The organism is Nonomuraea bangladeshensis, from assembly GCF_039529455.1.
Taxonomy (GTDB): domain Bacteria; phylum Actinomycetota; class Actinomycetes; order Streptosporangiales; family Streptosporangiaceae; genus Nonomuraea; species Nonomuraea bangladeshensis.
The window spans coordinates 112,374-167,514 of record NZ_BAAAMV010000003.1; the positions used below are offsets into that span (position 1 = coordinate 112,374).

Consider the following 55,141-nt stretch of genomic DNA (forward strand, 5'->3'; position numbering starts at 1 on the left):
CGTGGGCGGCGGCGGCGCCGAGGCCCGGGTCGGGGGCGGTGGCGTAGGGGGCGTCGGAGCCGTTGACGACGACGTCGACGCCGAGCTCCCTGACGATCGCGTCGATCGCGCGGGGGCCGTAGGAGGAGGTCTCGACGAAGGCGCCGGGGTCGACCAGGCCCCGGCCGGTCCCGCCCCTGGCCAGCAGCCGCTCCGAGTGCAGCGGCGCGAGGCCGGCGAGCAGCGCGAAGCACACGCGCAGCCTCGGGTGCCGGGGCCGGACGACGGCCTGGAAGTGGTGCCACGCCTGGTGCATCTGCTGCACGTACGGCACCACCGCCGGCCACCACGGCGGCGCTCCCTCGGGGACGCGCGCCGGGCCGGGATGCACGAACAGCGGCAGGTCGCGGTCGGTCAGCACCTCCAGCAGCCGGTCGTCGGGCACGGCCGTCGCCGGGATCTGCAGTCCGGCGCAGCCGCGGTCGAGGTCGGCCGCCAGCCGGTCGGGATCGGGCTCGCTGTGGCAGGTGGCCGCCCAGACCCCGAACGGCGCCCCGAGCGCGAGCGCCCCCTCGTGGTGGGCGTCGAGCAGCGGCCAGCTCTCCTCCGGCGGCAGGAACTCGATGCCGAGCGGGCTCGACAGCGACACGAGCGCCAGGTCCAGGCCGGTGGTGTCGCGGTGCTCGTGGTCGGCCGGGTTCACCTCGTAAGGCGGCTCGCCGTCGAGGATCAGCGTCCAGCCGTCGAGCCGGGGCGGGGCCGTGCGCGCCCGCAACGCCGCCACGAACGCACCCGTCCACAGATGCTGATGGACGTCGATCCCACCGCTCACGATCACCCCTCCCCTCATTTCCTACTGATATTACATACAAACCTGCTGTCCAGGGACACCGGGAGAGTGAAGCGATTCAGTGATACGGTTCAGTGAAACGCTTCACCTGATCGCTGTCAACGGCCGGCCCGTCGCGCTCACTCCCGGGGAAACCCGATTCTGTCGGTGGCAGGCCATAGGCTGGTCCAATGCCTCGCAAGAGAGCGACGATCCGTGAGGTGGCCCAGGCCACCGGCCTGTCGCCGGCGGCCGTCTCCTACGCGCTGCGCGGCCTTCAGGTCTCGGAGGAGACCATGGAGCGCGTGCGCGCCGCGGCGGCCGAGCTGGGCTACGAGGCCGACCCCATCGCCAGGGCCCTGGCCAGCGGGCGCAGCGGGATGATCGGGCTGCTCTGCGGATCGCTCGAAGACCTCTGGCAGCAGTCGCTGGCGGTCGGCATCAGCAGAGGGCTGCGGGAGAAGGACCGCTACGCCCTGATCCTCGACGCCGTCGGCGACCCCGCCCGTGAGCGCGTCCTCGCGCAGCAGCTCCGCGACCAGCGCGTCGACGGCCTGATCGTGCAGCCGCTCGACCCGTCGGCCGGGTTCTGGAGCGAGCTGTGCGAGTCGCTGCCCGTGATCGCGATCGGCGACTCGCTGCCCGGCACCGCCGGCGAGGTCGTCTTCGACAACCGGCGCGGCGTCACCCTCGCCCTTGAGCACCTGCGCGACCTCGGCCACCGGCGCATCTCCGTCCTCACCCCCACCCGGCCCAGCACCCCTGACCGGCCCGCCGACGTCCACGTCACCGCCGAGGCCGAGCGCCTGGGGCTCGACATCGCGGTCACCACCGCGCCCCACGGCATGACCGCCGCCACCGCGGCCGCCCGCGACATCCTGCTCGACCGCAAGCCGAGCGCCGTCTTCTGCTTCGCCGACTCGATCGCCTACGGTGTCTACGCGGCGGCGCAGGAGCTCGGGCTGTCGATCCCCGGCGACGTGTCCGTCATGGGCTACGACGACCATCCGATGTCGGGGCTGCTGACGCCGGGGCTGACGACGGTCGACTGGGACATCGACGGGATCGTCCGCGCCGCCGTCCGCCTCACGGCCGCCGCCGCCGACGGGGCGACCCGCCGCCGCCGCGTCGTCCAGGCCCCGACCCTGCGCCCGCGCGCCTCCACCGCCCCTCGCCCCTGAGCTGCCTGGTCACCAGGCGGTGAGGGCCTGGCGGGAGGCGGTGAGGTCGGCGGTCAGGGTGCGGTCGGGCGGCGGTGGATGGAGGGCGCGGGTGGCCGCGGTGCGCTCGCAGGCCAAGACGATCTCCAGGGGTTCGAGGCAGCGCAGCGCGTGCCGGGCCGCCTGGGTGGCGAAACTGGCGTGGTCCTCGACGCCGAGCGAGATGACCGCGGTGCCGGTCGTGACCGGGGCGGCGAGGTGGCGGAGCTCGGCGAGGGCGTCCTGGGCGACGTACTCCAGGATCAGGACGCCGGAGGCGCCCGGCCGGTCGGCGAGGAAGCGGTGGCGGCCCGTGTAGTCCGGGTCCATGAGGGTGGCCAGGCGGGCGGTGCTGAGCTGCGCGGTCTGGGCGACCGCGGCGCGCAGGCCGTCCAGGGCGAGGGCGATCGGGGCCGCGTGGAAGTTGCCGTTGTGCCAGGCGAGGGAGCCCGCGATGAGCGGGTTCTCGGCGGCGGCGTTCAGGTCGGTCTCGACGGCCTCGCGGGCGCGGCCGAGCGCGTCCAGCGCGGCGCCGTGGACCTGGGCGAAGGCGCGGAAGCCGTACGGGTCCTGGATGCGGGCGGCCTGCTCGCGGGCGAGGAGGCCGCGCAGGCGGGCGGCGACCGCGGCCTGCCCGGGATGCGGGCGGGCCTCCTGTACGACGGCGGCCAGCGGCTCGGCCGAGGCCCCGATGGCGGTGTAGGACAGGGCGGCCACGTCCACGGCGCCGTCGAGGAGGACGCGGAGCCGGTGGCAGGCGAGGGCGGCGTCGGCCAGGGTGGCGGCGCCCGAGCTGATGAACGGCAGCGCGTCCTCGGAGGCGAGCGCGAACCGCGGCTCGGCAGGCGCGGGGGCTGGGGTGGCCGGGGAGTGGAGCCAGGGGAGTTCGCCGAGCAGGCACAGGGCCGTCGTGGCGAGGGCGGTGAGGTCGCCGGTGCCGATGGCCCCGTACGTGCTGACCGGCGGGACGAAGCCGTCGTTGACCGCCGCCGCCAGCACGGGAAGGACGGCCGGGTCGAGCCCCGAGCCGCCCGCGAGCAGTTGGTTGAGCCGGACCGTGAGCATCGCCCGCGCACGGGCCGGCTCGATCGGGGGACCGGCGCCGATGGCGTGGCTGCGCAGCAGGCCGAGGCCGGGCTCCCGGACCGGGACGTCCTTGTTGGCGCCCGCCCCGGTGCTGCGCCCGTACACCGGGCCGGTCAGCTCCTGGGCGGTCACCCACGCGGCCCGCGCCCGGTCCAGGGAGCCGAGCTCGACGCGGGCGTCGCCGTGGGCGACGTCGTGGACCTGCGCGCACGTGAGCCCGGAGCCGTCGAGCAGGACCGCCGTCGCCATCGGAGGGTCAGTCGCCGTCGGGGAGGATCAGCCCGAGCAGCCAGCTCACGAGGCTGACGATGATCGCGCCCCAGAACGCCGACGGGTAGAAGTCCTCCACATGGAAGGGGATGCCGAGCTGGCCGGAGATCCAGCTCGTCAGCAGCAGCATGGCCGCGTTGATCACGAGCAGGAACAGCCCGAGGGTGAGGGCGATGATCGCGCAGCCGAGCGCCTTCACGATCGGCTTGACGATGGCGTTGACGACGCCGAAGATCAGCGCCACGAGCAGCAGGACGCCCCAGTACTGTGCCGAGTTGGCGGGGGTGTTGACGTCGATGCCGGGGATGAACTGGACGGCCACCCAGAGGGCCACCGCCGCCGCGAGGGTTCGGATGATGAACTTCACGCTGGTTGATACTCCCACTTTGCGCTCGGCGCCGCGATAGGGGCTGCCGGTGACTACGTGCCCGGCTTGATGGTCGCTGATCGGTTATCGCCGCCCCCGCGAGGGGAAGGGGCGGGCGGGGGAAGGAGCGAGATGAACGCGAACGGGCTCGAATCTCTGCCGGCACACGAGTTGCACGAGCGCGCGGTGCGCTACGCCGTGCGTCATGGCGATCTGGGGTTCCTGTGGGAACTGCTGAAGGTGATCCCGGCGGCGGAGGCCGCCTCCGGTCACGAGACGGACGCCGATCTGACCAAGGTGTCGGCGCTGCTGGCGGACGCCATCGCGGCCGGGGAAGGCGAGCTGGGCGAGGCGCTGCGCCCGGTGTACCTGAGCTATCTGCGCGAACACCCCGACGCCTAGCGTCCTTCACGGGAGAACGGTCACCTCGCCTCCTCGTCCATCGGGAGCGGCGGCAGCTCGGCGCCGAGTGCGGGCCGCGCCTTCAGCCGCGAGGTGAACCGGATCTGTGACCGGGGCACGGCCAGGCGGGACAGCGCGCCCCCGACATAGCGCTGGAACGGCCGGGGACCGGCCACCACGACGTCCCGCTCGGCGAGGTCGGGGATCTCGCGGGCCAGCCCCGAGGCGCTGATCCGCTCCTTGGCGCGCGGGTCGTGCTCGGCGCCCTCGACGAGCACGAGCCGGTGCCGGGCCGCGAGATCGCGCAGCTCGTCGGTGACCCGGTCGGTACGGTAGATCGCGATCGTGTCGGCGTCACCGGCGCCGTCGCCGCCGGAGCCGCCGTCGAGCCGGGCCCGCAGCGCGCCGGCGTCGAGGCCGGTGGCGATCAGCAGGGTGCCCTTGGCGGTGGCGCGGGAGGGCGCGTGGCCGTGGAGCGCCGCCACCGCGGCCACGACGTACAGCAGGAGCGAGCCGGCCTGGACGGGGCCGGCCGTCCCGGTGAACGCGCCGGCCTGCTGGGCGACCAGCAGCGCGCCGGAGAGATAGCCGGCGAGCAGCAGCCGCTGCCTGGCCCGCGGGCTGCTGAGCCGATCCGCGGCCTCGGCGGTGAGGAAGCCGATCGCGACGAGCAGCGCGGCGGCCACGTACGCCGTGGGCCGCCAGAGGAGACCGGGGCCCGGCTGGATCGCGCCGAGCTCGGCGACCGCGACACCGCACCAGAACAGGACGGGACCGTGATGATGAGCGTGCGCCTGGCTTGCCATGTCTCCACGGTGCTGAACGAACATGAAAGCTTTCTGAGTAGTGTCTGAAACATGGCTAACGTGTGGGTCGAACGGACCGAGGACGGCGGATTCCGGGCCACCAACGCCCGTGGGGCAGAGGTGCGGATCGGCGGCGGCGACGACGAAGGGGCGTTCACGCCCGTGGAGCTGCTGCTGGCGGCGGTGGGCGGCTGCAACATCGTCACCGTCGAGCCGCTCACCGCTCAGCGCGGGCACCGGCTGGTGCGGCTGGCGATGACGGTGGAGGCGCAGAAGGTGGAGTCCAACAGGCTGGGCCCGGTGACGGTGACCTACGACGTGGAGCTGCCGTCGGAGGCGGCCGGCGAGGTGTTCCGCGCGGTGGCCGGGCGGGTGCACGAGAAGTACTGCACGGTGAGCACGTCGCTCCAGGACGGCACGGAGGTTCGGCTGGAGCTGCCCTAGTCGGGAGCTTCCTGAGTCGGATTAAACAGATATTCGACCCCGTTATGACGCGACCGTTGCATTCGTCTCGGTAGCGTTATAGCAGGTCAGGAGCACAGCACTGGGTTTCTGGCCGACCGACCTTCACCGAAGCGGACGCGGAGGGGGACCGCGAGCCGCAAGTGCGGGACCGCCGGTGTTTTTGGGGGAAGACACCGGCCTGGACCGCCACCGATCGGGCCGGGCAGATTTGGGGGAACTGCCCGGCCCGATCCATGCCCGCACCCGGGCGCCGAGCGCGCCCGGGTGCGTATCCTCCCGTTACGTGAAGAAAGTTCTGATCGACTGCGACCCCGGCATCGACGACGCACTCGCCCTCGCCCTCATCGCCGGCTCCCGCGACGCCCTCGACCTGGTGGGCGTCACGACGGTGGGCGGCAACGTGGACCTCTCCCTGACCACGGCGAACGCGCTGGCGCTTCGGGAGTTCCTGGACCTCGGGGACGTGCCGGTGACGCCGGGCAGCGCCGGCGCGCTGCTGCGGCACACCGTACGGGCCACCGTCCACGGGACCAGCGGGCTCGGGACCGTGGTGCTGCCCGCACCGCTGCGCGGCCCGTCGCCCGGTCACGCGGTCGACTTCATCGTGGACGCGCTGCGCGCCGCCCCCGGCGAGATCACGCTGGTGGGCGTGGGCCCGCTGACGAACCTCGCCCTCGCCGTACGCAAGGAGCCCCGCGTCGTCGAGTGGGCCCGCGACATCGTCATCATGGGCGGCTCCTACACGCGCGGCAACCACACCCCGGCCGCCGAGTTCAACATGCTCGCCGACCCGGAGGCGGCCGCGATCGTGTTCGAGGCCGGGTGGACCGTCACGATGCTGGGCCTCGACGTGACCCTGTCGGCCGTGGTCGACACCGCCGTGCTCGACCGGATGCGCCCGCTCGGGCGGCTGGCGGAGCTGCTGGTGCCAGGGGCGCAGTCGTACAAGGAGGTCACGGACGACGACGGGCCGGCCATCCACGACGCGTGCGCGGTCGCGTACGTGCTGGACCCGTCGCTGTTCACCTGCGTCCCCGCCGTCGTGAACGTCGAGACGGCCGGCATCCACACCCGCGGCATGACCGTGACGGACTTCGCCGTGACGGGCCGCCAGGCGAACGCCCTGGTGGCGACCGCGCTGGACGTGCCGCGCTTCTGGGACTTGATGATCGCCGCGTACGGGAGGCTGGCCGCCCGCCTCGGTTGATGTGCGGGCACCGCTCGGCGGCTGATACAGTTACTCGTGTTGCGCCGCTAGCTCAGTTGGTCAGAGCAGCTGACTCTTAATCAGCGGGTCCGGGGTTCGAGTCCCTGGCGGCGCACTCATCGTTCGAAGGCGTTCTCCCTCCGGGGAGGGCGCCTTCGCTCGTTTCGGCGGCAACCGGATCGTCCGCTGCTCGTAACCGGCTCAACCCCGAAAGAGCGACGTACGTCACCCTTGATGTCATAGCCTTCCGCAATGCTCGATCAACTCTCCGACGAACTTCACCGCGCCGCGGCCGACCGGAACCCTCTTCGTCTCCTCGACACCCTGCCCAGGCTGTACGCCGCCGCCCGATCCGCCGACGAGCCGGCGTTGTCGGCCGTCCTCGCGCGGCTCGGGGACCTCTTCGAGCGGGTCCCCGTACGCATCGGCGCCCGCCTGGGCGTGCTCTGCGGCGCGCTGGCCGAGCTGGGCGGCGATCCCGAGCCGGTGGCCGCGCCGCTGGTCGCCGAGCTGGCCGACTGCCTGGAGCTGGCCGGCACGTTCGCGGCCCACTGGCGTACGGCGACCGGCGAGGCGCCGCCCGAGCCGGTGGCCGACGACCACGACTGGACCGAGGCCGCGGCCGACCGGCTGGCCGCCGCGCCGCTCACCCGCGAGGCCGCGGTGGAGCTGGCCGACGCCTGGTCGATGGCGCACCTGCGGAGCCTGCCCGTGCTGTCGATCCTGCAGCTCTCGCCCCGGCTGCGGCACGCGCTGCCGGGCCGCGAGCGGCTGATCGCCGCCCTCGGGACGGTGCTGGACGAGCGCCCCGACCTGGAGTTCCTGGCCGGGCTGCTACGCGTGCTCGACGACGAGCGGCTGATCGTGCTGCACCGGCCCACCGGGCGCGGCTACGAGGTCGTGATCGGCGGGATCGGCGACAACGCCCAGCTCCACACGCTGCTCGCCGACGTGCTGAGCGGGCCGGAGGCCGAGGGCCTGCTGGAGGGGGTGCGGCCGGACCCGGCGTGGGTGCGGGCCTCGACCGACGGGCCGGCGGACCCGGCCGCGCCCACGGTGCGGGGCTCGTTCGCGCTGCTGGACGGCCGTGGCGGGCGGATCTGGGACGAGGGCCGCCCGGCCGACATCCCCCGCGTGGCCGGGGTGCGGGTGCTCGTCCTGGACCGGCCCGCGTACGAGCGGTCGTGGCGCGCCGGCCGGATCTACCCGCTGATGCGGCCGGACGTGCGCCTGCGCCGGATCCTGCCCGCGGGCGAGGCCGCCGGCTGGCTGGCCAGGGTCGCCAGGGAGACGCGCGTGCCGGCGTGAGCGGTCGGGAGGCGCGTAGCGGCGTGAGCGGCCGGGAGGCGCGTGCCGGCGTGAGCGGCCGGGAGGCGCGTGCCGGCGTGAGCGACCGGTAGGTGCGTGCCGGCGTGGGCGGCCGGGAGGCGCGTAGCGGCGTGAGCGGCTGGGCTGGTCGGCGCTCCTGGAGTGGCCGCTTTTGTCGTGATCGTCGCCTTGGGCGTTGACCTAGGCTGTGGACATGGCCGAGATCGCGATCCCCGACGGGTCATGGACGTTCGACGGTGACCTCCTGCGCGTGGTGCCCGGCAGCGGCAAGGAGGTGCACGAGCTCCGTCGCACGCTGGGCGCGGTCACCGTGCCGCGCGAGGCGATCGCGGGGGTGACGTTCGAGCCCGCCCGTAAGGGCGGTCACCTGCGGCTGCGGCTGCGCAAGGGGGCCGATCCGCTCTCCGACGCGGTGGCGGGCACGCTCGGGCCGCCCGCGGACCCCTACCGGCTCGCGGTTCCGAAGGCCCGCGCCGGCGCGGCCGAATACTTCGCCGACGAGGTGCGCGACACGCTGGAGATCTACCAGCAGCCCGCCGGCCCCTGCGAGGAATACCTGCTGCCCGGCCCCGACGTCCCCATCTCGGCCACCGCGGGCGACGGCACGGTGATCTTCGACGGCGAGCGGGTGCGGCTGGAGTGGACCGGCTTCGCCGCGTCGGAGAAGGAGAAGGCGGGGCCGCAGGAATACCCGCTGTCGGCGGTGACCGGCGTGGAGTGGAAGCCGCAGTCCGGCATGGGCTACGGCACGCTGCGCTTCCGCATCAAGGGTGAGGGCCCGGCGCAGCCGCCGCAGAAGGACCTGCGCTGCGTGTCGTGGGGCATCCAGCGCTTCGGCGGGGCGACCGCCCTGGTGGCCGCGGCGGTGCTGGCCCGCCTGCCCCGCGAGCTGCCGAAGGAGCCGCCCGAGCTGCCGCCCGCCCCGCCGCCCGGTGGTGACGCGCACGACGCCGTTCTGCGCCGCCTCGCCGAGCTCGGCGAGCTGCACCGCGCGGGCGTGCTGACGGACGAGGAATTCGCCTCCGCCAAACAGGTCGTGATCCGCCGCCTGCACGAAATCTGACCTACCTGGCTGACCACGGAACGGCCTTTCTGTAAAGGGCGACGTTCCGTCAATCACGGCGGGGAAATTGAGCACTTTCTGCTTCTGCGTTACCCGGTTTTCCCCTTCATCGTAAGGACGTCACGCGAATCTGATCGAGTCCTCACGTTTCCCGGCAGGAGAAGCAGATTCCCATGGTCCGACGTTGCCTCGCCACGCTCTTTTTCGCCGCGATCTCCCTGACCACCGTGTACGGGCTGCCCGCCCACGCGGTGACGCTGGAGCAGAAGCTCGCCGCGCTCTCCGGGTTCAGCCAGCCCACGACGCCGAGCGCCGTCGCGTGGCGCTCCGCCTGGGAGAACCAGGCGGCCTGGGCCGACTACGCCTTCGACTGGTCCACCGACCTGTGCTCGAGCAGCCCCGACCAGCCGCTCGGCTTCGACTTCCGCATGCCCTGCCGCCGGCACGACTTCGGCTACCGCAACTACAAGTCCGTGAGCCAGTTCCCGGCGAACAAGTCGCGGATCGACGACGCCTTCTACTACGACCTGCGGCAGGTGTGCGCCGGGTATTCCGGGGTCTCCAAGACGACCTGCGACGGGCTCGCCTGGACGTACTACCAGGCGGTCAAGCAGTTCGGCAGCCTCGTCGTCACCGACGAGCAGATCGCCGAGGTGGAGCGGACGGCCGAGCTCTCGGCCGCCTCCGACGCCTGATCAGCCCATGGAGGAGGCGTTGAAGAAGGCCACCTCGTGCTCGTCGCCGGGCGCGAGGAAGGCCAGCAGCGCCAGCGCCTCCTTCTCGACCTCGTCCCGCTCCTTGATCGGCTGCCAGGCGTGCACGTTGAGCGTCGCGACGCCCTGGGCGCGGCGGTACGTCCAGTCGCCGACGGTGAAGCCGTCGACCAGGATCATCCGGGGCTGGACGTTCGTCCCCGAGAAGCGGGTCAGCACGGCCCCGCCGAGGTCGCTGATGACCCGCGAGCGGTCGGCGTACGACAGGAACAGGTTGTCGAAGTCGTACATCAGCCGCACCGGCGCGGGGACGTCCTCCGGCGGGCGGGGGGCGTCCGGCAGGTCGTACAGGACGCGGCCGGACCCGTCGCCGAAGCGCCTGAGGTCGAGCGTCTCCACGACCTCCGACAGCCGGGTCAGCCCCGACCAGGTCTGCATGTCCATGACCGAGGCCGGCCCGAACGCCGCCAGGTAGCGCTCGACCAGCTCGCCCGCCGTCATCGGCGTGGTGCGGAAGCGGAGCCACGACTCGGCGTCGGCGTGGGCGACCGGCCCGCTGCGGCCCCACACGCCGCGGGGCGGCACCTGCACCAGCGGCACCAGCGAGCGCACCCCCTGGCCGAGCGCGTGCGGATCGGCCTCCGGCCAGCGCGCGGCGAGCTCACGTCCCAGCTCGGCGAAGGTCATCGGCCGCGACGCGAGCAGCTCGCGCCCGGCCTCGGCCAGCTTGTCCAGATCGACCCCTGACAGCCGCTTGCCGAACACGCTGCGCGTCATGCGCGTCGTGACCGGCTGCAGCAGCGGCCGCATCGCCAGGCAGTCGCGGGCGCTGACCAGGTGGATGGTGGACCGTTGCAACGCGATGCGGACCAGCTCGCGCTTGAGCAGCAGGTCCCCGGCCGCCACCGGGTCGAAGCCGGCGATCCTGTTCCACAGGCCGGTGTACCAGGTGTGCGGGGTCTGCGCCTGCAGCCCGGCGAGGTGCTCGACCACGTCGACCACGCCGCGGTCGGTGCGGCTCAGCAGGAGCTGGCGGTCCAGCGTGGCCCGGTTGAGCGCCCGGCGGCTGATGAGGGGATCCATGAGCACAAAGGTAGGGGCAATCGGCGTCGATCACAGGCCGCAATGACTCCTTTCCTCTAAGTGAATTCTCCCCGCGTCCGGCGATGCGGACGCGGGGCCCGGACGACGGAGGCGTGATGACGGGAGGAGCGTGGCGGCCCTACGCTGCTCCTCATGCAGAATCGGGTGATCGACGGCCGTTTCGAGCTGCTGGAGCGGCTCGGCGGCGGGGGCATGGGCCTGGTGTGGCGGGCCCGCGACGTGGCCCTGCACCGGGAGGTCGCGCTCAAGGAGGTCCGCCCGCCCGACCCCGCATACGACGACGCGCGCGACCCCGCGGCGGCGGCCGAGCTGCGCGCCCGCGTCCTGCGCGAGGCCCGCGCGCTGGCCCGGCTCAACCACCCGCACGTGGTCACCATCCACCACATCGTCGATCCCGGCGAGCACGCCTATCCGTGGCTGGTGATGGAGCTGGTCACCGGCGGCTCCCTGCAGGACCGCCTCCAGCGCGGCCCCATGACGCCCGCCGAGGCGGCGAGGCTCGGGCGGGAGGTGCTGTCCGCGCTGCGGGCCGCGCACGCCGTCGGCATCCAGCACCGCGACGTCAAGCCCGCCAACGTGCTGCTGCGCGAGGACGGCGGGTCGGTGCTCACCGACTTCGGCATCGCGGCCGTCCGCGAGTCCACGAGCCTGACGGCGACCGGGTCGTTCATCGGCTCGCCCGAGTACATGGCGCCCGAGCGCATCAACGGCCACGAAGGGGATCCGGCCTCCGACCTGTGGTCGCTCGGCATGCTCCTGTACGTCGCCGTCGAGGGGCGGCACCCGATGCGCCGGGCCACGCCGCTGGCGACGCTGGCCGCCGTGCTCAACCAGCCGGTGCCGCCGGCGGAGCGGGCCGGGGCGCTGACCCCGGTGCTCCAGGCCCTGCTCCAGAGCGACCCGCGCGCCCGCCCGCACCCGGACGTGCTGGACCGCATGCTGGCCACGGCCGCCGGCGCGCCCGGTCCTGCCGTTCCTCCCCAGCCGGGGCCGGTGGGGCCGCCCCAGGTCGCCACCGGTCCCGGGCAGGGCGGCTTACCGTACGGCTACGCCGCCACGCCGCCGCCGTACGGCGCGAGGCCCGTGTCGGAGAAGGACACCGTGCGCTCCCGGCGTTCCGGCCGCGGCGTCCGCAACGCGATCGGCGCGGCCACGATGGCGGCCGTGGTGGTGACGGGCGTCCTGGCCTGGCGGTTCCTCCCGCTCGACGACGCCGTCGGCAACACCGGGCCCACCACACAGGCCTTTTCCCCGCAGGCGAGCGAGGACGCCGAGCAGACCACCCCCGAGCAGACCTCGACCGGCGAGGCCGAGCCCGCGCAGGAGAACCTGCTCACCCCCGACGGCATGCGGGCCATGATCGCCAAGCTGAAGCCGGCGATCGGCGGCGGCAAGGTCGCCGAGATGGTGGTCTACCCGACCTACGCCGTCATCCAGGCCCCGAACAAGGACGACCCGGAGGTCTCCGACTCCTACGACTACCGCGGCGGCAAGGTCACTCTGTCACCCGGCTTCGGCAGGGAGATCAACGACCCCATCGTCGACCTGGACAAATACGGCTGGAACGCCCTGCCGGCCCTGCTGAGGAAGGCCGAGAAGGACCTCGGCGTCAAGAAGATCACGTCCCGCTACGTGATCGTGGGTTCCGACACCTTCTCCGCCAACCCCCGCCCGATCCTGCGCGTGTACGTCAGCGACGACCACCAGCGCGGCGGCTACCTGGTCGCCGACGTCAAGGGCAAGGTGCTGAGGCTCTACCCGCACGACTGACCCCGGCGCGGGGTCAGCACACGTCCCGGTAGCCGCTCTCCGGGATGAGCCGCGACCACTCCGCCCGGCTCAGCGACCCGCCCGCCCGGTCGCACACCTCCCGCGCGGCCAGCGCCGGGTCCACGGGGCTCTCGCGTACGGTGCCGTCCAGCGCCACGCCGCGCAGCCGCTTGCCGTCGGGGCTGAAGGCGAGCCCGGACGTCCACGAGGCGACCTGCCCGACCTCGCGCAGCGTGCGGACGTCCCAGAGCGTCGTACGGGCCGCCTCGACGGCGAGCAGGTCGCCCTTGGGGGAGAAGCGCAGCGCGCCGACGGCCGAGGTGCCGGTGTCGATCGTGCCGACGCGCTCGCGCTCGCGGGTGTCCCAGAGCAGCACCCGGCCGCCGTCCAGGCCGAACGCCAGCGTGCGGCCGTCGGGGGAGTAGGCGAGCGCCGTCGGCACCGGCGCGTCCGACGTGGCCCCGCCGGTCCGCAGGTCCAGCAGGGTGACCCGGCCGCTGCGCAGGTCGAGGAGCGTGGAGCCGGCGGCCAGCGTCGCGCCGTCCGGGCTGAACGCGAGCGCCAGGTCGCCCGAGCCCTCGTAGACCCTGACGCGGCGGCCCGTCCGCACCTCCCACGTCTCCAGGGTGCGGCCGCGCGCCGTGGCCAGCAGGTCGCCCTTGGGGGAGAGGGCCACGGCCAGGACGTCGCCGCCCGCGTCGACGGAGCTGACCAGCTCGCCGCCCGGCACCTGCCAGACGGTCACCGGGTCGCCGGCGACGGCCAGCAGCCTGCCGCTCGCGTCGAACGCCAGGTCGCCGTCGGCCGCGATCCTGCCCACTTTCGTACGGTCCTCGGTGTCGGTGACCTCGATCGCGTCGCCGACCGCCTTGGCGGCCACCTTGCCGTTGCCGGAGAACGCCGCCGCCTCGCGCGCCTCTGACGGGACCGGCAGGCCGGAGACGTCCAGCGAGACCACCGAGCCGGTGCCGCTCAGGTAGCGCAGGCAGTGGCCGTCGGCGGAGAAGGCGAGGCCGGGCTGGGGGTCGCGGAGGGGGTAGGAGCCGGACAGGCGGCGCTCCGCGACGTTCCAGACCCGTACCTCGCCGGCGCCGGGGAGGGCGAGCAGGCGGCCGTCGGGACTGAAGACGGGCGGCCCGGCCGGGGCAGCCCCGCCCACCGGGCCCGCCGGCCTCCCCACACGCCCACCCCCGGTGAGGGAGGGGGTGGCCTCCGGGGTCGCGTCCTTGGTCGGTGGGTCGGTGGGGAGCGCGGTCCTGGTCAGGGGGCCGATGGGGCCGGGGGCCGGGGGTAGGGAGGCGGTGACGTCGGGGGCGGGGTGTGGGGGGAGGGGGCCGGTGACGGAGCTGCGGGTGTCCACGAGGGTGACGCCGGCCCGTCCCGCGACCGCGAGCAGCCGCCCGTCCGGGCTGAACGCCATCGGCGGCGCCGCCGGCTCCGGCGTCCGGGGCGGCCGGACCGTGACGGTGGCCGTACGGGTGTGTCCCGCCAGCTCCCACAGCTCCACCCGCCCGTCGGGGAGCGAGAGCGCCGCCCGCGCCCCGTCCGGGGACAGCGCCACCTCGCGGCCGGTGACCTCCAGCAGCACCCGCCCGCCCCGGTACACGCGGGTGCGGTCGCCGCGGCTGATCGCGTACACGGCGGCGTCGCCCGGCGTCCGGCCGGTGGCGAGCTCGAACGGCCGCCCGTCCACGCCCTCGGCGAAGCGCCCGTCCTCGCTCAGCGCCGGGTTGCCCGGCGGCAGCGCGTGGCGGGCGGTCTGCCGCCCGGCGACGACGTCCCACACGGTCACGCCGTCGGCGTCCCTCTTGACGAGCTCGTCCCCGCGCAGCAGGTAGCGGGCCCGCGAGTCGGGCGCGGGATCGGTGAAGACGCCCAGCTCCGGCTGGACGAGCGAGGCCTGCAACGCGGCCCGCGCCTCGAACACCGGCGACAGCCGCCAGGCGGCCACGCTCAGCCGCATCGCGGTGCGCGGGTCCGACGACCGGAGCGCCTCCGCCCGTGCCGCCACCGCCCGCGCGTTCGCCTCGACGAGCCGCCCGCGCAGCTCGTGCTGCCCCAGCACGGACACCACCGCCATCGACACCGCGACGGCCAGCACCCCGGCGGCCACGCCGAGCCCCGGCACCAGCAGCCGCCTGCGCTGCTTGGACAGGGCGACGCTGCCCGCGATGAAGTCCCGTTCGAGCTGGCTCAGCCGCAGGTGGCGGCGTTTGACGGCGGCCCAGCCGAGCGCGGTGTCGAGCGCCTCGCCGCGCAGCAGGTGGCCGCGCCCGCGCCGGTGCGCCGACCAGCGCCCGGCGGCCTCGCGGATGCTCCGCAGCACGATCAGGCTCTCGCGCTCGTCGGCCACCCAGCCGCGCAGCCGGGGCCAGGCCCGGTAGAGCGCGGCGCTGGCCGGGGCCACCCGCCCGTCGCCGACCGCCACCAGCTTCCCGACGGGGGTCTCTGCGGGCGGCACGCGCACGCTGCGCCGCACCACCAGCCCGGCGGCCAGGAGCGGGCCCAGCACGTCCCCCTCGTCGTGCGGGCTCTCGCCGTCGAGCAGCCGCAGCAGCAGGCTGGGCACCTGCTCCTGCTGGGCGGGGGTGAGCGACTGGTACGCCTCCTCCGCCCGCTCCCCGAGCGACCGCGGCCCGGCGTGCCCCTCCGGCGGGCGCAGCACCACGGAGGCGCCGATCCGCAGCCGGGACGCCTCGGGCCGCTCGGCCGGGTCCTTGGCCAGCGCGCTCCCGACCAGCTCGCGCAGCCCCTCGGGCAGGACGTCCAGGTCGGGATCGACGGTCAGCAGCCGGTGCATCACCCCGCCGAGGCTCCCCCCGGCGAACGGGTCGTGCCCGGTGGCCGCGAAGAGCACCACCGCGCCCCACGCGAACACGTCGGCCGCCGCCCCCGCCTCCCCGCAGGTCAGCGTCTCGGGCGCGAGGTAGGTGAAGGTGCCGTCCACGGTGCCGGCGGCGGGCAGCCCCAGCTCGATGACCTTGGGGCCGTCGGCCGCCAGCAGCACGCTCTCCGGGTTGAGCCCGCGGTGCGTCAGGCCCGCCGCGTGCAGCGCCTCCAGCGCCTCGCCGAGGGCGTCGGCCAGCGCGAGCAGCTCCTCGCCCGCGTACGGGCCGTGCAGCTCGACCGCGCGCCGCAGGTCGGGACCGTCGACGAATTCGGCGACCACGTAGGGGACCCGGCCGTCCACGCCGACCGCGACCACCTCGGCCAGCCGGGGGCACGAGACCCGCTCGTAGCGCCGGCCGGGGGCCTCGCCGCGCGGCACGGTGACGACATGGCGGCGGCCGTCGTCGTCGTAGGCGTCGTAGACGACCCCGCGCCCGCCCGCGCCGAGCCGGCCCGCCAGCCAGAAGCCGCCAAGCCGTTCGGGGTCGCCGGGCACCAAGCGCATACTCACTAGCGTTTAGATGCGTGACGCGCGTGGATGGTTGACGAGAGGGACGCCACAGGCCCCCCGCGCGCCTCGGGGGGCCCATGTGTCATGATCATTATGCCAGGCCGCGCGAGCGCAACTCCCTCAGCACCTCGTCGCGCACCTGCTCCGGCCGCAGGACGCCCACGTCGCAGCGCATGTCGGCGATCTCCTTGAAATAGGGCTCGCGCCGGGCCCGCATGACCTTGGGGTCGAAGCCGGGGCGGTGGTCGCTCGACTTCATGCGCTCGGCGAGCACGGAGTCGTCGGCGTCCACCCACACCACGAACACCTCGCGCAGCGCCCGGCGCACCTCGGAGTCCTCGACGGTGCTGGCGGCCGCCGCGATCACCTTGGGCTCGCCGGCCAGCTCGATCAGGACGTGCTGGGCCTCGTAGCGGTGGAGGGCGTCGGCGCCCTCGCGGGCGACGATCTCTTTGGCGGTGCCGCCGTGGCGGGTCCGCAGGAAGGGGTCGCTGTCACTCAGGGGGAGGTGGAGGGCGTCCGCGATGAGGCGACCGGCGGTGGTCTTACCCGATCCCATCAGCCCGATCACCACGACTGGTTTGTTTTTCGACATGTGGATAGAAGTTCCTCGTGTCAAGGAGGTAAATCAGATGACCATCGCCGGAAGCATCATCCTCATCATGCTCGGCGCGATCCTCACCTGGGCCGTCGAGTTCGACCTCGCCGGTCTCGACATCAACGTGGTGGGGGTCATCCTCATGCTCGGCGGTCTGGTCGGTCTCCTGTTCGGAATCTACCGGATCACCGTGACCCGCAGGGCGGTCGGTCCGATCGACGAGCCGGTGCACCGTCACGACATCGTCGCTGAGCCGGAGACCCGCCGCACCACCGTGTACGAGGAACGCCGCCGCTACGACGAGCCGCCCCTGTAGGAGGTGACAGGAAATGCCGGGAGTCGAAGAGCTGCCGTCGACGATCAAGCGTTCGCCGAAGAAGGCGCAGCGCACCTGGATCAAGGCGCACGACAGCGCCGTGGAGGAGTACGGAGAGGGCAGGCGCGCTCACATGACCGCGTTCGCCGCGTTGAAGCACTCCTTCGAGAAGGTCGGCGACCACTGGGAGCCGAAGTCCGAGAAGGGCCCGTCCGACCAGGGCGCGAAGGACCGCTCCGGCCGCACGGCCGAAGGCGTGGACGCCAACGCCAGCAAGGAGCATCTGCAGGACGTGGCGAAGCGTCTGGGCGTGCCCGGCCGATCCAGGATGAACAAGAAGGAACTGGTCGAGGCCATCAAGAAGGCCAACAGGAAGGCCACCGCGAAGTCGCGGTGACCTTCCCCGTACCGGGCCTGATCACAACAGCCGCTTGACCGCCGCGACGATGGCGCGGCGGTCAATGCGTGCGTCGGCCAGTTGTTCCTCCGGCGTCGCCGAGGCGGGCAGCCCGGTCACCCCGAGCTGAACCACCCGGGGCCCGAGCTCGCTGACGGCCTCCAGCACGGCGTCGCCGAGCCCGCCCTCCGGCCGGTGGTCCTCGACCGTGATCAGGTTGCCGGTGGTGGTGGCCGCCTCGGCTAGCGCGGCCGCGTCAACCGGCTTGATCGAGTACAGGTCGATCACCCCGACCGGGACGTCGGCCTCGGCCAGCTCGTCGGCCGCCGCCAGCGCCTCGTGGACGGTCACCCCGGCCGCGACGATCGTGGCCCGGTCCTCAGCCGAGCGCCGCAGCACCCGCGAGCCGCCCACGGGGAAGCGCTCGCCCGGCTCGTAGATCACCGGCGTGGCGCCGCGCGTGGTGCGCAGGTAGGACACGCCCTCCAGGTCGGCCATCTCGGCCACCAGGGCCGCCGCCTGGTTGGCGTCGCAGGGGTAGAGCACGGTGCTGCCGTGCACGGGCCGCATCATGGCGAGGTCCTCCAGCCCCATCTGGGACGGCCCGTCCTCGCCGATGGCCACGCCCGCGTGCGAGCCGACCAGCCGGATCGAGGCCCCGCTCACCCCGGCCATTCTGATGAAGTCGTAGGCCCGGGTCAGGAACGCGGCGAACGTGGCCGCGTACGGCCTCCACCCGCGCACCTGCAGCCCGACCGCGGCGGCGACGAGCTGCTGCTCGGCGATGTACATCTGGAAGAAGCGCTCGGGGAACGCCTCGGCGAACAGCTCGGTCTTGGTCGAGTCGCCCACCTCGCCGTCCAGGGCCACCACGTCGCCCCTGGCCGCGCCGAGCGCCGCCAGCGCCTCCCCGTACGCCGTCCGCGTGGCCACCGCCTCACCGACCTTGTACGCCGGCAGCTCCAGCGGCCCGTCCTCGAAGCGGAACGGGGCCGGGGCCTCGTCCGGCACGTGCACCTCGACCCGCAGGTCACGGACGCCGCCCAGCTCCTCGACGGCCTTGCCGGGGTCCTTCAGCGCCTTGCCGTGCGCGCCCTCGCGGTTCTCCACCTCCAGCACGCCCTCGCCCTTGCGGGTCTTCGCCAGGATGACGGTGGGGCGCCTGCGGGTGTTGGAGGCGTCGGACAGCGCGAAGTCGATCTGCCCGGGATCGTGCCCGTCGATCTCGATCGTGTGCCAGCCGAACGCGCCGAACCTGCGGGCGTAGGCCCCGGTGTCCCAGCCGTGCCGGGTGGGGCCGCGCTGGCCGAGCCGGTTGACGTCCACGATGACGGTGAGGTTGGCCAGGCCCTCGTCGCCGGCGTGCTCGGCGGCCTCCCATATCGACCCCTCGGCCAGCTCGCTGTCGCCGCACAGCACCCACACCCGGTACGGCAGCCGTTCCATCCGCGCGGCCAGCGCCACCCCCACGCCGACGGGAAGCCCTTGGCCCAGGGAGCCCGTGGCGACGTCCACCCAGGGCAGTCGGGGGGTGGGGTGCCCCTCCAACCGGCTGCCACGCTTGCGGAAGGTCAGCAGCTCCTCGTCGTCGATGGCGCCGGCCGCCTTGTAGAGGGAGTAGAGGAGAGGGGAGGCGTGCCCCTTGGAGAAGATCAGGTGGTCGTTGGCCGGGTTGCCGGGGTCGGCGAAGTCGTAACGCAGGTGGCAGGCGAACAGCACCGCCATGAGGTCGGCCGCCGACATCGACGAGGTCGGATGGCCGGAGCCGGCGGCCGCGGCGGCGCGGACGGAGTCGACGCGTAGTTGCGCGGCCAGCTCGGCCAGGTATTGAAGATCGCGCTCGGGCATCTTGACCTCCTCGGAGACGGGTTCCGCCCCGTCTACCCGCGTCGGCCGCGTTAACGCCGTGCGCGCGCGTCCGTCAGGGCCACTTGGAGTCGCCGGAGGGCTCGACCGGGCCGTTGAGCACGCCGAGCCGTTCCAGCAGGGTGATGAACGTGGCCGCGTACGGGGAGTCCTCCGTCACCGCGGCCACCCGCGGCCAGTCCACCTGCTCGCGCAGCGCGCGCACCTGGGCCAGCAGCGCCCCGTAGTCGCAGGCGTGCTCCGACAGCGGCAGCAGCCACGAGATCACCAGGTCGGTGGCCTCCAGCACGGGCACGATCACGGCCGACGCCTTCAGCGGCTCGGCCCGGTCGAGCAGCTCCTCGGTGATGTCGAGATCGGACACGCGGAAGATCAGGTCCACCAGCCGGCCCTCGTCGTAGGCCTTGACCAGCCAGTCCTCCGGGGGCTTGGCCGTCTGGAAACCGAGCTGGCGCAGCGCGTCCAGGGCGGCCGGCACGTCGTGCTCGGTGAGGACGAAATCGACATCATGGAGGGAGGGGGCGGCGCCTCGGGCGTAAGCGGCGCAACCTCCGGCCAGCGCGAACTTGACCCCGGCGTCCTTGAGCCCGGAGCTGGCGCGCTTCAAGGTGTCGAGGATGGCGTCGGTGACCTCGTGACCGTGGCTGCTCATAGGTTCGGGCTACCCAGCGGATGGTCAAGTAGACGTTGGATGCGGCCCTTGCCGGGTAGTCACAGGCCCTATGACGGAAATCCTGGAGAAGACGGAAAGGGCCTATGACGGCGGGCAGAATCGTCCGCTCCGCGGCTACCTCGGCATCCTCGCCGCGTACGGCGGCACGGTGGCCGTCGCGGCCGCCGTGGCCGGCCTGGCGAACCGGCGGGTCCCCGACCGGATCGGCATCCTGGACCTCGCGCTCATGGCGGCGTGCACGCACAAGGTGTCCCGGCGCATCGCCAAGGACCCCGTCACCAGCCCCATCCGAGCCCCCTTCACCCGGTACGAGGGCCAGGGCGGGCCCGCCGAGGTGCAGGAGAGCCCTCGGGGCGCGCTCGGCGAGCTGCTGGCGTGCCCGTTCTGCCTGGCGCAGTGGGTGGCGACCGGGTACGCCGCCGGGCTGGTCATCGCGCCGAAGGCGACCCGGCTCATCGGCGCGACGATGACGGCGGTGGCGGTGTCGGACTGGCTCCAGCTCGCCTACGCCAAACTCATGAAGTCGGCCGAGTAGCCCGCACGCTTCCCCCACGATGAGCCCCGGCGCGGGCCCCGATGCGGACGGGGGCCCGCGCCGGTCCAGCTCTCCGCCTGTTCAACGCTGCCCGCTCACCGCTGCTCGTCCGGGGGCCCGCCCGCCTTCAGCCCCAGCTCGGCCAGCTCGCGGCGCAGCGCGTCCAGCTTGCCCAGCACCTCGTGACGGGCCGGCTCCAGATGCTCCTCTGCCTGCCGGGTCAGCTCGCCGACCTGCCGGCCGAGCGCCGTGAGCCCGTGGCTGACCTCGTTCCTGAGCTCCAGGAGCTCGGCTCTCGTTCCGGCCATCCGGCTCCAGAGGCCGTCCCCGCCGCCCGGCGGCTCCGTCGCTGCGTTCACGCGCTCCCGCCTTCGCGCTCGCATGAAGGGACCCCGGACCCGTCCCGGGCCGGGGTCCCGCCGTCCTCGCGAGCCTATGGTGGCAATCGCGCGCATCTCTGGCGATCGGCGAACCGATCAAGAGGTGTGCTTTCATCCCTCTGGGGAGGAAAAATCTGGACCTGCGAGCCGCTTACCTGCGGCGCAGCAGTGCCAGCGCGCCCGCCGCCGCCGCGCCTCCGGCCAGCCCCATCAGGACCGGGCGGCGGTGCTGCGACAGCCAGAGCTGCGGGCTGCGCGTGGTCGAGCGCCGGTCGAACGTGCCGTGCGCGCCGTAGTCGGTGTCGTCGTCGGCCGGCTCCCACAGGTTGGACACGCCGCTCGGCGGCTTCTCGTCGGTCTGCTGCGACTGGATGCCGGTCCGCGCGAGGTAGCGGTCGACCAGCGCGGGCGCCACCCGCTGCGCCATGAGGGTCGCGGCGGTCATGCCGCCCACCCAGTATTCCTTGCGCTCCGGATGCTCGGCCGCGAACACCACCGCCCTGGCCGCGACCTCCGGCTGGTAGATCGGCGGCACCGGCTGGGGGTGCTTGCGCAGCTTGCTCAGCACCCACTCGAACTGCGGGGTGTTGACCGCCGGGAGCTGGACCACGGTGATCCTGACGTTGCTCCCGTCGGCCAGCAACTCGGTGCGGACCGACTCGGTGAAGCCCTGGATCGCGTGCTTGGCCCCGCAGTACGCCGACTGCAGCGGGATGGAGCGCTGCGCCAGCGCCGAGCCCACCTGCACGATCGCGCCCTGGTTGCGCGGGCCCATGAGGTCCAGCGCCACCTTCGTGCCCCACACGTATCCGAGGTAGGTGACCTGGGTGGTCCGCTCGTACTCCTCCGGCGCGATGTCGGTGAAGCGGCCGAAGACGGTGGAGAAGGCCGTGTTGATCCAGACCGAGATGGGGCCCATCTCCGTCTCGATGCGCTCGGCCGCCGCGCGTACCTGCTCGTAGTCCGCCATGTCGGTCTCGTAGACCTGGCCGACGCCGCCCGCCGCGCCCACGTCGACCGCGGCCGCGCCCAGCCCCGTCGTCCCGCGCGCCAGCAGCGCCACCTTCGCGCCCTGCTTGCCCAGCTCGCGCACGACCGCGCGGCCCACGCCGCCGCTCGCGCCCGTCACCACGACGACCCGCCCGCGTAGTGATGCCATGGAACCGATCAGCCCGCCTCTCCGTCTCGGCCCTGCTTCTGACGTCGTACGGCGAAGATCATGTCGACGACCGTGACCACGGCGAGCGCGACGGCGATGCCGGTGATGACCGGCGCCTGCGCGATGAGTCCCAGCACCGTGAAGGCGAACAGGAACACCAAAATGAACGAGCCCACCCGGATGTGCACCACGTCGCGCGGGGTCGCCGGCACCATGGCGTGGCCGCGCGAGGACCGTTCCTCGTGCCATTCTCCCTTATCAGCCATGCCCGCTCCTCTGCCCTTCTCGTTTGCCCATTAACGTCCTGGGTAGCCCGCCTGTCGTGCCCGAGCTGCGTCCTAGCGATCACAGTGAGCCGGGGATCGTCCGGCGACGCCGGGGACGCGGGTTCAGCTACGCCGACCCCGACGGCATGCCCGTCCGCGACGCCGAGACACTGGCCCGGATCAAGGCCCTCGCCATCCCTCCGGCCTGGACGGACGTGTGGATCTGCACCGACCCGCGCGGCCATCTGCAGGCCGTCGGCACCGACGCGGCCGGGCGGCTCCAGTACCGCTACCACGACCTGTGGCGCGAGCAGCAGGACCGGGCCAAGTTCGACCGGGTGCTGGAGGTGGCCGAGCGGCTGCCGGAGTTCAGGAAGACGGTGGACGAGCAGCTGCAGGGGCGCGGCCTGACCCGGCAGCGGGTCCTCGCCGCCGCGGCCCGGCTGCTGGACATCGGCTTCTTCCGCATCGGCGGCGAGAGCTACGACAGCTACGGCCTGGCCACCCTGCGGATGGAGCACCTGAGCTTTCACAAGGGGTACGTGGTCTTCTCCTACCAGGCCAAGGGCGACATCCCGCGCGAGGTCGAGGTGGCCGACCCGGGGGCGTGCGCGGTGCTGCGCTCGCTGAAGCGGTCCGGCCCCAAGGAGGGCGAGCTGCTGCGCTACCGCCGCGACGGCGACTGGTCCGACGTGCGCAGCGAGGACATCAACGACTATCTCAAGGAGATCATCGGCTACGAGGTCACGGCCAAGGACTTCCGCACCTGGCACGCGACGGTGCTGGCGGCCGTCGGGCTGGCGGTGTCCCGTCCGGCCGGCAGGGCGGGGCCGACGAAGAAGAAGAGAGCCGTCACCCGCGTCATGCGGGAGGTCGCCGAGTACCTGGGCAACACCCCCACCGTGGCCAGGGCGTCGTACGTGGACCCGCGCGTCATCGAGGCGTACGACCAGGACAGGACCATCGGCGCGGCGCTGACCGAGCTCGGCGCGGACGCCGACTTCGGGCAGCTCGCGACGGCGGGACCGGTGGAACGGGCGGTCATTGACCTTATTCGTACCGTTTGAGGCGTTAATGCACGGGCACGCGACGACAAAGCGAGGAGGAGAGACGATGGAAGCTCCGCAGTACGTCGCGGCCCGCGTCCAGGCGGCGCTGGCCGAGGACGGGCGCACGCACGAGCTGGGGATCCGCGTGGACATCCGCGGCGACCAGCTCTTCCTGCGCGGTCAGGTGAGCGGGGCCGAGCAGCGCGAACGGCTCGGCCTGGTGGCGCACGAGGCCGCACCCGACCTGCGCGTGCACAACGAGATCATGGTCGTGGAGGTCACCGAGCCGGGGGAGGACGAGCATCTTGACTGAACTGCGCATCGCGGCCGTCGGAGACATCCACCTGGGCGAGGACGTCCGCGGCCAGTACCGGAAACACCTGGAGGGCATCGAGGAGCGGGCCGACGTCTTCATGCTCACCGGCGACCTCACCCGGCACGGCACCCTCGAAGAGGGCCGGCTGGTGGCCGACGAGCTGCGCGGCCTGCCCATCCCCACGATCGCCGTGCTCGGCAACCACGACTACCACTCCGACCTCCAGTACGAGATCGCCGCGGCGCTCCGCGACGCCGGCGTCATCGTCCTCCACGACGACGGCGTGGTCATCCAGTGCGGCGAGGTCAAGCTGGGCGTAGTCGGCGGCAAGGGCTTCGGCGGCGGGTACGCGGGCAAGTGCGCGAGCGAGTTCGGCGAGCGCGAGATCAAGAACTTCGTGGCCCACACCCGCTACATCGCCGAGGCGTGGAAGGTCGCGCTGAAGGAGATGACCGCCGACCTGAAGGTGGTGCTCTCGCACTACTCCCCCGTCAAGGAGACGCTGGAGGGCGAGCCCCACGAGATCTACCCCTTCCTCGGCAGCTACCTGCTGGCCGAGGCGGTCGACACGGCGGGTGCCGACCTGATCCTGCACGGGCACGCGCACAAGGGCAGCGAGAAGGGCATGACGCCGGGCGGCATCCGGGTGCGCAACGTGGCGCTGCCCGTCATCGGCCGCGCGTACGCGGTCTACTGCCTGGGCGAGAACGGCCACTGCTGAATTACCCGAGTATCGGACGGCGAGGGCGCCTGTGGCGTCCTCGCCGTCGTCCGGTGAAAAACGTGCGCTCTTATTTCAGCAAACAGGCAAGATGGAGCCGCTGGACCGGTCTCGGAGATCGGCCCAGCGGCGTTGCCGAACGGATGTGCGGGCGGCCTGCGCCCCTAGACATTGAAGATGCTGACGCCACCCGGGCCGACCAGGAACCCGAGGACGATGAGCACGATCCCCCAGAGAAGGTCGCGGCGGGCCAGGATCACATAGATCCCGGCGATGACGAGGATTACTGCGATGATCCAGAGCAAAGTAGCCATGGCCCCTCACTGCCCTCAGCCGCGACCCCATAACATCCTTTTTCCTCGCCTTGAAAGACTCGGGGATTAGCCGTGGCGGGTGGCGTTCTTGACCCGCCGCAGAATGCGGTCCCATTCGGTGCCGAACGGATTGTCCTGCACGAGATAGGTCCAGGTCGCGGAGGGCCGCTTGAGATCCGGCTCCGGCGACTCGAACGCCTCAAGCGAGCGCCGCTCCACTTCGGCCAGCAGCGATTTGTACTCGGCCACGGCCTCGCGGTGGAACTCGTCGACCGGGCTCATCCGGCCCAGCGCCCGCAGGTGGATGCCCTCGCGGAGGTCCTGGAGGAAGGCCAGGTGCTCGGTCCAGCACGTGTCGATCGCGTGCAGCACGATCTGCCTGGCGGTCTCGTCGCGGGTGTCCTCGGGCAGCTCGGCCCAGCGCTCGGGATCGGCCTGCTCCAGCGCCCTGGAGGCGGCGTCACCGTGCAGGACCTTGTCGCGCCACTCCAGGATCAGCTCGCGCTGCTGCTCAAGCAGGCGGGTGTAGCGCCAGGTGTTGCGGTGGATCTCCAGGTTGACGCCCTCGGCGACGCGCTGGGCGTGGCCCACGAGGTAGGCGCCGCGCCGGTGCCGCACGATCCCGTCGGGGTCGGCCGCGGGCGGCCGCTCGTCGGGGACGAACTGCGTGATCAGGTCGTCCGTCATGCTGACGAAGAACACCGAGGCGCCGGGGTCGCCCTGGCGGCCCGCCCGGCCGCGGAGCTGGTCGTCGAGGCGGCTGCTGGCGTGCCGGCCCGAGCCGATGACGTAGAGGCCGCCCAGCTCGGCCACGCCCTCGCCGAGACGGATGTCGGTGCCGCGGCCGGCCATCTGGGTCGAGACCGTGATCGCGCCGCGCTCGCCGGCCCGCGCGATGATCTCGGCCTCCTCGGCGTCGTTCTTGGCGTTGAGCACGACCGGCTCCATGCCGCGCCGCTGCAGCAGCTTGGCGAGGTTCTCCGACTCGGCCACGTCGAGCGTGCCGATGAGGATGGGCCGGCCGGTGGCGTGCGCCGTCTGGATCTCCTCCACCAGCGCCGCGTCCTTGTCGGGCACGGTCGGGTAGACGCGGTCCGGCTCGTCCTTCCGCACGCAGGGCCGGTTGGGCGGGATCACCGCGACCTTCAGCCCGTAGAACTCGCCGAGCTGCTCGCTCACCGCGACCGCGGTGCCGGTCATGCCGCAGATCTGCGGATAGCGGCGGATCAGGCCCTGCACGGTGATCGAGTCGAGGATCTCGCCCTTCTCGCTCGGCGGCAGCGCCTCCTTGGCCTCGACGGCCGCCTGGAGGCCGTTGGGCCAGCGCTGGAGCAGCGCGACCCGGCCGCGCGAGGGGTTGATGAGCTGGACCTTGCCGTCGCGCACGATGTAGTCGACGTCGCGGGTCAGCAGCGCGTGGGCGTGCAGGGCGAGGTTGAGCTCGATGAGCGTGCCGGGCTCGTTCTCGTCGTAGAGCTCGACGCCGAGGAGGTTCTCCACGCTGTCGGCGCCCTTGGGCGTCAGGTAGACGTTGCGGGCCTGCTCGTCGATCTCGTAGTGGTAGCCGCGGACGAGCTGCCGGACCAGCGCCGCCATCTCCGGCACCGCGTCGCCCGCGTCGCCCGCGCCGGCCATCACCAGCGGCACGCGGGCCTCGTCGACGAGCACCGAGTCGGCCTCGTCGATCACCGCGACCTCCGGGGCCGGCACGATGATCTCGGCGGCGTCGGTGCGCAGCCGGTCGCGCAGCACGTCGAAGCCGATCTCGCTGACCGGCCCGTACGTCACGTCCTTCGCGTACGCCGCCCGCCGCTCCTCCGGCGTGGAGTTCTGGTCGATCCAGCCCACGCTCACGCCCAGCGCCGTGTAGAACGGCTCCATCCACTCGGCGTCACGGCGGGCCAGGTAGTCGTTGACGGAGATCACGTGGACCCGCTTGCCCTGGAGGGCGTAGCCGGCGGCGGCCATCGCGCCCGACAGGGTCTTGCCCTCGCCGGTCGCCATCTCGGCCACCTTGCCGTCGAGCAGCGCGAGCGTCCCGAGGAGCTGCACGTCATATGGGCGCAGCCCCAGCGTGCGGTCGGCGGCCTCGCGCGCCACGGCGCAGAACTCGGCCAGGTCGTCCATCCCGGGCCGCGGCAGCTCGTCGAGCTTCCTGATCCGCTCGGCGCGCTCGCCGGCCGCCTTGACGACCTTCTGGTAGGGGGTCAGGGGCACGCCGCCCGGACGGTCCAGGAGGTTCCTGAATATTCCCTTGAGTGAGGCCACAGTTCCTCCAACGCACGCTTCGCCGACACCGTTCCCCCGATGGCGGGGTGGGAGCGCAGCGACGGCACGGCACGCGCCGCCGTACCGGACCTTAACCCATGTTGCGGCCCGGACCGCCACAAGCGCTCCCACCGTGGCTCAGCCCGCTTCCGGCCGGGCCGCGAGCACCGCCACGGCGGCCAGCAGCAACGCGCAGCCGCACCAGGCCGGCGGCGTCAGCCGCTCGCCGAACAGCAGCACGCCGAGGAGCGCCGCGCCCACCGTCTCGCCCAGGGAGATGACCGAGACGGTGGTCGCGCGCAGCGCGCTCAGCGCGCGGAAGAACAGCCCGTACGCCAGCGCCGTCGGCACCGCGCCCAGGTAGAGCAGCAGCGCCACCGACGTCACGCTGACCTCGGGCAGCACGTCGCCGGCCGTCGCGAACGGCGCCAGGCACGCCGCGGCCACGACGAACCCGCCGGTCGCCGTGGCCGCGGCGTCGTCCTGGTGACGCCGGGAGAACAGCCGGGACAGCAGGGTCACCCCGGCGTACCCGGCGGCCGAGGCCAGCGCCCAGCCGATCCCGGCCGCGGAGGCGTCCGCCTCCCGCGCGGTCCCGGCCGTGAGCAGGACCAGCCCGGCCAGCGCGGCGGCCAGCGCGCCGAGCGCGATCCCGCTGAGCCGCTCGCGCAGCAGGAAGCGGCTGCCGAGCGCGGCGAACACGGGCGTGGCGCCCATGGTGACGACCGTCGCCACGGCCACCCCGGTGTGGGCGATCGCCGCGAAGTACGCGGTCTGGTAGACGGCCATCCCCGCACCGATCGGCAGGACCCGCCAGCTCAGCGGGCGAGGAGAGGCCGGACGGGGAGCGAGGAGGAGCAGGAAGGCGGCGCCGAGGAGATAGCGCCACAGGGACACGCCGACGGGGCCGAGCCCGCCGGTCTCGAACAGCAGCGAACCGGCCGCGCCGCCGGTGCCCCAGGCGGTGGCGGCCACGGACACGTAGACGGCGCCCCGCCGGGCGGAGACATGGGTCATGACAGGAGCTCTCCGGAGGAGGTGGTGGGAAAAGGGCCCGTACGCGGGCAGCAACCACCCCCGGATCGCCAGGACCCGGATGTCGCGTGAGAGGCCGCCCGCTAGCGGGCGGGGGGCGGAGAGCAGATCAGACGTCGCGGCACGCGGATCAGCGTAGCGGGGGCCGGGGCCGCGCGCCGGACATTTACGGCTTGCGGGCGACGCCGCCGAGCAGCAGCTCTTCCCAGGGCGCGAGCGGCCCCGGCACGCGCTCGTCGGGCCGCCACTCGGGGAAGTGCACCACGCCGGGCTCCTCCAGCACGAGGCCGTCGAAGTAGGCGGCGATCGCCTCCCGCTCGCGGAACCAGCCGGTGCCCATCGTGGCCTGGAGCAGCACCTCCAGGGCCTTGGCCTTGGGACTCGGCGAGGCCATGAAGTTGGAGGCGGCCAGGTAGCTGCCGGACGGCAGCGCCGCCATGTAGCGGCGCATCAGCCCGTGCGGGTCCTCGTCGTCGGAGAACAGGTGCAGCAGCCCGATCGCCAGGATCGCGGTGGGCTGCGACAGGTCGATGAGCCGGGTCAGCGTGGGATGGCCGAGCACGGCGGCGACGTCGCGGGCGTCGGCGGTGAGGGCGTCCGCGTACAGGTTGCCCTTCATGATCGCGCGGGCGTGCGGCTCGACCATGGGGTCGAGGTCGACGTAGACCACCCGGCAGAGCGGATGGGCGAACTGGGCGACCTCGTGAGTGTTCTCCACGGTGGGCAGCCCCGCGCCGAGGTCGATGATCTGGCGGATGCCCGCCTCGCGGACGAGGAAGTCCACGACCCGGCCGATGAAGGCGCGGTTGCACCAGACCAGGTCGACGACCTCCGGCACCGCGTCCTTGAGCCGGCGGGCGACCGAGCGGTCGACGGCGAAGTTCTCCATGCCGCCGAGCAGGGCGTCGTGCACCCTGGCCATGGACGAGCGCGAGGTGTCCACGCCGGGCGGTGCCCACTCCTGCGCCCACTCCTGCGCGCCGTCGAGACTCACCTGGACCCCTTGTCATGGTCGGATGCGCGGATCGTATCCACACCCGTAGCTCCGCCGCTCTGCCTGGCCGAGGTTCGTCAGGAGAGTCAGGTCGCCTTGTCAATTCTTGGCACGACGTTTGGACCCCCGTTGCCGGGTAGTGGACGTGAGCCCGAGGAAGAAGACGACGAGGAAGAGAGAGGATGAGCTACCTCATGGAGCTCTGGGACTATCGTCCTGACGTCTACGACCGCGGCCAGAGCCTGGACCTCGTGGGTTACCACGTCCAGGCGACGGACGGCAAGATCGGGTCCGTCGATGAGGCGACGTACGAGGTCGGCGAGAGCTACATCATCGTCGACACCGGCCCCTGGATCTTCGGCAAGAAGGTCATGCTCCCGGCTCAGGTCATCACGAGCATCGACCCTCAGGAGCGCAACGTCCACGTGGCGCGCACCAAGGCCGAGATCAAGGACTCGCCCGAGTTCGACGAGGCCAGGTTCAAGGAGCCCGAGTACCGGTCCCGTCTTGGGGACTACTACGGCCGGTTCCCGCGGTGATCCCTGACCTGCCGTTCAGAGGGGCCGCGCCCGTGAGGGTGCGGCCCCTCGCCGTTTCCGCACGCATACCTGACGGAAGATGACAGGTACGCCTGGAAGGCTCGAACCATGACGACGAAGGCGAAGCTCCTCGCGGTCTCCCTCGACTGCCAGGAGCCCAAGACATTGGCCGAGTTCTACCACGCGATCACGGGCTGGGAGATCACGTACGCGGAGGACGAGTACGCCGCCGTGAGCGACGGCACGACCAGCATCTACTTCGGCCGGATCGCCGAGCGCGAGCCGGTGGCCTGGCCCAGCCCGAACAAGCAGTTCCACTTCGACTTCCGGGTGCCGGACGTGGAGCGGGCGGCCGAGGAGTACGTCGCGCTCGGCGCGACCAGGCCCGAGTTCCAGCCCGGCATCACCGAGGAGGGGACGCGCTGGATCGTGCTGCAGGACCCGGCCGGGCACGCGTTCTGCGTCTGCCCCGAGCCATCCTGAAGGAAAGAAGTTCCCCCAGGTGGCGGGCGATATCTAGCTGATGTTCCACCGAAAGTATGATTCGTCCGCTCCGCTGTCCTCCTAAGCTGGAGCAATGCTCGTGCAAGGATCTCTGCCCCCGCGTCGGCGCCCATGACCTGGGCCGGCCTGCTCATCGCCCTGGTGGGAGCGCTGGGCTACGCGCTCGGCGCCGCGCTCCAGCAGTACGAGGCCGTGGCCGAGGGCGCCTCGCTCAAGCTGGTCCGACGGCCCCGCTGGTGGATCGGCGGCGTCATCGGCTTCGCCGGCGCCTGCCTGCACGCCGTGGCGCTCAGCCTCGCCCCGCTGGTCGTGGTGCAGCCGATCAGCGTGGCCACGCTGGTGTTCGCGGTGCCGCTGGCCGCGTTCATGTACGGGCGCAAGCCCTACCGGGCGGAGATCCTCGGCTCGCTCGCCGTGGCCGTGGGGCTGCTCTGGCTCATGCTGCTGGTGCCCGAGCACAACGTGACGCCGCATCTCGGCAACGGCGCGGCGCTCGGATTCCTGGCCGTGATCGGCGTGATCGTGCTGGTCACGCAGGTGGCGGCGGGCCGCATGAGCGGCGCGGGGCGGGCGATCGTGCTGGCCATCGGGGCCGGCGTGGTCACCGCGAGCGTGTCGACGTTCGTCAGGGTCGTGGGCGGCGGCCTGGAGGGAGACTGGGGGCGGCTCGTCCACTGGTTCACCCTCGCCGTGCCCGTGCTGCTGGTCTGCGCCGTGGTGCTGCTCCAGCGCTCCTATGCGGTGGGCTACTTCGGCATCGCGTACGCGGGCGTGCAGGTCATCGACCCGATCACCTCGGTGCTGGCCGGGGCGCTGCTGCTCGGCGAGCCGCTGCCGACCGCCCCGGGCACGGCGGTCCCCGCGCTGCTGGCCGCCGCCCTGACCATCGGCGGCACGATCACCCTGGGCCGCCTGGCCCCCGACCACACCCGTCCGGTCGTCCCGGCGAACCCGGCCGCCCCGATCGAGGCCACCGCCGGCTCCGGGAGCGCGGTCACGGCCGCCTCGGACGCGAGCTGACCGTCTCCTCCGGGGGCCGCCAGCCCAGCACCTCGTCCATCGACCGGACGAGCAGGTCGGGCCGCGCCCTCGCCCCCAGGCTCAGGGCGGCGTCACGGGCCGCGACGAGCAGCGGGTTGCGCAGCTTCGTGGCCCGGCAGACGTCCCACGAGCGGCGCATGATCCGCCGGGTGCGCGCCAGCCTGGCGGCGGTGTAACCGGCGAGGTCGCCGGCCGCGTGCGCCAGCACCACCGCGTCCTCGATCGCCTGGCAGGCCCCCTGGCCGAGGTTGGGGGTCATGGCGTGGGCCGCGTCGCCCACCAGCGCGATCCTGCCCCGGTGGTAGGCGGGCAGCGGCTCGGCCAGGTGGTACACGTCGTTCCGGATGATCATCTCGGGCCGCGCCGCTTGCAGCAGCGCGGGGATCGGCTCGTGCCAGCCGCCGAACCTGCGGATCAGCTCCTCCCGCTCGTCGGCGCAGGCCACGCCCTCGGGCAGCACGTCGGTGGCGTAGACGTAGACGAGGTCGCCGGCCAGCGGGCTCACCCCGAACACCCGCCCCCTGCCCCAGCTCTCGCTGACACCGACCTCCAGGCCGCCGCGCGGCACGAGACCGCGCCACGCCGTCACGCCCGCGTACGCCGGGCCGGGATGCCCGGGGAACAGCGCCCGCCGGGTGCGGGAGCGGATCCCGTCCGCGCCCACGACCAGGTCGGCGGGCAACTCCTCGCCCGCCTCGGTGCGGACCACGCCGGTCTCCGGGTCCGCCTCCGTCACCCCGGTGCCGAGGCGCAGGACGTCCGGGCCGAGCGCGCCGGTCAGGACCTCCATGAGCGCCGCCCGCGGCAGGACCACCACCGAGTCGTCGTAGCGGCCCGCCGCGGCCTCGGGCGTGGTGTGCGTGAGCCAGCGCCCGTCGGCGCGCCTGATCCCCACCTGGCCCTGGATGCGCGACAGCGCGCGGACGCGGTCGCCGAGGCCGAGCGTGTCGAGCGCCTTGAGCGCGTTGGCGGCGATCGCCAGCCCCGAGCCGACCGGCTCGATCGCGGGCGTCCGCTCCAGCACCGTCACCTCCCAGCCGCGCTGCCGCAGCGCGATGGCGCTGGTCAAACCGCCGATGCCGGCTCCGATGACGACGGCGTCCGCCATGTCAGGACCTCCTGCTCACTACGTCTGTAGTGTGAGCGTACTACGGGTGTAGTATCGGCTGCCATGAGACGTTCGGAGCTCGTCGCGGACACGGCCATCGCCCTGCTGGCCGAGCGCGGCATGCGCGGCCTCACCCATCGGGCGGTGGACGAGGCGGCGGGCCTGCCGCCCGGCTCCACGTCCAACCTCGCGAGGACGCGGGCGGCCCTGCTGGAGCTGACGCTGGCCCGGCTCACGGAGCTGGAGTCCGCGGTCTTCGCCCCGGAGGCGCTCGACCCCACGGTGGGCGTGGACGGGGCGGCCCGGGTGTTCGCGCGGGCGCTGCACGCGCAGCTCCTCGACCGCCGGCGTACGCTCGCCCGCTACGAGCTGGCCCTGGAGGCCACGCGCCGGCCCGAGCTGCGCGCGGTCTACGACCTCGCGGGCCGCCGCTTCCGCGAGGTCGCGGCGGCGCTGCTGGCCGCGATGGGCTCGGCGGAGCCGGCGCGGCACGCCGGCGAGCTCGTGGCCTTCGCCGAGGGCCTGATGTTCTACGCCGTCGCGGGCGCCGGCGGCCCGTCCGCCGAGGACGACCTGCGCCGCGCCGTCGCCGACCTGCTCACCGGCATGCTCCGCCCGGTCAGGTGAGCGTGACCGGGCCGGTCCGGCCGGTCAGCTCGGCCACCAGGCGCGGCGCCGGCTCCTTCGTCAGGGGGGCCGTCGCGCCGACGGCCGCCAGGGCCGGCCGGACCGCGCCGGGGTCGGGGCAGGCGACGGTCAGCGACACCGGCTCCACCCGTGGCAGGTCGTCCTCGGTCGGGTGCCGGGCGGCCCCCCAGTCGATGAGGAACGACCGCGGCCCGGCCGGCTCCTCCTGCTCGGGATCGGGCCCGATGACCTCCAGGTAGCTCCGGCCGCCGAGCCCGATGAGCCGGTTGCGGGTGCCGAGCCCCGGGTGCCGCCCGCCGACGGCGGCCCGCACGCCGAGCCGCCGCTCCAGCTCGGCCACGGTGGCGTCGAGGTCGGGGGTGGCGTACACGAGATGGTCCAGCTCCATGACCGGCATTCTCGCGCAGGGGGTCCTACGGGCGGCTCAGCAGGCGGGCGCGGTGCTCGGGCCACTCCTCGTCGAGGATGCCGAAGACGGCGGTGTCGCGCCAGGTGCCGTCCGGCCGCCTGCGGTGCCGGCGCAGCGTGCCCTCGTGCACGCCGCCGATCCGCCTGATGGCGTTCTGGGAGCGTACGTTGAGCACGTCGGTCTTCAGCATGACGCGGTTGAGCCCGAGCCCGAAGGCGTGCTCCACGAGCAGCAGCTTGCAGGCGGTGTTGACGGCGGTGCGCCAGACCGCGCGGCCGTACCAGGTCCAGCCGATCTCGACGCTGGCCTCGAACCCGGGCACGTCGCCGTAGGTCGTCCAGCCGACCGCCCGGCCGCTCTCCTTCGCGATCACGGCGAACGGGACGTGCTGGTCGTCGTGAATGAGGGACAGCGCCGTCTTGGCCAGCTCCTCCTCCGTACGCGGCGTGGTGACCGGCAGCCACCGCCACACCTCGTCGTCACCGCCGCCGGCGGCGAACAGGTCGGGGACGTGGGCGAGGGCGAGCGGTTCGAGCCGTACGACGTCGTTCTCGAGGACGACGGGCTGAGGGAGCGTGGCGGTCATGGGGCAACCCTAGGTGGCCCGGCTTGGCACGGATGATGGCCACATGACGGTTTTTATGAGGATCCACCTGTCGACACTCATACCGGCCGGTCGGTAGGCTCACGGCATGGACTTCGCCTATGACCAAGTCACCGAGGACCTGCGGGAACGCCTGCTGCGTTTCATGGACGAGTGCGTCTACCCCGCCGAGGCGGCCTTCGAGGAGCAGGCGGCCGACAGCGGCTGGAGCATTCCGCCCCTCCTGGACGACCTCAAGGACGAGGCCAGGAAGCGCGGCCTGTGGAACCTGTTCCTCCCCGGGGAGCACGGCGCCGGCCTGACGAATCTCCAGTACGCCCCGCTGGCCGAGATCCTCGGCCGGAGTCCCAGCATCGCCCCGGCGGCCACCAACTGCGCGGCCCCCGACACCGGCAACATGGAAGTGCTGGCGATGTTCGGCAGCGAGTGGCAGCGCAAGGAATGGCTGCGGCCGCTGCTCGACGGCGAGATCCGCTCCGCCTTCGCGATGACCGAGCCGGACGTGGCCTCCTCCGACGCCACCAACATCGCCACCTCCATCGTCCGTGACGGCGACGAGTACGTCATCAACGGCCGCAAGTGGTACATCTCCGGCGCGATGAACCCCAACTGCAAGATCTTCATCGTCATGGGCAAGACCGACCCGGAGGCGCCGAAGCACCGCCAGCAGAGCATGGTCCTGGTGCCCCGCGACACCCCCGGCCTGCACGTCAAGCGCGGCATGCACGTCTTCGGCTACACCGACGCCGACCACGGCGGCCACGCCGAGGTCGTCTTCGAGGACGTCCGCGTCCCGGTGGCCAACCTCATCGGCGAGGAGGGCGGCGGTTTCGCCATCGCCCAGGCCCGCCTCGGCCCCGGACGCATCCACCACTGCATGCGCCTCATCGGCATGGCCGAGCGGGCGGTCGAGCTGATGTGCCGGCGGGCGCTGTCGCGCACCACGTTCGGCAAGCCCGTCGCCCGGCAGGGCGTGGTCCAGGACTGGATCGCCGAGTCCCGCATCCGCATCGAGCAGCTCCGGCTGCTCGTGCTGAAGACGGCCTGGCTCATGGACACGGTGGGCAACCAGGGCGCCCACACCGAGATCCAGTCCATCAAGATCGCCACTCCGATCGCCGTGGAGTGGATCCTCGACAAGGCCGTGCAGGTGCACGGGGCGGGCGGCGTCTCCCAGGACTTCCCGCTGGCGGCGCTCTGGGCGCACGCGCGCACGCTGCGCCTCGCCGACGGCCCCGACGAGGTGCACAAGCGCTCACTCGCCTACCGCGAGCTCAAGAAGTGGATGTGAGGCAGAGGTGAACGAGGCGGAGATCAAGGAGCGGGTCGCGGAGTTCCTGGCCGGGCACGACCCGGCCGGGGACCGGCTGGAGTTCCTGCGGGCCAGGTTCGACGCCGGGCTCGCCTGGGTGTGGTTCCCCAAGGGGCTCGGCGGGCTCGGCGCGCCCCGCGAGCTGCAGCAGGTCGTCGAGCGGGAGCTGGCCGACACCCCGCAGATCAACGGCGGCAAGCAGGGCATCGGGCTCGGCATGGCCGCGCCCACGATCCTGGCGTTCGGCACCGAGGAGCAGAAGCGCCGCTTCCTGCGTCCCCTGTGGACCGGCGAGGAGATCTGGTGCCAGCTCTTCAGCGAGCCTGGCGCCGGGTCCGACCTGGCCACGCTCGCCACCCGCGCGGTACGCGACGGCGACGAATGGGTGGTGGACGGCCAGAAGGTGTGGACGTCCGGCGCCCACCACGCCCGCTGGGCCATCCTCGTCACCCGTACCGATCCGGACGTGCCCAAGCACCGCGGCCTCACGTACTTCGTGTGCGACATGCAGGCGCCCGGCGTCGAGGTGCGGCCGCTGCGGCAGATCACCGGCGAGGCCGAGTTCAACGAGGTCTTCCTCACCGGCGTACGGCTCTCCGACGACCTGCGGCTCGGCGAGATCGGCGACGGCTGGCGGGTCGCGCAGACCACGCTCATGAACGAGCGCGTGGCCATCGGCGGCGCGCCCACCCGGCGCGGCGGCGGCGTCATGGCGACGGTGCTCGACGCCTGGCGCGAGCGTCCCGAGCTGCGTACCCACGACCTGCACCAGCGGCTGCTGTCGCTGTGGGTGGAGGCCGAGGTCACCCGCCTGTCCGGCGCGCGGCTGCGCGAGCAGCTCGCCGCGGGGGAGCCGGGGCCCGAGGGGTCGGGGATGAAGCTGTCGTTCGCCAAGCTCAACCAGGCGCTGTCCGGCTTCGACGTCGAGTTCAACCGCGACCTCGGCTACGACGACTGGGCGTTCCGCCGATCCGAGGACGTCGACTTCTTCGGCCGCGGGCCCGGCTACCGCTACCTGCGGGCCAAGGGCAACTCGATCGAGGGCGGCACGTCCGAGATCCTGCGCAACATCATCTCCGAGCGGGTGCTCGGCCTGCCCTCCGAACCCCGCGTCGACAAGGACGTCCCCTGGAAGGACCTGCCGCGATGACCCTGCTGTACACGGAGATCGAGGAGGAGCTGCGCGCGAGCGTGCGGGCGCTGCTGGCCGACCGCTGCCCGCCGGCCGCCGTGCTCAAGCGGGTGGAGTCCGAGCCCGCCGACCTGGACCTGTGGAAGACGCTGGCCGGCGAGATCGGCGTGGCCGGGCTGCTGATCCCCGAGGAGCTGGGCGGCGCGGGAGCCGGTCCCGGCGAGGCTGGCGTGGTGCTGGAGGAGCTGGGCCGGGCCGTGGCGCCGGTGCCGTTCCTCACCAGCGCGGTGCTCGCCACCCGGGCGCTGCTGCCGACCAGGGACGCGCTGCTCGGCGAGCTGGCCGAGGGCCGGCGTACGGCGGCGCTCGCGGTGTCGTTCGCGGCCTCGCCGTACCGGCCGCAGCGCGGCTCGGAGGTGCGGGCGGAGGGCGGCCGGCTGTCCGGCACGGTGACCGGCGTCGCCGGCGCGGACGTGGCCGACGTGCTGCTGGTGCCGGTGGACGGCGAGCTGTACGCGGTCGAGGCGGCGGCGGCCCAGGTGACGGTGGTCCCGTCGCTGGACCTGACCAGGCCGGTCGCCACGGTGACCTTCGACCGGGCCGAGGCCCGGCACGTGGGGGCCTGCGACCTGGCCGCCGTGCTGCGGCTCGGCGCGGCGCTGCTGGCCAGCGAGCAGCTCGGCGTGGCGGAGTGGTGCCTGGAGACGACGCTCGGCTACGTCAAGGAGCGTCATCAGTTCGCCCGGCCCATCGGCTCGTTCCAGGCGATCAAGCACCGGCTGGCCGACCTGTGGCTGGACGTCGTACGGGCCCGGGCCGCGGCCCGCAACGCGGTGGCCGACCCCTCGGCCGTCTCGGTGGCCGTGGCGCAGGCGTGGAACGCCGGGGTCGCGGTGCGCGTGGCGGAGGACGCGCTGCAATTGCACGGCGGGATCGGGATGACGTGGGAGCACCCCGTACATCTCTATCTCAAGCGCGCGAAGTCCTCGGAGATCGCGCTCGGCACGCCGGGCGACCACCGGGCCGCCCTGGCCTCACTCGTCGACGTGCCCGGCCCCGAGGGAGGCGAGCAGTAGGTCGGCGAAGTGCCTGCCCACCTGGGCGCCGGTGAGCGGCCCGTCCGCGTGGAACCACGTGCCCAGGTGGTGCACCGAGCCGAAGAAGTAGTCGACGACCAGGTCGGCGGGGACCTTGCCGGAGAAGACGCCGGCGCGCTGCCCCTCGGCCACGAGGTCGCGGAAGCGCTCGTGGTAGCGGCGGCGTTCGGCGCGCACGGTCTTCTGGGTCTCCGGAGCGAGCAGGTGCATCGACCGGAAGAAGATCTTGGAGTCGTCGAGGTTGGCGGTCGTGGTCTCGACGACGTCGGCGGCGGCACGGTGCAGGCGCTGCTCGACCGTGCCCGAGCCCTCCGCGATCGCGGTGAGCCGGTCCATCTGCATGCGCAGGACCCGGCCGTAGATCTCGCGCAGCAGGTCGTCCTTGGAGTCGAAATAGTGGTACATGGCGCCCTTGGTGACGCCCGCCGCCACGACGATCTCCTGCACGGAGGTGCCCTCGAACCCGCGCTCGGCGAACAGCCGGGTCGCCTCGGCGAGCAGTCGCTGCCGGACCGGTTCGTCTTTCCCATGCTGCCCCTTGGTCACCGGGACAGCATACCGACTGGTCGGTAGACGCAGGGGGAACCCCTGCTTGCCGGTGCCAATCGTCTCACCTTAGGCTTGCCTTGGTTGCGAGCCGGGTATCCCTTGACCGGCGAGGGATCTTCGGCGTGGCAGATCCTGCACATTTCCTACTCTTTTGGGGGAGTTTGCCGTGCCCGGTGGCTCGATCTACGTGCAGCCAAGCGACAAGTACACAGGAAACTCCGCGCAGTGGTGGTACGAAAAACTGTGGCGTGAGGACGCCAAGAACCGCCGCAGGTCCCGATACGTCAAGACGGGCGTGGGGTTCGTCGTCGGCGTCGCGGTGGCCCTGCGCTTCGACCTCTCCGGAGCCTCGGTCGCGGTGGGCCTCCTGGTCGCCGCCCTCGTGGCCGCGGTCGACTGGTTCCTCGACTGGCGCGCCTTCTACGCCACCGCCGTCTGGCGCGGGGCCAAGCACGGTGAGACCATCACCGCCCGCATCCTGCGCCGCTCCCTGGGCCGGCAGGGCTACACCGTGCTCGACGGGCGCGCCGTCAAGGGCGAGGCGTCCATCGACCACCTGATCATCGGCCCCGCCGGGGTGTGGATCGTGGACAACGAGTCCTGGAGCCCCGACACCGACATCAACGTCTACGGCGGCCGGCTGTTCTTCGGCGAGAAATACGGCTCCACGTACGCGAGCAAGCTCGTCAAGACCGCCGAGTCGTTCGGCGACCTGCTGACCCGCGAGACCGGCGTCCAGGTGACGATCTCGCCCATGCTCGCGGTCCACTGCGGCCTGCTGCCCAGGGGCGGCGTCTTCGTGGCCGAAGGGCTCACGGTGCTCAAGCCGCGCGTGGCCCCCAAGGTCATCAAGGCCGTCGAGGGGCGCGTCTACACCGACGAGCAGATCGAGCTGCTCACCCGCACCGCGGCCAAGGAACTGCTCAAGGCCGCCGCCGTCTGAAGACTCGCCGTCTGAGGCTCGCCGTCTGAGACCTGCCTCCCCGCGATCCCGGCCCGGCCCCGGCCGGGATCGCCGCTCGTGCCGCCGGTCCATGGCCCGGCGGCACGACGGCTTCGCGGACCCTCAGGCCAGGGTCTCGATGAACGCGGTGAGCTGGGCGACGTTGCGGCACTCGTGCATCGGGACGATCGTGGCGTAGTCGCTCGCCACCGAGTCGCCGGTGTCCCACTGCGGCCGGGGCTCCGGGTTCAGCCAGTAGGCGTGGCGGGCCTTGCCGGCCAGCGACTTCAGCAGGTCGAGCGCGGGCGGCTGATAGTTGGAGCGGGCGTCGCCGAGGATCAGCAGCGAGGTCTTGGGACCGATCGCGTCGCCGTAGCGCTCGGCGAAGGTCTCCAGGCTGTGGCCGTAGTTGGTGCGGCCGAAGCGGACCATGTCGGCCTCGTTCGCGAGCCGGGTCATCGCCTCGACCACGTCGGCGCCGGGCTGGAAGAACCGGGTGATCTCATCCACGGTGTCCACGAAGCCGAACGCCCGCACCTTCGTGAACTGCTCACGCAGCGCGTACGTCAGCAGCAGCGTGAAGTGCGCGAACGACGAGACCGAGTCGCTGGTGTCGCAGAGGATGACCAGCTCCGGCTTGTGCGGCCGGGGCGGCTTGAAGTGCGTGGTCAGCGGGACGCCGCCGCTCTGCAGCGAGGCCCGCATGGTGCGGCGGAAGTCGAGCCGCCCGCGCCGGCCCTTCCTGTGCTTGATCGTCAGCCGCGCCGCCAGCCGCCGCGCCAGCGGGTGCACCTCCCGGCGCAGCCGGGACAGGTCGGCCTTGGTGATGCGCAGGAAGTCGATCTGGTCGAGCGGCGGGCGTACGGCGGAGCGGGCGATGCGCTCCACGCCGGAGTCCTCGGCGATGCGGCGGCGGACGTCGGTCGCCACCTCCTCCTCGAAGCGCCGGATGCCGGAGTTGACCCGCTGCCGCACGGTCTTCTCCGCCAGCCCGCCGCGTTCTTGCCCGGCCAGGACCTCGCGCAGGATGCGGGCCATCAACGTCTCGGGGGACAGGGCCCGCAGGACGCTGTAGGAGAACCAGTTCTGCCGGCCGGGCCCGGACGCATGCTGCCGCCCGAACCGGCTCACCATCGCCTGCGCGAACGCCCGCATCTCGGCCTCACCGCCGTCGGTCAGCAGCTGCGCGAGGTAGGCCCGCAGCTCCTCGACGGTCGCCGTCTCCGGGTCCAGCGGCTCCTCGCGCGGGGCGCGCATGCCCGTCGTCGTGGCCGGGAACCAGAGGTCGAACAGCACGTCGAACCCCGGCCGGTAGGCGGGCTTCTTGACCAGCGTCGCCGCGTACGCGGCCCGCAGCGACTCCCGGTCGGCCAGCTCGACCACGCGCAGCGCGTTGGCGGCGTCCAGCCCCTCGGCGACCGACACGGGCACCCCGGCCTCGCGGAGCGCCCGTACAAACCCGACGTGCCGGTCGACCAGCGAGCCGGTCTCAGGCATCGGGAAGCCCCAGCTCCTTGACCGCCCGCGTGTGGTCGGCGGCGTGCTTGAGCACCACGCCCAGGGTGCCCGCCACGGTGGCCTCGTCCAGCTCGTCCCTGCCGAGGGCGCGCAGGGTGTTGGCCCAGTCGACGGTCTCGGCCACCGACGGAGCCTTCTTCAGCTCCAGCGCCCGCAGCGTCGCGACGGTCCGCGCGAGCTGCTCGGCGAGGTCGCCCCGGATGCCCGGCACCTGGCTGAGCACGATGTCGCGCTCGCGCTCCGGCGTCGGGTACTCGATGTGCAGGTAGAGGCAGCGCCGCTTGAGCGCCTCCGACAGCTCGCGGGTGGCGTTGGAGGTCAGCACGACGTACGGCCGGCTCCGGGCCACGACGGTGCCGAGCTCGGGGATCGTCACCTGGAAGTCCGACAGCAGCTCCAGCAGCAGGCCCTCCACCTCGACGTCGGCCTTGTCTGTCTCGTCGATGAGCAGCACGGTGGGCCGCTCGGACCTGATGGCCTTGAGCAGCGGGCGCTCCAGCAGGAACTCCTCGGTGAAGATGTCGTCGTCGGCGCTGGTCGCCTGGATGCGGAGGAGCTGCTTCTTGTAGTTCCACTCGTAGAGGGCGCGGGCCTCGTCCAGGCCCTCGTAGCACTGCAGCCGGATCAGCTCGGACCCGGTCGCCGCGGCGACCGCCTTGGCGAGCTGCGTCTTGCCGACCCCGGCCGGGCCTTCCACCAGCAGCGGCTTGCCCAGCGCCGCGGCCAGGAACACCGAGGTGGAGATGGCGTCGTCGGAGAGATAGTCCACGGCGGCGAGCCGTTCCGTCACGTCGGCGGGCGAGTCGAACATCTATGCTCCTGTCTGCGGGCCGAACTTTATTCTAGCAACAGAGCGTCGCAGATGACCGATTCGACCAGGATGAGGATGACCGGTATATTCCTTCTCGCAGGCGCCGCTAGCTCAGTTGGTCAGAGCAGCTGACTCTTAATCAGCGGGTCCGGGGTTCGAGTCCCTGGCGGCGCACCGCACCAAAACCCAGCTCAGTACGCTGAGCTGGGTTTTTTGTGTTGGGGTGGGCACGGCGGCCCATCGGGCGTGGCCGGCCGCCGCCGCAGGGCGCTTCTGCTCGGCGATGCTCTCCTGCTCCGCGATGGCCTGGCACAACTTCACCAGGTCGTCGGCATCGACCGTACGGTGCGCGCCCGCGTCCTCGACCGCCCGGGGGAACGCCCGCTCGCGCGTCGCCCACCACCGTCCGGCATCACCGCGCATGATCCGCCATCCCGCGAACACCGGACGAGGGGCGGCAACAGTCCTATCGTGGGTCATGGGTCAGGACCACCATCCTGATCAAGGGGTCCGTACGGCGGTGCCAGCGTCTACGGACCCCGGTTTCGATCTCGTCACCTCCGATTACAGCGGTAAGTAATCCTTTGATCACAGATGTGATTGGGGGACACTAAGGGTCGTCAGCACGTCCCCCTGGTCTGACAGCGAGGTGTCAGCGGTGGTCACAGAACTCCCCGCCTGGGCCGTACGGCTGCGCGCTGAGCGCCGCAACCGGTTCTGGAGTCAGAAAGAGATGGCCCGACGCCTGGCCGAGGCCGCCGACGACGACGTACGAGCCCGACTCCCCTCGCGCGAGAGCATCGTCCGCCGCATCAAGGCGTACGAGGCCGAACACAACCAGCCCGACGACCCCTACCGCCTCCTGTACGCCCGCGCCCTCGGCCTCGCCGAGGACGAACTGTTCGAGCACAACCCTCGCAGCGTCGGGTTCGCCGGTGACGACGAGTGGGACGCTCTGGACCTGGCACGTCGCGTCGCCGCCACCGAGGTCGGACGGGAAACCCTCGAACGTCTGGAACTGGCGGTTGATGACCTAGCGGTGGCCTACCCGAGGATGCCGCCTCGCGAGTTGCTGGTGCGGGTGCGCCGTCACCTCTCCTACGTCTCCCAACTCCTGGACTCCAAGAAGACGCTCAGCGAGCATCGGCGGCTCCTGGTGGCCGGCGGCTGGCTCTCGCTCCTCGCCGCGACCTGCCTCATCGACCTGCGCCGGTTTCCGGCCGCCGCCGCACGGCTCCGAACGGCCGCCCAGCTCGCAAAGGAGTCAGAGCATCGGGAGATTGCTGCCTGGTGTCTGGAGACGGAGGCGTGGCAGGTCCTCACCGACGGCGACTTCGGGCAAGCCCTGGCCCTCGCCCAGGCGGCGCAACGAGTCGCGCCCGGCGGCAGCTCGGCGTACATCCAGGCGACCGCCCAGGAGGGCCGGGCCTGGGCACGCCTCGGCCGGGCCCGGGAGACCCACGAGACGCTGAACCGGCTGATGCGGCTCGTCGAACCTCTGCACGTCCCCGACCGGGCCGAACATCACTACCGGTACGACCCCGCCAAGTCCGACGCCTACCTCGCGACCACTTTGTGCTGGCTCGGTGATCCATCGGCCGAGCCGTACTCCCGGGGAGTGCTCGCCCGGCTGGAGTCGGCGACCGACGGCCCGCCACGGCCGCGCAGGGCCGTGGCCGCGCGGCTCGACCTGGCTCTGGCGCTCCTGGTCGCCGACCAGCCCGACGAGGCGGGACATCTGACTCTCGCCGCGATGACCAGCGGACTCCTCGTACCCTCCCACTATTGGCGGGCAGCCGAGGTGGTCAGTGGCCTGGAAGCAAGGCGTGCCCCCGAGGCCGCCGAACTGCGCGAGGCGTACCGCGAACTCTGCGGAGGCTCGGTAGTGCAAAACCGCTCGTAAATAAACAAATGTCGATAAGGGGGGTTATCGGAATTAATTTAGCGCTCATCAAGGAGCCTGAACCACAGTTCTCTCGTCAACCCCTTCGGGCTCAGAAGTCCGACCGCGAGAGGACTCGACATGACCAACCAGAACCTCGGCACGGGTCCTCACCCGCAGCCGCCGTACCAGCAGTCCTTCGCCCAGCCGGGCTGGCAGCCTGCTGCTCCCGTGGTGCCCCCGGCCCGGCCGGGCCGGCGTTTCCTGGCCCACGGTCTGACCGCGATCGTCTCGTTGACCATCGGCGTGGCGATCGGCGCGGGTGGCGACACCGGGACCTCGGCCTCCCCGCGCCCCGTCGTCACGGTGACCGAGACCGCGCAGGCCGAGTCGGTGCCTGCCGCGACAGAGACGGTCACCGCTGAGCCCGTGGTGGACCCGGAGGAAGAAGACGGCCCGCAGACCACCTTCTCCGGTGACGGTCAGTATCTCGTCGGCGAGGACATCAAGCCCGGCACCTACAAGACGGCCGGGGCGGACGGCTCCAACTGCTACTGGGCCCGCCTGAAGAACGCCTCCGGCGAGCTCACCGCCATCATCGCCAACGGCAACGTCCAGGGACAGACCAGAGTCGCCGTCAAGAAGGGCGAGTTCTTCGAGACCAACGGGTGCCAGGACTGGAAGCGGGTGGCCTGAGATGACTCCCTTCTCCCTTGTCGTACTGGCGATCGTGCTTGTGCTGGTCAGCGCCACGATCGCGTATCTGATCGCCCGTAGCCGCGCGGCGGACGAGCGCGTCGCGTTGAAGCTCGCCGAGGAACAGCGAGCCCAGGCCGCCGAGCAGGCGGCCGCGCTGCGCGCCGAACGGGACAGGGCCCAGCGGCAACTGGCCGATTTGAGCCAGGCACACACCACCGCCCTGACCGAGCGCAGGACACTGGACGAGCGACTCGGCCGGCTCGGTGCCGAGGTGGAGGCGACTCGGAGCAGCCTCCAAAGGAAGGCGGCCGACGCGGAGCGGCTGCGAGCGGAACTCCAGGCGGAGCAGGCGCGAGGAGCGGAAGCGGGTCGTCTTCTCCGCGGCACCGAACTCTCGATCACCGAGCTGAGGGCGAGGGAGTCGGTCCTGCGCTCGGAGATCCAGGACCTGAAGACGCAGCTTGCCGAGTTGGTCATGCAGAAACAGGCGCTGCTGGAGCAGGCCGCGACGGTGCAGGCTGTCCGCCAGGAGCTCGATCAGACCCGCTCGGACAACAACCGGCTCCTGGAGGAGACGCTGCGCGCGGCGACCAACCAGATGCTGAAGCAGTCTCAGGCCGAGCTGGTGACCAAGGCCGAGGCGACCCTGAGCGCGGCCAGCAAGCCGGTCCGTGATCAGCTGGCGGAGATGGACCGGCAGCTCAAGGAGTTCTCCACCACCCGCGTGGCGGCCGAGGCCACACTGAGCCAGCAGCTGATCACCCTGACCGAGGAAGGCCAGCGGACCCGGAAGGAGACCCGGGCGCTCGTCGAGGCGCTCAAGAAGCCGCAGGTGCGCGGATCCTGGGGCGAGATGCATCTCAAGAGGGCCGTGGAGCAGGCGGGCCTGGTCGAGCGGTGCGACTTCGACACCCAGGTCCACTTCGCCGACAGCGAGGGTTCACTCCGGCCCGACATGCTGATCCATCTGTCGGGTGGCAAGCACGTCGTCGTGGACTCCAAGGTTCCGATGGCCGCGTTCATGTCAGCGGTCGAGGCCGACGATGAGACCGAGACGGACAGGCACTGGGCCGACCATGCCCGGCAGCTGCGCCAGCACGTGGATGCGCTCGGGGGCAAGGAGTACTTCCGGAAGGTCGCCGCATCACCGGAGTTCGTCGTGCTCTTCGTGCCCAGTGACGCCTTCCTCCAGCCGGCGCTGGAGAAGGAGCCGGCCCTGCTCGAGTACGCGATCGCCAAGAACGTCCTGATCGCGACGCCGACCTCGCTCATCGCCCTGCTCCGCACCGTGGCGTTCGCGTGGACCCAGGCGGCGCTGCAGGACAACCTCAAGCAGGTGTACGAACTCGGCCGGGAACTGTACGAGCGGCTTTCGGTCATGGGCTCGCATCTGAACGCTCTGGGCAGGTCCCTCGACCGGTCGGTCAAGGCGTACAACGACACGGTCGGGTCGATGGAGGGGCGGGTCATGGTGACCGCGCGCAAGTTTCACACGCTCAAGGTCGTGGAGAGCCAACTGGTCGAGCTCAAGGCGGCCGAGCAGAGTACGCGACCCCTCGGCAGCCCCGAGCTCGTGGAGTCGGCGAGCGCCACGACGGGTGTCCGGGCGATCCCGCCGGCACCGGGCACGGAGAACGGGCTCGCCGGTTGAACATCGCGGGGGTCCTTCCCTTCGACGGGTGCCGGATGCGAATTGACAAAGCAGAGCACGTATATCGACTAGCTCTGTGAAAGTTCCGCCTGGATTGGTACTCTCCGACAATCGGACCGCGGAGGTTGAGAGCATGGCGCATTGCAACGGTTGCGGCAAAGAGGTGTCGGAGGGAAGCCTCTGCGCATTGTGCGCCGCGAAGATGGTCGCCTACCACGACGGGGATTACGACGACGAAAACGATCCCGCCGTGAAGCTCTACCACCAGACCGCTGCCAAAATGAACTCGAATTCATCCTCGTCGAGCGGATGCGCTCTCGTCGTGCTCGCCCTCACGTCTGTCTCCGCCGCCCTTGCGGCCACGGGGATCGGCATAGAACACCTCATCGGTTGATCGAGAAGAGGCAGGGTTCCCTCGACCGGGTGCTGGTCGCTCAGCACAATGTGTTTTCGCGCGAGATCGTGCCGGTAGGCATTCTTGAGAGCGCCGCCGACAATTTAGTCTTGCGCTGTTTTCGGCGGGCGGCGAGCTGAACAACATGCCGCCAGAGGAAACTCTGCGGAAGCTTCACGTGATGGCGTCCGGTGGTGGGCCGAGGATCTGGTAGCCGTGGCGGGCGGCCACCTCGGCCAGCAGGGCGGGGTCGGGGCCACCGTCGGCGATGTCGGCCGCGAAGTGTTCGAAGCCGGCCGGCCAGGTCAGTTGCAGCAGGCGGAGCGGGGAGTCCTGGCGGTTGGCGAAGGCGTGGGGCAGGTGGCGGGGGAGCAGGACGAAGTCGCCGGGTCCGGCCTGCCAGGTCCGGTCGCCGCAGTACAGCTGGACGGTCCCCGACAGCACGTAGAACGCCTCGTCGTCGTTCTGGTGCACGTGCCAGGGGGTGGCGAAGTCCGGCGGGCATTCCTGTTCGATGAGGGTCAGGGCGCCGGCGGTCTCCGACGTTCCCGCTTTCACGGTCATCGTGGTGCCGAGGAAGTGATGGGTGGCGCCGGTGCCGGCGGGGAGGTGGAGTGCGCTCATGGTCGCCTCTGCTGGGTGTAGAGCCGGATCTCGATGCCGTCGGGGTCGGTGATGCCGCTGATCAGCCATCCCGCGCTGCCTTCGGCGATGCCGGAGTGGCTGATCTCGAGTGCGTCCAGGTGGTCGGACCAGGTGTTGAGGGCTTGCAGGGTTGGCACGGCCAGTGCGATCGGGTCGAACCCGTACCAGCCGGCGGTCCGATCGGGCTCCTCGCGCAGCGCGAGCATGAGTGTCCGGCCCGGGTCGGTCAGCGCGACGCCGCGCAGCACGCCGTCCTCGACGAACTCGATCTCCACCTTGAGGCCGAGCGTGCGGCGGTACCACTCCAGGCTCTTGTGCACGTCGGAGACCGGCAGCTTGACGTGGTGGAACCCAGCTAAGAGCGCCATGATTCACCTCTTGTAGTGAGACTCTAAGGCCACACTTTAAGGTGCTACTCTAAACAAATGGAAGAGGCCAGGAGTCCGAAACGCCGTTCGGCGGAGACCAGAAACCGCATCGTGAGCGCCGCCCACGAGCTGTTCGTCGTGCGCGGCTACGCCGGGACGACGTTCCAGCTGGTCGCCGACGCGGCCGAGGTCTCGGTGCAGACGGTCTACTTCCATTACGGAACCAAGAGCGAGTTGCTCAAGCACGTGGTCGACGTCGCCTCCGCCGGGGACGACGAGCCCGTCCCGCTCCTGGAACGGCCCTGGTTCGCGGCCTTGCAGGCGACGGAGGAACCGGCGAAGGTCGTAGCGGGATGGGTTCACGCGAGCGGGGTCATCCTCGACCGGGTGGCCCCCGTCCTGGCGGTGGTGCGGGACGCGGCGGCCGGTGACGCCGGCATGGCCGCCCAATGGGCCGCCAACAGCCGGGAGCGGCACACCGCCCACGGCACGGTCGTCGCCATGCTGGCCCGCCTGGGGGCCCTGCGGCCCGGCCTGACCGAACGCCGGGCCACCGACATCACCGTCGGGATCCTGTCGCCGGACCTGTTTCTGGTGATGCGGCGCGAATGCGGCTGGACGACGCCGCAGTGGGAGGACTGGGCCGCCGACCAGCTCTCCCACGGCCTGTTGACGCGCTGATCAGCGGGTGCGCAGGTGCTGGAAGTCGGCCAGGCTGCGGCGGTAGAAGGTGAGGTCGCGTTCCAGCTTCTCGCGGGTGAGACGGGCGGGGTCCGAGGCCCGCAGGGTCTGGCCCTCCTCGGTCCAGAACGCCTCCGGGGGCAGCTCGGCGGCGCCCTCGGGGAAGAATTTCAGGGCCTCGGCCAGGGCGTCGGCGGCGAAGCGCCAGTTGGTGGTCACCTTCGTGTAGGCGTCCTCGCCGGCCGCCACGCTGGCGGCGTACATCAGCCCGCCCTCCAGCGCGCGGTCGGCGTAGGTGGCCGCGACCAGCGTCCACTGGCCGGGGTCCACGAGCTCCGACAGGCCCGCGCCGAAGGTCAGCCCCTCCGCGCGGGCCGCCTCCTCCGCCTCGTACGGCACCAGCACCTCGGCGGCGCCCAGCCGCAGCATCAGCCCGTCCGGCTCGTGCGTGACCTCGGCCGCCGCCGAGCCCTGCGGCTGGAGCAGGTCGAAGTGCACGTACGCCTCCACCAGCGAACGCGCCAGCCCGCGCTCAGGCATAACGGCCCGCCAGTTCCTGGTAGGTGTCGCGGACGATCAGTAGCCGGTCGAGCGCGAACCTGCCCGGCTCGGCCGCCCGCACCAGCAGCCCGCGCTCGGACCAGAACCCGTCGTCCGGCACCGCGTCCGCGCCCGGCGGCACGAACTTGACGGCCTCCTCGACGGCCGCCGCCGCGACGCGCAGCGAGCGCAGCGCCTCGTCCCGGTCGTCGACGGGGACGTTGCCGGCCGTGAGGTCGGCGACCCACAGCCATTCGCCCGCGTCCAGCAGCTCCGACGGCTCGGGACCGCCGAACGTCGGGTAGCCGGACGGCATCACCGGCTGTTCCGGCAGCCCGAACACGTACTCGCGGGCCGCCCCGCACACCTCGCACACCCCCGTGTAGCGGTTGGCCAGGGTCCCCTCGACATTCACCAGGCCGCTGCGCCAGGTGGTGTCGACCGACCCGCAGGCGCATGGGTGCAGGTCGAAGTAGAGATGGGCCTCGTCCCTCGTCCGGGCCACCGCGAATGCCATACCCGTCCTTTCTTCGGCGGAATTTCCATGATGCCCGACCCCGTGGGGGCGCTCATGCTCCTAGTCGCTGCTGCTCGTCGGGACGCTGCCAGAGGTTCGGGCGCAGGCCGCAGCGGCACGGCTCGTTGTCGGGGCAGATGCACTCCGGCGGCGGGTTCCAGCCGGTCGTGTCCGCCAGCCTGCGGGCCCGTGCGTAGCGGGCGGGGCGGTCCACCGGACGGGGGCCCGCCGCCAAGGTGCCCAGCTCGGCCGCGACGGGTTCGGCGATCAGCCGCCACACGCCGGGGCCCGAGGCGGCGAGCAGATCGTGCAGCACCCCCAGCCGGGCGGGGCGCTGTGCGGCGGTGGCGGAGCGCACCTGGCGGACGGCCTCGTGCACCTCGGCCAGCGCGGCGAGGTCGACTTCCGGCCGGCCCTGGGCGCGGGCGACCGCGGCGGCGGCGGCCGCGGCGGCGGCGCGCTCGTTCGCGCCGATCGTGCGGGTGGCGTCGGTCCGTACGGTGAGTACGCCCGGATCGGGGGTGCCTGCGTTGTCCGGGCGGATCTCGACGGGGATCGGCGGGCGGCCGGGCAGCACGAGGTCGGCCAGGTCCGGGCCGTACAGGTGGACGCGGGCGCCCATCAGCGCGGCGCCGCGTACGAAAGCCTGGGCGGCGGCGGCCTCCGGCAGCGCCGGGCGGTTCCTGATCGCCGCGACGTGGGCGGAGGTGAGCTCGCCGGTCCGCGCCAGCGCGAGCAGCGCGGCCGCCGCGCCGGGCTGCCCCGGCGCGAGTCCCGCCCGCTCCGCCTCGGCCCGCAACGCCGCTTGCGCGTCGCGGTTCCCTCCCTGGTTCACCGCGACCGCGAGGCCCCGGATGCGCGCCAGCGTCGCTGCCCCGGCCGGGCCCTCCATCGTCGTGGCCGCCGTCCCGCTCGTGGCGGCGGGCTGGGGAGCGGCGGGCTGGGTGGTGGTGGTGTGGGTGGCCAGGTGTTCGGCCACGGACATGGTGGTCCTGTGGTCGGGGTTCGCCGGGACGCGGAGGGTCAGGCGGCCCGGCGTGGCCTCGGTGGCACGCACGTCCGTCGTTCCCGAGGGTGCCGGTTCCAGGGTCAGGGTGAAGGCGCCGCCTCGGGTGGTGACGGTGAACTCGCCGGGGCGGCCCGGCACCGGGGACAGGGCGGCGACGCCGGCGATCTCGGCCAGCCGGGACAGCCCGGCCGCCGAGGTGTCGAGGCCCGCCGTGATCTCGGCGTTGAGCAGTCGCGCGATCCGCCCCTGCGACCGGTCGGCCACGGGCACGCGCGGCCCCGTGCCCCAGGGCGGCGGTGGCGGGGTGTGGCCGCGGCGTTCGAGGTCGGTGGCGACGGCGTCGATCGCGTCGGCCAGCAGCGCCCGCCGGGCCGGGTCGGTGGCCGCCCGCCACTTGTTCGACAGGTGGGCGTGCTCGTCCAGCCGGGGGATCACGCAGAGGTCCGTGCCCTCCGCCTGGCCGGGCGACAGCGACGGCCTGACCACGCCCTGCGGGGCGCCCGCCGTGATCGCCGCGACCTCCTGGGCGATGTGCGACAAGTCGTGCACCAGGACCGACGACACGACGTCCGGGTGGACGCGCGGCCAGACGCGGAGCACGTGCGGATCGTCCGGCGTGCCCGCGTGCAGCTCGGTGGAGGCGTTCAGCCCCGCGCCGGGCTCGCCCACCACCACGTGGACGTGCTGGTCGGGCGCGGCGGCGAAGCGCATGGTGACCGTCTCGTCCCCGCTCCAGGTCACGCGGGAGACGGCGCCGCCGAGGTCGGCCGCGGTGACGTTCTGCGCGCGCAGCTCGTCCAGGGTCAGGTCGGGGTCCCCGTCGGGGCGTCCCGACCTGGCCAGCGGCGTGTTCTCGATGGCGGGCGAGGACACGCCGGCCGAGATGCCCTGGCCGACGCTGCCGCCGACCGCCGCCTGCCCGCTGACGTGCTGGACGGGCCACGCCGCCCTGCCGTCGACGACGAAGGTGCCGCGCGCCGTCAACTCGGCCACGACCTGCTGGGTGAACGTGCCGGGCACGCCGGAGGTCATGAAGACCTCGCGCAGGTTCAGGCCGATCCGGTCGGCTGCGGTCAGCACCGGGGGCGGGACGGTGGCGAGCGCCTGCGCGAACCCGCCGTCCGGGGTCTGGCTGAGCAGGGAACCGTCGGGGAAGGCCAGGTAGCGGTGGACGCCGTCCGTCTCGCGGACCGCCACGCGGACCGCCTCGCCGCGCTCGCGGGCGGCCAGCCGGGCGGCCTCCACGATCTGGACGAGCCCGTGCACGTTCCGGGTGGACACGAAGACGGCCGTCCGGTCGGGGGCGACGGGCGCCGGGGTGAGCCGCACGCCGTTCTCCATCCGGGACCGCAGGTCCGCCAGCTCGTTCTCCGTCAGCGTCACCTCGACCTCGCCGCTCGTGGCGCCCGGCAGGTGGATGGGGTCGCCGACGACCCGCTCGTCCTGGCCGCGCAGCCGGGCGACGTACTCGAAGGTGAGGTCGTAGTCCACCCGGAGCCGCACGTTGTAGAGGCGGCCGCTCTCGAACTTGCTGCGCTCGCGGCGGGCCCCGTGGTGGTCGGACACGCTCTCGGACGTCTGCTCGCCCGTCCGCACGCCGCCGTTCAGGCCGGTGTCGGCGTGGTCGGCGTTGCCCGCCACGCCGACGGGCAGCACGCGGCCCCGCGAGACGGTGGTGTTGGTGGCGTCGGCCGCGCGGTCCACCTCGCCCTTCTCCCCCTCGTACGGGCCGGCGACGACAGTGAGGTCCGACAGGCGGGCCTGGATCCGCACCTGGGCGCCCTGGTCCTTGAACTTCAGCCGCGAGATCCGTTCGATGTGCCCTTCAGGCCCGGCCATGCGCTCGAACGCGGTCACCAGTCCCGACGGTGACAGCCGCCTGACCAGCTCGTTCCTGCGCTCGGCGACGGCGGCGCGGCCCAGCATCTTCGTGAACTGCGCGGTGACGACCTCCAGGAGAGTGGGCCTGCCGGGGTCGTCCCAGAGTCCCTGCGGGAAGTGCCCGGGGTGCAGCTCGACCCGGCGCGGGTCGATCGTGAGGGCGACCGGGCCCGGGTCCCGGGCCGCGTTGACGACGAAGCCGGTCGGGATGCGCCGGACGAGGCGGGCGTGGTAGGTGGCCTTGGCGTAGCGGACCCTGCGGGTGAGCTTGGCCGCGGTCTCGGACACCCTGCCCTTGCGCACCTGCCGCCGCTCGACCTCGATGACCAGCCTCGGCGTCTGCTCCACCCGGTAGTGCCCGGCGAACTGGCTCATCCGCTGGAGCCGTACGTCCTGCTGGTTCACCGCGACCGAGTACGAACGGTTGCGGTCCGTCGACAGGCCGACGCCCTGCCCCTCGCCGTTGTCCGTCGCGCTGACGTCCACGCCCGCCGAGTAGGAGCCGTTGTAGGACGCGGACCTCGTCCGGTCGAAGTAGCGGTAGTGCTGGACGATGGTGCCGGCCTGGGAGGTGTGCGTGAGCATCCTGCCCTGGCGGGAGTCGCCCTCGTCGTCGTACATCAGCCGCGCCCGGACCGTCACCTCCTCGGCCCGGGAGTCCTGCGCCCCGGCCTGTACGTGGTAGGTCCGCTCGTAGCCCGTCCGCGACCACATGTCGGGAACCTGGATGAGCAGCGCGTCCCGAGAGAAGTCGACGTTGATCTCCTCGCGCAGCGTCGGGCTGGTGTCCGTCATGCCGGGATAGGCGGCGTCCACCGTGCCGAGCACCGCGTCCAGCGGGTCGACCGGATCGCCCTGCTCATCCGTCAGTTCCAGTGACTCGGTGGTGCCGATGCCCGTCGCCCGGTCGTACGACGAGGCGATCACGACGTCCCTGGAGCTCTCGATCTGGGCTGCGGCATCCCGCAGTGCCTCGTCGAGCTGCTGGTCCACGCCGCCCTGCTGGGCCGTGGTCGCCGCCGGCCCGAGCCCCGTCACCTCCCTGATCTTGGCGAGCAGGGCCTCCGGGGTGTGCCGGGCGGCGTACTGGACGTCCTCGCCCGCCGCCCGCGCCGCGGTGAGGTCCTGGAGGTAGCGCTGCACCAGGGGCACGGCGAGGGTCGGGTCGAGGGTGAGGCTGCCGTTGAGGAACCGCTCGACCGCGTCGCCCACCAGGCGGCCGGACAGTGCGAGGTCGTGCTCGGCGTACATGAGCAGAGCGTCGTACTCGGGGAGCGAGAACAATCCGTTGCCCCGCGCCTTGGCCGTGCGGATCTCGCCCAGCGGGATCCGGCTGTCCGTGGGCACCGCGTTCATCCTGCTCTCCGCCCCGGTCAGCGTGAGGTCCACGGGGGCGCGAATGATGTACTGGCGGCCGTGCTCGATCGTCAGCTCCTCGGTGCCCCAGATGTCGAGGAGCGAGGTGGACTCGGAGGTGCCGCCCGAGCGGGAGGGCAGCGTGAGCCCGCCGCCGTCCCGCGAGGCCCCGCTGTCGTCGAAGTCGGACCCGCTGACGGAGGCGCCGACGTTCACGCCGGAGGAGCCGCCCCAGGAGACGCCCGCGCTGTTCAGCCCGAACAGGATGTTGCCGTTCACCTGGTCGACGACGGCCAGCACCTCCGCCTCGCCGGTCTCGGCGGACACCGACAGGGCCGACCGGGTCGGCACCCCCTGAGGGCGGACCGCGACATCGGTGGTGAGCGGCTGGTTCAGCAGCTTGGGATGGGCGACGAGGTTGCGCCCGCTCAGGAATGCCGCGAAGTGCTGGTAGGCCGCCGAGTCCCCGCGCATCGCCTCCGGGACCACCTGCCGCGCGGCGGGGATCAGCCCCCGCACGTCCATGTAGAGCAGCCGGGCCCGCGAGAGCAGCCTGCCCCGCATCGGGCCGAGCGGGACCGACACGGGCGCGGGCGCGCCGGCGCTGGTGTCCGGCGGGAGCATGTCCGCGGCGAACAGGAGCTTCGCCCGTCCCCGGCCCGTGGCCAGCGTCTCGGCCTTGCCTCTGTGCACCAGCCTGTACTTCGAGTCGTGCGCCACCGAGACGGCCGCCAACGGACCGGTGGTCTCCTGGAGCGTCACCACGTTGGTGGTGCCGCCGGCGCTGGAGCCCACCGTACGGGTGACGTTGCCGCCGCCGTTGACGCCGATCTCGTGCGCCAGTCCGTCATGGCCCTGCTCCGGTCCGTCTCCCACGGAGACGGAGCCGCCGCCCGCGTACGTGCGCGACCTGCTGAACCCGCGTGCCGAGGTGTCGGAGCCGATGCCGAGGCCGGCCCTCGTCTCGTGGACGGTGTAGCCGAGGTAGCGCACGTCATTGAAGTCCTGCCGCAGCGACATCTCCAGCGTGTAGTGCTCCGGGGCGCTGTTGCGGCTCTGCATCACCAGGTCGACGACCAGGCCGCCGCTGCCGTCCGGCTCGGCCTGGGCCAGCGTGTCGTACGCCGACCTGATCCGGTGCGCGGACAGCTGCTCCAGGACCTCCTGCTGGTTGAGTATCTGGCTGGCCCGTTCGAGGGGATCGGAGGAGTACTGCGGCACGCCGTTCACGATCTTCGGGATGAGGCCGCGCTCGGCCAGTCCCTTCATGACCTGCTTACGGTCCTCGTCCAGCCCTTCGATGTCCTGGACGAGGGCGGTGCCGGCGCCACGCAGCTGCTCGGGGCCGTCACCGAGCCAGTACGGCGCCGCCGCCAGGCGGCCGGGCGGCGCTTCGGGCAGCAGATCGCCCTCCAGCACCTGGCGGCCGTCCCTTCCGACGAGCGGCTTGCCGTCCCGGTGCACCAGCGCCTCCCGGGACACGGGCAGGCCATAGCGGTAGGCGGCCGACTCCCGCATGCTGACCACGACCTTGCTGTGCACCGGCGGCAGCTCGACCGGCCGCCGGCCGATCCGCTCCACGGTGAACGTCGTCCGCGTCTCCAGGCGAAAGGCCTGCTTCGGGCTGGTCTTGCGGTGCACGCCCACATCGAGACCCTGCTTGTTCGCGGTCGCCGAGTACGAAGATCCCGCCGACCTGGAACCCCGCGCTCTCGGGCCGATGTTCGGCGAGTAGTCGCCAGGGCCGTTGACCCCCTGGAGACCGGCGAGGTTGAGCCCGGCCGAAGCGTTGAACTCCAGCGACCTGCCGGCTGAGGTGCCACCGGGCGTCGCGACGAAGTCGACGAGCACCTCCTCCTCCCACTCCTCGGAGGTGCGCCCGCCCACCGGCTCGGCGGTCACCAGGATGACCTCCGTCTTCGCGGTCACCCGGAGATCGGGCTCGCCGGTGACGCCGAAGACCCGCTCCAGCCCCTCCGGCGTGGCCGCGGTGCGCAGCCGGTGGGACAGCTCGGTCATGAACGTACGCAGCTCGCCGTGGGCCCTGCTGCCCACCTGGGCGTACTCGCCGCCGGCCGCCTTCATGACGTCGGTGAGCGCGTCGTCCATGCCGGTCATGGCGCTGACCAGGACGTGGTTCGGCATCCTCGGGTCCCGCTGGTCGTCCGGGATCCAGATCAGGTCGCTCGGGGCCGCGTCGGTGTAGGAGTGGGAGACCCACAGCCGCTGCGCGGAGGCGTCGCCCGGCGCGCCCGAGTCGACCACCGTCGTCCCCTGGTAGCCGCCGCTCTCGCTGGTCTGGATGTCCACGGTCCAGCGCGCGGCGGCGTCGAACAGCAGCGACTCGCTCCGGTTGTCGGCGACCGAGCCGCCCTGCGCGAACACGCCGGCGCCGCCCGTCGTCGACGCGTTGCGTCCGCTCCCCAT

The 55,141-nt window shown here is 72.2% G+C and carries 54 protein-coding genes and 2 tRNA genes (2 of these 56 only partly in view); 29 read left to right on the plus strand and 27 right to left on the minus strand.

Annotated features, from left to right (window positions below; genetic code table 11):
* Positions 1-811, minus strand: the 5' portion of a protein-coding gene (locus ABD292_RS08690) for an amidohydrolase family protein (protein ID WP_344206542.1). The gene continues 86 nt to the left of window position 1, outside the view; 811 of the gene's 897 nt are visible here — the first part of the coding sequence; the start codon lies at positions 809-811; its stop codon lies beyond the left edge, outside the window.
* A gap of 188 nt (positions 812-999) precedes the next feature.
* Here ABD292_RS08690 and ABD292_RS08695 point away from each other — a divergent pair, with 188 nt between their 5' ends.
* Positions 1,000-1,989, plus strand: coding sequence for a LacI family DNA-binding transcriptional regulator (locus tag ABD292_RS08695; RefSeq protein WP_344206543.1), 990 nt, complete (start codon positions 1,000-1,002; stop codon positions 1,987-1,989).
* Positions 1,990-1,998: 9 nt separating this feature from the next.
* On the opposite strand, the gene ABD292_RS08700 is transcribed toward ABD292_RS08695, so the two are convergent.
* Positions 1,999-3,342, minus strand: a complete 1,344-nt coding sequence (locus tag ABD292_RS08700) for an aromatic amino acid lyase (RefSeq protein ID WP_344206544.1) — start codon at positions 3,340-3,342, stop codon at positions 1,999-2,001.
* Positions 3,343-3,349: 7 nt separating this feature from the next.
* Positions 3,350-3,730 (minus strand): phage holin family protein, encoded by a 381-nt coding sequence (locus tag ABD292_RS08705; RefSeq protein ID WP_344206545.1) that lies wholly within the window; start codon positions 3,728-3,730, stop codon positions 3,350-3,352.
* A gap of 132 nt (positions 3,731-3,862) precedes the next feature.
* Between ABD292_RS08705 and ABD292_RS08710 the strand changes: the two genes are divergently transcribed.
* The gene (locus ABD292_RS08710) at positions 3,863-4,132 is read left to right on the plus strand and encodes a hypothetical protein (protein WP_091078274.1); all 270 of its coding nucleotides are present in this window, start codon (positions 3,863-3,865) and stop codon (positions 4,130-4,132) included.
* 20 nt (positions 4,133-4,152) lie between these two features.
* Here the strand turns inward: ABD292_RS08710 and ABD292_RS08715 are convergent, their stop codons facing one another.
* Entirely contained in the window at positions 4,153-4,938 is a 786-nt protein-coding gene (locus tag ABD292_RS08715) for a ferredoxin reductase domain-containing protein (protein ID WP_344206546.1), read from the minus strand.
* Between the two features lie 51 nt (positions 4,939-4,989).
* Here ABD292_RS08715 and ABD292_RS08720 point away from each other — a divergent pair, with 51 nt between their 5' ends.
* From ABD292_RS08720 to ABD292_RS08745, 6 genes are all read left to right on the plus strand, one after another.
* Positions 4,990-5,382: an OsmC family protein gene (locus tag ABD292_RS08720; protein ID WP_344206547.1), complete on the plus strand. Its 393-nt coding sequence runs from the start codon at positions 4,990-4,992 to the stop codon at positions 5,380-5,382.
* 304 nt (positions 5,383-5,686) lie between these two features.
* Entirely contained in the window at positions 5,687-6,610 is a 924-nt protein-coding gene (locus ABD292_RS08725) for a nucleoside hydrolase (RefSeq protein ID WP_344206548.1), read from the plus strand.
* 41 nt (positions 6,611-6,651) lie between these two features.
* Positions 6,652-6,725: transfer RNA gene (locus tag ABD292_RS08730), tRNA-Lys, on the plus strand.
* Between the two features lie 137 nt (positions 6,726-6,862).
* Complete coding sequence (locus tag ABD292_RS08735) at positions 6,863-7,918, plus strand: hypothetical protein (RefSeq protein WP_344206549.1); 1,056 nt, start codon at positions 6,863-6,865, stop codon at positions 7,916-7,918.
* Positions 7,919-8,132: 214 nt separating this feature from the next.
* Entirely contained in the window at positions 8,133-9,002 is an 870-nt protein-coding gene (locus ABD292_RS08740) for a DUF4429 domain-containing protein (protein ID WP_344206550.1), read from the plus strand.
* Positions 9,003-9,175: 173 nt separating this feature from the next.
* Positions 9,176-9,697, plus strand: a complete 522-nt coding sequence (locus tag ABD292_RS08745; RefSeq protein WP_344206551.1) for a phospholipase — start codon at positions 9,176-9,178, stop codon at positions 9,695-9,697.
* Here the strand turns inward: ABD292_RS08745 and ABD292_RS08750 are convergent, their stop codons facing one another.
* The gene (locus tag ABD292_RS08750; protein WP_344206553.1) at positions 9,698-10,798 is read right to left on the minus strand and encodes a winged helix DNA-binding domain-containing protein; all 1,101 of its coding nucleotides are present in this window, start codon (positions 10,796-10,798) and stop codon (positions 9,698-9,700) included.
* 153 nt (positions 10,799-10,951) lie between these two features.
* On the opposite strand from ABD292_RS08750, the gene ABD292_RS08755 reads away from it, so the two are divergent.
* Complete coding sequence (locus ABD292_RS08755) at positions 10,952-12,589, plus strand: serine/threonine-protein kinase (RefSeq protein ID WP_344206554.1); 1,638 nt, start codon at positions 10,952-10,954, stop codon at positions 12,587-12,589.
* Positions 12,590-12,602: 13 nt separating this feature from the next.
* On the opposite strand, the gene ABD292_RS08760 is transcribed toward ABD292_RS08755, so the two are convergent.
* Together ABD292_RS08760 and ABD292_RS08765 are read right to left on the minus strand one after the other, a co-directional pair.
* A complete protein-coding gene (locus ABD292_RS08760; RefSeq protein WP_344206555.1) occupies positions 12,603-15,983 on the minus strand; it encodes a protein kinase domain-containing protein in 3,381 nt (1,126 codons plus the stop codon).
* 97 nt (positions 15,984-16,080) lie between these two features.
* Entirely contained in the window at positions 16,081-16,584 is a 504-nt protein-coding gene (locus ABD292_RS08765) for a shikimate kinase (RefSeq protein ID WP_344206556.1), read from the minus strand.
* A gap of 37 nt (positions 16,585-16,621) precedes the next feature.
* On the opposite strand from ABD292_RS08765, the gene ABD292_RS08770 reads away from it, so the two are divergent.
* Both ABD292_RS08770 and ABD292_RS08775 read left to right on the plus strand, forming a co-directional pair.
* Positions 16,622-16,903 (plus strand): hypothetical protein, encoded by a 282-nt coding sequence (locus ABD292_RS08770; RefSeq protein ID WP_020543898.1) that lies wholly within the window; start codon positions 16,622-16,624, stop codon positions 16,901-16,903.
* A gap of 13 nt (positions 16,904-16,916) precedes the next feature.
* Complete coding sequence (locus ABD292_RS08775; protein ID WP_344206557.1) at positions 16,917-17,300, plus strand: ChaB family protein; 384 nt, start codon at positions 16,917-16,919, stop codon at positions 17,298-17,300.
* Between the two features lie 21 nt (positions 17,301-17,321).
* Here ABD292_RS08775 and ABD292_RS08780 read toward each other — a convergent pair whose 3' ends face one another.
* Both ABD292_RS08780 and ABD292_RS08785 read right to left on the minus strand, forming a co-directional pair.
* Complete coding sequence (locus ABD292_RS08780) at positions 17,322-19,148, minus strand: transketolase (RefSeq protein WP_344206558.1); 1,827 nt, start codon at positions 19,146-19,148, stop codon at positions 17,322-17,324.
* 73 nt (positions 19,149-19,221) lie between these two features.
* Positions 19,222-19,818 carry a nucleotidyltransferase gene (locus ABD292_RS08785; protein WP_344206559.1) on the minus strand — a complete coding sequence of 199 codons (597 nt, stop codon included), beginning with the start codon at positions 19,816-19,818 and terminating at the stop codon, positions 19,222-19,224.
* A gap of 70 nt (positions 19,819-19,888) precedes the next feature.
* On the opposite strand from ABD292_RS08785, the gene ABD292_RS08790 reads away from it, so the two are divergent.
* On the plus strand, positions 19,889-20,374 hold the full coding sequence (locus ABD292_RS08790) for a DUF1360 domain-containing protein (RefSeq protein WP_344206560.1): 486 nt from the start codon (positions 19,889-19,891) through the stop codon (positions 20,372-20,374).
* 95 nt (positions 20,375-20,469) lie between these two features.
* Here ABD292_RS08790 and ABD292_RS08795 read toward each other — a convergent pair whose 3' ends face one another.
* From ABD292_RS08795 to ABD292_RS08805, 3 genes are all read right to left on the minus strand, one after another.
* Positions 20,470-20,733 carry a hypothetical protein gene (locus tag ABD292_RS08795; protein WP_344206561.1) on the minus strand — a complete coding sequence of 88 codons (264 nt, stop codon included), beginning with the start codon at positions 20,731-20,733 and terminating at the stop codon, positions 20,470-20,472.
* A gap of 172 nt (positions 20,734-20,905) precedes the next feature.
* The gene (locus ABD292_RS08800) at positions 20,906-21,913 is read right to left on the minus strand and encodes an SDR family oxidoreductase (RefSeq protein WP_344206562.1); all 1,008 of its coding nucleotides are present in this window, start codon (positions 21,911-21,913) and stop codon (positions 20,906-20,908) included.
* Positions 21,914-21,921: 8 nt separating this feature from the next.
* Positions 21,922-22,179: a hypothetical protein gene (locus ABD292_RS08805; RefSeq protein ID WP_344206563.1), complete on the minus strand. Its 258-nt coding sequence runs from the start codon at positions 22,177-22,179 to the stop codon at positions 21,922-21,924.
* Between the two features lie 56 nt (positions 22,180-22,235).
* On the opposite strand from ABD292_RS08805, the gene ABD292_RS08810 reads away from it, so the two are divergent.
* From ABD292_RS08810 to ABD292_RS08820, 3 genes are read left to right on the plus strand one after another with little or no spacing between them, the layout of a single operon-like run.
* On the plus strand, positions 22,236-23,246 hold the full coding sequence (locus tag ABD292_RS08810; protein ID WP_344206564.1) for a DNA topoisomerase IB: 1,011 nt from the start codon (positions 22,236-22,238) through the stop codon (positions 23,244-23,246).
* 46 nt (positions 23,247-23,292) lie between these two features.
* A complete protein-coding gene (locus tag ABD292_RS08815; protein ID WP_329590726.1) occupies positions 23,293-23,541 on the plus strand; it encodes a BON domain-containing protein in 249 nt (82 codons plus the stop codon).
* Complete coding sequence (locus ABD292_RS08820; RefSeq protein ID WP_344206565.1) at positions 23,534-24,265, plus strand: metallophosphoesterase family protein; 732 nt, start codon at positions 23,534-23,536, stop codon at positions 24,263-24,265. The genes ABD292_RS08815 and ABD292_RS08820 overlap by 8 nt, the downstream gene beginning before the upstream one ends.
* 164 nt (positions 24,266-24,429) lie before the next feature.
* On the opposite strand, the gene ABD292_RS08825 is transcribed toward ABD292_RS08820, so the two are convergent.
* The 4 genes from ABD292_RS08825 to ABD292_RS08840 form a co-directional block, all read right to left on the minus strand.
* Entirely contained in the window at positions 24,430-24,579 is a 150-nt protein-coding gene (locus ABD292_RS08825) for a GPGG-motif small membrane protein (protein ID WP_020543887.1), read from the minus strand.
* Positions 24,580-24,645: 66 nt separating this feature from the next.
* Complete coding sequence (secA2, locus tag ABD292_RS08830) at positions 24,646-26,847, minus strand: accessory Sec system translocase SecA2 (protein ID WP_344206566.1); 2,202 nt, start codon at positions 26,845-26,847, stop codon at positions 24,646-24,648.
* A gap of 138 nt (positions 26,848-26,985) precedes the next feature.
* Complete coding sequence (locus ABD292_RS08835; protein WP_344206567.1) at positions 26,986-27,864, minus strand: DMT family transporter; 879 nt, start codon at positions 27,862-27,864, stop codon at positions 26,986-26,988.
* A gap of 184 nt (positions 27,865-28,048) precedes the next feature.
* On the minus strand, positions 28,049-28,876 hold the full coding sequence (locus ABD292_RS08840) for an SAM-dependent methyltransferase (protein WP_344206568.1): 828 nt from the start codon (positions 28,874-28,876) through the stop codon (positions 28,049-28,051).
* Between the two features lie 182 nt (positions 28,877-29,058).
* Here ABD292_RS08840 and ABD292_RS08845 point away from each other — a divergent pair, with 182 nt between their 5' ends.
* The 3 genes from ABD292_RS08845 (at position 29,059) to ABD292_RS08855 (ending at position 30,939) form a co-directional block, all read left to right on the plus strand.
* Positions 29,059-29,415 carry a PRC-barrel domain containing protein gene (locus ABD292_RS08845; RefSeq protein ID WP_344206569.1) on the plus strand — a complete coding sequence of 119 codons (357 nt, stop codon included), beginning with the start codon at positions 29,059-29,061 and terminating at the stop codon, positions 29,413-29,415.
* Positions 29,416-29,523: 108 nt separating this feature from the next.
* On the plus strand, positions 29,524-29,898 hold the full coding sequence (locus ABD292_RS08850) for a VOC family protein (protein ID WP_344206570.1): 375 nt from the start codon (positions 29,524-29,526) through the stop codon (positions 29,896-29,898).
* 132 nt (positions 29,899-30,030) lie between these two features.
* On the plus strand, positions 30,031-30,939 hold the full coding sequence (locus tag ABD292_RS08855) for a DMT family protein (protein WP_344206572.1): 909 nt from the start codon (positions 30,031-30,033) through the stop codon (positions 30,937-30,939).
* Here the strand turns inward: ABD292_RS08855 and ABD292_RS08860 are convergent.
* On the minus strand, positions 30,914-32,068 hold the full coding sequence (locus tag ABD292_RS08860) for an FAD-dependent oxidoreductase (RefSeq protein ID WP_344206573.1): 1,155 nt from the start codon (positions 32,066-32,068) through the stop codon (positions 30,914-30,916). The genes ABD292_RS08855 and ABD292_RS08860 overlap by 26 nt on opposite strands.
* 63 nt (positions 32,069-32,131) lie before the next feature.
* Between ABD292_RS08860 and ABD292_RS08865 the strand changes: the two genes are divergently transcribed.
* Positions 32,132-32,695 (plus strand): TetR/AcrR family transcriptional regulator, encoded by a 564-nt coding sequence (locus ABD292_RS08865; RefSeq protein WP_344206574.1) that lies wholly within the window; start codon positions 32,132-32,134, stop codon positions 32,693-32,695.
* On the opposite strand, the gene ABD292_RS08870 is transcribed toward ABD292_RS08865, so the two are convergent.
* Positions 32,688-33,104 carry a VOC family protein gene (locus tag ABD292_RS08870; RefSeq protein WP_344206575.1) on the minus strand — a complete coding sequence of 139 codons (417 nt, stop codon included), beginning with the start codon at positions 33,102-33,104 and terminating at the stop codon, positions 32,688-32,690. The two genes, ABD292_RS08865 and ABD292_RS08870, sit on opposite strands and share 8 nt — an antisense overlap.
* A 25-nt stretch (positions 33,105-33,129) precedes the next feature.
* On the minus strand, positions 33,130-33,711 hold the full coding sequence (locus ABD292_RS08875; RefSeq protein WP_344206576.1) for a GNAT family N-acetyltransferase: 582 nt from the start codon (positions 33,709-33,711) through the stop codon (positions 33,130-33,132).
* A 106-nt stretch (positions 33,712-33,817) separates the two neighbouring features.
* On the opposite strand from ABD292_RS08875, the gene ABD292_RS08880 reads away from it, so the two are divergent.
* From ABD292_RS08880 to ABD292_RS08890, 3 genes are read left to right on the plus strand one after another with little or no spacing between them, the layout of a single operon-like run.
* A complete protein-coding gene (locus ABD292_RS08880) occupies positions 33,818-35,020 on the plus strand; it encodes an acyl-CoA dehydrogenase family protein (protein ID WP_344206577.1) in 1,203 nt (400 codons plus the stop codon).
* Positions 35,021-35,027: 7 nt separating this feature from the next.
* Positions 35,028-36,191, plus strand: a complete 1,164-nt coding sequence (locus tag ABD292_RS08885; protein ID WP_344206578.1) for an acyl-CoA dehydrogenase family protein — start codon at positions 35,028-35,030, stop codon at positions 36,189-36,191.
* Positions 36,188-37,249 (plus strand): acyl-CoA dehydrogenase family protein, encoded by a 1,062-nt coding sequence (locus tag ABD292_RS08890; protein ID WP_344206579.1) that lies wholly within the window; start codon positions 36,188-36,190, stop codon positions 37,247-37,249. Before ABD292_RS08885 ends, ABD292_RS08890 begins: the two co-directional genes overlap by 4 nt.
* Here the strand turns inward: ABD292_RS08890 and ABD292_RS08895 are convergent.
* Positions 37,208-37,816 (minus strand): TetR/AcrR family transcriptional regulator, encoded by a 609-nt coding sequence (locus ABD292_RS08895; RefSeq protein WP_344206581.1) that lies wholly within the window; start codon positions 37,814-37,816, stop codon positions 37,208-37,210. The two genes, ABD292_RS08890 and ABD292_RS08895, sit on opposite strands and share 42 nt — an antisense overlap.
* Before the next feature lie 169 nt (positions 37,817-37,985).
* Here ABD292_RS08895 and ABD292_RS08900 point away from each other — a divergent pair, with 169 nt between their 5' ends.
* Positions 37,986-38,762: a nuclease-related domain-containing protein gene (locus tag ABD292_RS08900; protein WP_344206582.1), complete on the plus strand. Its 777-nt coding sequence runs from the start codon at positions 37,986-37,988 to the stop codon at positions 38,760-38,762.
* Between the two features lie 123 nt (positions 38,763-38,885).
* On the opposite strand, the gene ABD292_RS08905 is transcribed toward ABD292_RS08900, so the two are convergent.
* Both ABD292_RS08905 and ABD292_RS08910 read right to left on the minus strand, forming a co-directional pair.
* Positions 38,886-40,259: a vWA domain-containing protein gene (locus ABD292_RS08905; RefSeq protein WP_344206583.1), complete on the minus strand. Its 1,374-nt coding sequence runs from the start codon at positions 40,257-40,259 to the stop codon at positions 38,886-38,888.
* Entirely contained in the window at positions 40,252-41,091 is an 840-nt protein-coding gene (locus ABD292_RS08910; protein ID WP_344206584.1) for an AAA family ATPase, read from the minus strand. Before ABD292_RS08910 ends, ABD292_RS08905 begins: the two co-directional genes overlap by 8 nt.
* 100 nt (positions 41,092-41,191) lie before the next feature.
* Here ABD292_RS08910 and ABD292_RS08915 point away from each other — a divergent pair.
* The 5 genes from ABD292_RS08915 to ABD292_RS08935 all read left to right on the plus strand — a co-directional run bounded on the left by ABD292_RS08915 (position 41,192) and on the right by ABD292_RS08935 (position 45,717).
* Positions 41,192-41,265: transfer RNA gene (locus tag ABD292_RS08915), tRNA-Lys, on the plus strand.
* 484 nt (positions 41,266-41,749) lie between these two features.
* On the plus strand, positions 41,750-42,994 hold the full coding sequence (locus ABD292_RS08920; protein ID WP_344206585.1) for an NsdA family TPR-like regulatory protein: 1,245 nt from the start codon (positions 41,750-41,752) through the stop codon (positions 42,992-42,994).
* A 120-nt stretch (positions 42,995-43,114) separates the two neighbouring features.
* The gene (locus ABD292_RS08925; RefSeq protein ID WP_344206586.1) at positions 43,115-43,669 is read left to right on the plus strand and encodes an Rv1352/Rv1906c domain-containing protein; all 555 of its coding nucleotides are present in this window, start codon (positions 43,115-43,117) and stop codon (positions 43,667-43,669) included.
* Positions 43,670-43,703: 34 nt separating this feature from the next.
* Positions 43,704-45,323, plus strand: coding sequence for a DNA recombination protein RmuC (locus ABD292_RS08930; RefSeq protein ID WP_344206587.1), 1,620 nt, complete (start codon positions 43,704-43,706; stop codon positions 45,321-45,323).
* Positions 45,324-45,456: 133 nt separating this feature from the next.
* Positions 45,457-45,717 (plus strand): hypothetical protein, encoded by a 261-nt coding sequence (locus ABD292_RS08935; protein ID WP_344206588.1) that lies wholly within the window; start codon positions 45,457-45,459, stop codon positions 45,715-45,717.
* Between the two features lie 174 nt (positions 45,718-45,891).
* On the opposite strand, the gene ABD292_RS08940 is transcribed toward ABD292_RS08935, so the two are convergent.
* Entirely contained in the window at positions 45,892-46,341 is a 450-nt protein-coding gene (locus tag ABD292_RS08940) for a cupin domain-containing protein (RefSeq protein WP_344206589.1), read from the minus strand.
* Positions 46,338-46,730, minus strand: a complete 393-nt coding sequence (locus tag ABD292_RS08945) for a VOC family protein (protein ID WP_344206590.1) — start codon at positions 46,728-46,730, stop codon at positions 46,338-46,340. Before ABD292_RS08945 ends, ABD292_RS08940 begins: the two co-directional genes overlap by 4 nt.
* 111 nt (positions 46,731-46,841) lie before the next feature.
* Between ABD292_RS08945 and ABD292_RS08950 the strand changes: the two genes are divergently transcribed.
* Positions 46,842-47,411 carry a TetR/AcrR family transcriptional regulator gene (locus ABD292_RS08950; RefSeq protein ID WP_344206591.1) on the plus strand — a complete coding sequence of 190 codons (570 nt, stop codon included), beginning with the start codon at positions 46,842-46,844 and terminating at the stop codon, positions 47,409-47,411.
* Here ABD292_RS08950 and ABD292_RS08955 read toward each other — a convergent pair whose 3' ends face one another.
* The 3 genes in view from ABD292_RS08955 to ABD292_RS08965 are tightly spaced (at most 52 nt apart) and all read right to left on the minus strand, a layout consistent with a single transcriptional unit that may run on beyond the window.
* The gene (locus tag ABD292_RS08955; RefSeq protein ID WP_344206592.1) at positions 47,412-47,951 is read right to left on the minus strand and encodes a hypothetical protein; all 540 of its coding nucleotides are present in this window, start codon (positions 47,949-47,951) and stop codon (positions 47,412-47,414) included.
* The gene (locus ABD292_RS08960; RefSeq protein WP_344206593.1) at positions 47,944-48,468 is read right to left on the minus strand and encodes a hypothetical protein; all 525 of its coding nucleotides are present in this window, start codon (positions 48,466-48,468) and stop codon (positions 47,944-47,946) included. Before ABD292_RS08960 ends, ABD292_RS08955 begins: the two co-directional genes overlap by 8 nt.
* A 52-nt stretch (positions 48,469-48,520) precedes the next feature.
* Positions 48,521-55,141: the 3' portion of a WXG100-like domain-containing protein gene (locus ABD292_RS08965; RefSeq protein WP_344206594.1), read on the minus strand. The gene runs 3,915 nt beyond the window's last position; 6,621 of the gene's 10,536 nt are visible here — the last part of the coding sequence; the start codon falls outside the window, past its right edge — the gene reads right to left on this strand; the stop codon is at positions 48,521-48,523.

Bases quoted from the DNA above. Each gene is read 5' to 3' on its own strand.
- ABD292_RS08765 (WP_344206556.1), bottom strand. From the start codon at position 16,584: ATGTCGAAAAACAAACCAGTCGTGGTGATCGGGCTGATGGGATCGGGT.
- ABD292_RS08770 (WP_020543898.1), top strand. From the start codon at position 16,622: ATGACCATCGCCGGAAGCATCATCCTCATCATGCTCGGCGCGATCCTC.
- ABD292_RS08745 (WP_344206551.1), top strand. From the start codon at position 9,176: ATGGTCCGACGTTGCCTCGCCACGCTCTTTTTCGCCGCGATCTCCCTG.
- ABD292_RS08825 (WP_020543887.1), bottom strand. From the start codon at position 24,579: ATGGCTACTTTGCTCTGGATCATCGCAGTAATCCTCGTCATCGCCGGG.
- ABD292_RS08925 (WP_344206586.1), top strand. From the start codon at position 43,115: ATGACCAACCAGAACCTCGGCACGGGTCCTCACCCGCAGCCGCCGTAC.
- ABD292_RS08785 (WP_344206559.1), bottom strand. From the start codon at position 19,818: ATGAGCAGCCACGGTCACGAGGTCACCGACGCCATCCTCGACACCTTG.
- ABD292_RS08805 (WP_344206563.1), bottom strand. From the start codon at position 22,179: ATGGCTGATAAGGGAGAATGGCACGAGGAACGGTCCTCGCGCGGCCAC.
- ABD292_RS08755 (WP_344206554.1), top strand. From the start codon at position 10,952: ATGCAGAATCGGGTGATCGACGGCCGTTTCGAGCTGCTGGAGCGGCTC.
- ABD292_RS08700 (WP_344206544.1), bottom strand. From the start codon at position 3,342: ATGGCGACGGCGGTCCTGCTCGACGGCTCCGGGCTCACGTGCGCGCAG.
- ABD292_RS08870 (WP_344206575.1), bottom strand. From the start codon at position 33,104: ATGGAGCTGGACCATCTCGTGTACGCCACCCCCGACCTCGACGCCACC.
- ABD292_RS08890 (WP_344206579.1), top strand. From the start codon at position 36,188: ATGACCCTGCTGTACACGGAGATCGAGGAGGAGCTGCGCGCGAGCGTG.
- ABD292_RS08740 (WP_344206550.1), top strand. From the start codon at position 8,133: ATGGCCGAGATCGCGATCCCCGACGGGTCATGGACGTTCGACGGTGAC.
- ABD292_RS08710 (WP_091078274.1), top strand. From the start codon at position 3,863: ATGAACGCGAACGGGCTCGAATCTCTGCCGGCACACGAGTTGCACGAG.
- ABD292_RS08815 (WP_329590726.1), top strand. From the start codon at position 23,293: ATGGAAGCTCCGCAGTACGTCGCGGCCCGCGTCCAGGCGGCGCTGGCC.
- ABD292_RS08845 (WP_344206569.1), top strand. From the start codon at position 29,059: ATGAGCTACCTCATGGAGCTCTGGGACTATCGTCCTGACGTCTACGAC.
- ABD292_RS08875 (WP_344206576.1), bottom strand. From the start codon at position 33,711: ATGACCGCCACGCTCCCTCAGCCCGTCGTCCTCGAGAACGACGTCGTA.
- ABD292_RS08860 (WP_344206573.1), bottom strand. From the start codon at position 32,068: ATGGCGGACGCCGTCGTCATCGGAGCCGGCATCGGCGGTTTGACCAGC.
- ABD292_RS08775 (WP_344206557.1), top strand. From the start codon at position 16,917: ATGCCGGGAGTCGAAGAGCTGCCGTCGACGATCAAGCGTTCGCCGAAG.
- ABD292_RS08790 (WP_344206560.1), top strand. From the start codon at position 19,889: ATGACGGAAATCCTGGAGAAGACGGAAAGGGCCTATGACGGCGGGCAG.
- ABD292_RS08695 (WP_344206543.1), top strand. From the start codon at position 1,000: ATGCCTCGCAAGAGAGCGACGATCCGTGAGGTGGCCCAGGCCACCGGC.
- ABD292_RS08940 (WP_344206589.1), bottom strand. From the start codon at position 46,341: ATGAGCGCACTCCACCTCCCCGCCGGCACCGGCGCCACCCATCACTTC.
- ABD292_RS08760 (WP_344206555.1), bottom strand. From the start codon at position 15,983: ATGCGCTTGGTGCCCGGCGACCCCGAACGGCTTGGCGGCTTCTGGCTG.
- ABD292_RS08850 (WP_344206570.1), top strand. From the start codon at position 29,524: ATGACGACGAAGGCGAAGCTCCTCGCGGTCTCCCTCGACTGCCAGGAG.
- ABD292_RS08780 (WP_344206558.1), bottom strand. From the start codon at position 19,148: ATGCCCGAGCGCGATCTTCAATACCTGGCCGAGCTGGCCGCGCAACTA.
- ABD292_RS08905 (WP_344206583.1), bottom strand. From the start codon at position 40,259: ATGCCTGAGACCGGCTCGCTGGTCGACCGGCACGTCGGGTTTGTACGG.
- ABD292_RS08835 (WP_344206567.1), bottom strand. From the start codon at position 27,864: ATGACCCATGTCTCCGCCCGGCGGGGCGCCGTCTACGTGTCCGTGGCC.
- ABD292_RS08945 (WP_344206590.1), bottom strand. From the start codon at position 46,730: ATGGCGCTCTTAGCTGGGTTCCACCACGTCAAGCTGCCGGTCTCCGAC.
- ABD292_RS08715 (WP_344206546.1), bottom strand. From the start codon at position 4,938: ATGGCAAGCCAGGCGCACGCTCATCATCACGGTCCCGTCCTGTTCTGG.
- ABD292_RS08855 (WP_344206572.1), top strand. From the start codon at position 30,031: ATGACCTGGGCCGGCCTGCTCATCGCCCTGGTGGGAGCGCTGGGCTAC.
- ABD292_RS08960 (WP_344206593.1), bottom strand. From the start codon at position 48,468: ATGGCATTCGCGGTGGCCCGGACGAGGGACGAGGCCCATCTCTACTTC.
- ABD292_RS08735 (WP_344206549.1), top strand. From the start codon at position 6,863: ATGCTCGATCAACTCTCCGACGAACTTCACCGCGCCGCGGCCGACCGG.
- ABD292_RS08935 (WP_344206588.1), top strand. From the start codon at position 45,457: ATGGCGCATTGCAACGGTTGCGGCAAAGAGGTGTCGGAGGGAAGCCTC.
- ABD292_RS08800 (WP_344206562.1), bottom strand. From the start codon at position 21,913: ATGGCATCACTACGCGGGCGGGTCGTCGTGGTGACGGGCGCGAGCGGC.
- ABD292_RS08865 (WP_344206574.1), top strand. From the start codon at position 32,132: ATGAGACGTTCGGAGCTCGTCGCGGACACGGCCATCGCCCTGCTGGCC.
- ABD292_RS08955 (WP_344206592.1), bottom strand. From the start codon at position 47,951: ATGCCTGAGCGCGGGCTGGCGCGTTCGCTGGTGGAGGCGTACGTGCAC.
- ABD292_RS08750 (WP_344206553.1), bottom strand. From the start codon at position 10,798: ATGGATCCCCTCATCAGCCGCCGGGCGCTCAACCGGGCCACGCTGGAC.
- ABD292_RS08880 (WP_344206577.1), top strand. From the start codon at position 33,818: ATGGACTTCGCCTATGACCAAGTCACCGAGGACCTGCGGGAACGCCTG.
- ABD292_RS08720 (WP_344206547.1), top strand. From the start codon at position 4,990: ATGGCTAACGTGTGGGTCGAACGGACCGAGGACGGCGGATTCCGGGCC.
- ABD292_RS08910 (WP_344206584.1), bottom strand. From the start codon at position 41,091: ATGTTCGACTCGCCCGCCGACGTGACGGAACGGCTCGCCGCCGTGGAC.